At 73.0% G+C, this 56,744-nt stretch carries 51 protein-coding genes; 25 read left to right on the plus strand and 26 right to left on the minus strand.

Annotation, left to right across the window (positions count from 1 at the left end):
* Positions 1-75: 75 nt before the first annotated feature.
* Positions 76-642, plus strand: a complete 567-nt coding sequence (locus ABD948_RS21720) for a hypothetical protein (RefSeq protein WP_345273076.1) — start codon at positions 76-78, stop codon at positions 640-642.
* A gap of 147 nt (positions 643-789) precedes the next feature.
* Here ABD948_RS21720 and ABD948_RS21725 read toward each other — a convergent pair whose 3' ends face one another.
* Positions 790-1,095, minus strand: a complete 306-nt coding sequence (locus ABD948_RS21725) for a hypothetical protein (protein ID WP_345273079.1) — start codon at positions 1,093-1,095, stop codon at positions 790-792.
* 79 nt (positions 1,096-1,174) lie between these two features.
* Between ABD948_RS21725 and ABD948_RS21730 the strand changes: the two genes are divergently transcribed.
* Positions 1,175-2,065 (plus strand): DICT sensory domain-containing protein, encoded by an 891-nt coding sequence (locus tag ABD948_RS21730; protein WP_345273087.1) that lies wholly within the window; start codon positions 1,175-1,177, stop codon positions 2,063-2,065.
* 41 nt (positions 2,066-2,106) lie between these two features.
* Here ABD948_RS21730 and ABD948_RS21735 read toward each other — a convergent pair whose 3' ends face one another.
* Genes ABD948_RS21735 through ABD948_RS21750 form a run of 4 tightly spaced genes read right to left on the minus strand, consistent with a single transcriptional unit; the run spans position 2,107 to position 6,753 of the window.
* Positions 2,107-2,745, minus strand: a complete 639-nt coding sequence (locus ABD948_RS21735; RefSeq protein ID WP_345273115.1) for a LutC/YkgG family protein — start codon at positions 2,743-2,745, stop codon at positions 2,107-2,109.
* Entirely contained in the window at positions 2,742-4,298 is a 1,557-nt protein-coding gene (locus ABD948_RS21740; protein WP_345273134.1) for a LutB/LldF family L-lactate oxidation iron-sulfur protein, read from the minus strand. The genes ABD948_RS21735 and ABD948_RS21740 overlap by 4 nt, the downstream gene beginning before the upstream one ends.
* Positions 4,295-5,059: a (Fe-S)-binding protein gene (locus tag ABD948_RS21745; protein ID WP_345273168.1), complete on the minus strand. Its 765-nt coding sequence runs from the start codon at positions 5,057-5,059 to the stop codon at positions 4,295-4,297. The genes ABD948_RS21740 and ABD948_RS21745 overlap by 4 nt, the downstream gene beginning before the upstream one ends.
* Entirely contained in the window at positions 5,056-6,753 is a 1,698-nt protein-coding gene (locus ABD948_RS21750; RefSeq protein WP_345273180.1) for an L-lactate permease, read from the minus strand. The genes ABD948_RS21745 and ABD948_RS21750 overlap by 4 nt, the downstream gene beginning before the upstream one ends.
* 186 nt (positions 6,754-6,939) lie before the next feature.
* Here ABD948_RS21750 and ABD948_RS21755 point away from each other — a divergent pair, with 186 nt between their 5' ends.
* Positions 6,940-7,674 carry a FadR/GntR family transcriptional regulator gene (locus ABD948_RS21755; RefSeq protein ID WP_345273194.1) on the plus strand — a complete coding sequence of 245 codons (735 nt, stop codon included), beginning with the start codon at positions 6,940-6,942 and terminating at the stop codon, positions 7,672-7,674.
* A 112-nt stretch (positions 7,675-7,786) separates the two neighbouring features.
* Here the strand turns inward: ABD948_RS21755 and dapC are convergent, their stop codons facing one another.
* Positions 7,787-8,923: a succinyldiaminopimelate transaminase gene (dapC, locus tag ABD948_RS21760; protein WP_345273205.1), complete on the minus strand. Its 1,137-nt coding sequence runs from the start codon at positions 8,921-8,923 to the stop codon at positions 7,787-7,789.
* A 25-nt stretch (positions 8,924-8,948) separates the two neighbouring features.
* Positions 8,949-9,275, minus strand: coding sequence for a ferredoxin (gene fdxA / locus ABD948_RS21765; protein WP_345273211.1), 327 nt, complete (start codon positions 9,273-9,275; stop codon positions 8,949-8,951).
* 87 nt (positions 9,276-9,362) lie between these two features.
* On the opposite strand from fdxA, the gene ABD948_RS21770 reads away from it, so the two are divergent.
* Positions 9,363-10,352, plus strand: coding sequence for a GNAT family N-acetyltransferase (locus ABD948_RS21770; RefSeq protein ID WP_345273215.1), 990 nt, complete (start codon positions 9,363-9,365; stop codon positions 10,350-10,352).
* Here ABD948_RS21770 and ABD948_RS21775 read toward each other — a convergent pair.
* Entirely contained in the window at positions 10,303-11,292 is a 990-nt protein-coding gene (locus ABD948_RS21775; protein WP_345273219.1) for a DUF389 domain-containing protein, read from the minus strand. The two genes, ABD948_RS21770 and ABD948_RS21775, sit on opposite strands and share 50 nt — an antisense overlap.
* 240 nt (positions 11,293-11,532) lie before the next feature.
* Positions 11,533-14,934: a hypothetical protein gene (locus ABD948_RS21780; RefSeq protein ID WP_345273221.1), complete on the minus strand. Its 3,402-nt coding sequence runs from the start codon at positions 14,932-14,934 to the stop codon at positions 11,533-11,535.
* A gap of 550 nt (positions 14,935-15,484) precedes the next feature.
* On the opposite strand from ABD948_RS21780, the gene ABD948_RS21785 reads away from it, so the two are divergent.
* Entirely contained in the window at positions 15,485-17,089 is a 1,605-nt protein-coding gene (locus ABD948_RS21785; protein WP_345273224.1) for a hypothetical protein, read from the plus strand.
* 13 nt (positions 17,090-17,102) lie between these two features.
* On the opposite strand, the gene ABD948_RS21790 is transcribed toward ABD948_RS21785, so the two are convergent.
* The 4 genes from ABD948_RS21790 to mshB form a co-directional block, all read right to left on the minus strand.
* Entirely contained in the window at positions 17,103-17,984 is an 882-nt protein-coding gene (locus ABD948_RS21790; protein ID WP_345273227.1) for an esterase/lipase family protein, read from the minus strand.
* Positions 17,985-18,249: 265 nt separating this feature from the next.
* A complete protein-coding gene (locus ABD948_RS21795; protein ID WP_345273231.1) occupies positions 18,250-20,037 on the minus strand; it encodes a VanW family protein in 1,788 nt (595 codons plus the stop codon).
* A 19-nt stretch (positions 20,038-20,056) separates the two neighbouring features.
* Positions 20,057-20,431 (minus strand): hypothetical protein, encoded by a 375-nt coding sequence (locus tag ABD948_RS21800; RefSeq protein ID WP_345273235.1) that lies wholly within the window; start codon positions 20,429-20,431, stop codon positions 20,057-20,059.
* A gap of 39 nt (positions 20,432-20,470) precedes the next feature.
* Positions 20,471-21,385, minus strand: a complete 915-nt coding sequence (gene mshB / locus ABD948_RS21805) for an N-acetyl-1-D-myo-inositol-2-amino-2-deoxy-alpha-D-glucopyranoside deacetylase (RefSeq protein ID WP_345273238.1) — start codon at positions 21,383-21,385, stop codon at positions 20,471-20,473.
* Positions 21,386-21,410: 25 nt separating this feature from the next.
* On the opposite strand from mshB, the gene ABD948_RS21810 reads away from it, so the two are divergent.
* From ABD948_RS21810 to ABD948_RS21820, 3 genes are read left to right on the plus strand one after another with little or no spacing between them, the layout of a single operon-like run.
* On the plus strand, positions 21,411-22,142 hold the full coding sequence (locus tag ABD948_RS21810) for a (deoxy)nucleoside triphosphate pyrophosphohydrolase (protein ID WP_345273243.1): 732 nt from the start codon (positions 21,411-21,413) through the stop codon (positions 22,140-22,142).
* Positions 22,139-23,245, plus strand: a complete 1,107-nt coding sequence (locus tag ABD948_RS21815; protein ID WP_345273246.1) for a hypothetical protein — start codon at positions 22,139-22,141, stop codon at positions 23,243-23,245. The genes ABD948_RS21810 and ABD948_RS21815 overlap by 4 nt, the downstream gene beginning before the upstream one ends.
* Before the next feature lie 46 nt (positions 23,246-23,291).
* On the plus strand, positions 23,292-24,566 hold the full coding sequence (locus ABD948_RS21820) for an AI-2E family transporter (RefSeq protein WP_345273250.1): 1,275 nt from the start codon (positions 23,292-23,294) through the stop codon (positions 24,564-24,566).
* Between the two features lie 29 nt (positions 24,567-24,595).
* Here ABD948_RS21820 and ABD948_RS21825 read toward each other — a convergent pair whose 3' ends face one another.
* Both ABD948_RS21825 and ABD948_RS21830 read right to left on the minus strand, forming a co-directional pair.
* Entirely contained in the window at positions 24,596-25,174 is a 579-nt protein-coding gene (locus ABD948_RS21825; protein WP_345273253.1) for a hypothetical protein, read from the minus strand.
* A gap of 290 nt (positions 25,175-25,464) precedes the next feature.
* Complete coding sequence (locus ABD948_RS21830; RefSeq protein WP_345273257.1) at positions 25,465-28,566, minus strand: beta strand repeat-containing protein; 3,102 nt, start codon at positions 28,564-28,566, stop codon at positions 25,465-25,467.
* A 204-nt stretch (positions 28,567-28,770) separates the two neighbouring features.
* Between ABD948_RS21830 and ABD948_RS21835 the strand changes: the two genes are divergently transcribed.
* The gene (locus ABD948_RS21835; RefSeq protein WP_345273259.1) at positions 28,771-30,399 is read left to right on the plus strand and encodes a hypothetical protein; all 1,629 of its coding nucleotides are present in this window, start codon (positions 28,771-28,773) and stop codon (positions 30,397-30,399) included.
* Between the two features lie 10 nt (positions 30,400-30,409).
* Here the strand turns inward: ABD948_RS21835 and ABD948_RS21840 are convergent, their stop codons facing one another.
* Together ABD948_RS21840 and ABD948_RS21845 are read right to left on the minus strand one after the other, a co-directional pair.
* Positions 30,410-30,640, minus strand: a complete 231-nt coding sequence (locus tag ABD948_RS21840) for a hypothetical protein (protein ID WP_345273263.1) — start codon at positions 30,638-30,640, stop codon at positions 30,410-30,412.
* Between the two features lie 95 nt (positions 30,641-30,735).
* The gene (locus ABD948_RS21845) at positions 30,736-31,542 is read right to left on the minus strand and encodes a thioesterase family protein (protein WP_345273270.1); all 807 of its coding nucleotides are present in this window, start codon (positions 31,540-31,542) and stop codon (positions 30,736-30,738) included.
* Between the two features lie 116 nt (positions 31,543-31,658).
* Here ABD948_RS21845 and ABD948_RS21850 point away from each other — a divergent pair, with 116 nt between their 5' ends.
* Positions 31,659-33,878, plus strand: coding sequence for a hybrid sensor histidine kinase/response regulator (locus tag ABD948_RS21850; RefSeq protein ID WP_345273274.1), 2,220 nt, complete (start codon positions 31,659-31,661; stop codon positions 33,876-33,878).
* Between the two features lie 77 nt (positions 33,879-33,955).
* Here the strand turns inward: ABD948_RS21850 and ABD948_RS21855 are convergent, their stop codons facing one another.
* Entirely contained in the window at positions 33,956-36,904 is a 2,949-nt protein-coding gene (locus tag ABD948_RS21855; protein WP_345273277.1) for a type II toxin-antitoxin system Rv0910 family toxin, read from the minus strand.
* 71 nt (positions 36,905-36,975) lie between these two features.
* Between ABD948_RS21855 and ABD948_RS21860 the strand changes: the two genes are divergently transcribed.
* Entirely contained in the window at positions 36,976-37,587 is a 612-nt protein-coding gene (locus tag ABD948_RS21860; protein WP_345273280.1) for a TetR/AcrR family transcriptional regulator, read from the plus strand.
* Here ABD948_RS21860 and ABD948_RS21865 read toward each other — a convergent pair.
* Both ABD948_RS21865 and ABD948_RS21870 read right to left on the minus strand, forming a co-directional pair.
* Entirely contained in the window at positions 37,571-38,230 is a 660-nt protein-coding gene (locus ABD948_RS21865; protein ID WP_345273283.1) for a maleylpyruvate isomerase family mycothiol-dependent enzyme, read from the minus strand. The genes ABD948_RS21860 and ABD948_RS21865 overlap by 17 nt on opposite strands.
* Positions 38,231-38,260: 30 nt before the next feature.
* Positions 38,261-39,067: an MmyB family transcriptional regulator gene (locus ABD948_RS21870; protein ID WP_345273286.1), complete on the minus strand. Its 807-nt coding sequence runs from the start codon at positions 39,065-39,067 to the stop codon at positions 38,261-38,263.
* A gap of 117 nt (positions 39,068-39,184) precedes the next feature.
* Here ABD948_RS21870 and ABD948_RS21875 point away from each other — a divergent pair, with 117 nt between their 5' ends.
* The 5 genes from ABD948_RS21875 (at position 39,185) to ABD948_RS21895 (ending at position 42,246) form a co-directional block, all read left to right on the plus strand.
* Positions 39,185-39,619, plus strand: coding sequence for a hypothetical protein (locus tag ABD948_RS21875; protein ID WP_345273290.1), 435 nt, complete (start codon positions 39,185-39,187; stop codon positions 39,617-39,619).
* A gap of 9 nt (positions 39,620-39,628) precedes the next feature.
* A complete protein-coding gene (locus ABD948_RS21880; RefSeq protein ID WP_345273294.1) occupies positions 39,629-40,027 on the plus strand; it encodes a VOC family protein in 399 nt (132 codons plus the stop codon).
* Between the two features lie 42 nt (positions 40,028-40,069).
* Entirely contained in the window at positions 40,070-40,537 is a 468-nt protein-coding gene (locus tag ABD948_RS21885; RefSeq protein ID WP_345273297.1) for a DinB family protein, read from the plus strand.
* Between the two features lie 114 nt (positions 40,538-40,651).
* Positions 40,652-41,803 (plus strand): hypothetical protein, encoded by a 1,152-nt coding sequence (locus ABD948_RS21890; protein ID WP_345273300.1) that lies wholly within the window; start codon positions 40,652-40,654, stop codon positions 41,801-41,803.
* Positions 41,804-41,856: 53 nt separating this feature from the next.
* Positions 41,857-42,246, plus strand: a complete 390-nt coding sequence (locus ABD948_RS21895; protein WP_345273303.1) for a hypothetical protein — start codon at positions 41,857-41,859, stop codon at positions 42,244-42,246.
* 42 nt (positions 42,247-42,288) lie between these two features.
* On the opposite strand, the gene ABD948_RS21900 is transcribed toward ABD948_RS21895, so the two are convergent.
* Together ABD948_RS21900 and ABD948_RS21905 are read right to left on the minus strand one after the other, a co-directional pair.
* The gene (locus ABD948_RS21900; RefSeq protein WP_345273307.1) at positions 42,289-43,347 is read right to left on the minus strand and encodes a GNAT family N-acetyltransferase; all 1,059 of its coding nucleotides are present in this window, start codon (positions 43,345-43,347) and stop codon (positions 42,289-42,291) included.
* Positions 43,348-43,470: 123 nt separating this feature from the next.
* Entirely contained in the window at positions 43,471-44,421 is a 951-nt protein-coding gene (locus tag ABD948_RS21905) for a class II glutamine amidotransferase (protein WP_345273312.1), read from the minus strand.
* Positions 44,422-44,571: 150 nt separating this feature from the next.
* Here ABD948_RS21905 and ABD948_RS21910 point away from each other — a divergent pair, with 150 nt between their 5' ends.
* The gene (locus tag ABD948_RS21910) at positions 44,572-45,612 is read left to right on the plus strand and encodes a helix-turn-helix transcriptional regulator (protein WP_345273318.1); all 1,041 of its coding nucleotides are present in this window, start codon (positions 44,572-44,574) and stop codon (positions 45,610-45,612) included.
* A 14-nt stretch (positions 45,613-45,626) separates the two neighbouring features.
* On the opposite strand, the gene ABD948_RS21915 is transcribed toward ABD948_RS21910, so the two are convergent.
* Entirely contained in the window at positions 45,627-46,052 is a 426-nt protein-coding gene (locus ABD948_RS21915; protein ID WP_345273325.1) for a VOC family protein, read from the minus strand.
* A gap of 84 nt (positions 46,053-46,136) precedes the next feature.
* A complete protein-coding gene (locus tag ABD948_RS21920; RefSeq protein ID WP_345273329.1) occupies positions 46,137-46,325 on the minus strand; it encodes a helix-hairpin-helix domain-containing protein in 189 nt (62 codons plus the stop codon).
* Between the two features lie 63 nt (positions 46,326-46,388).
* On the opposite strand from ABD948_RS21920, the gene ABD948_RS21925 reads away from it, so the two are divergent.
* A complete protein-coding gene (locus ABD948_RS21925) occupies positions 46,389-46,925 on the plus strand; it encodes an AAA family ATPase (RefSeq protein WP_345273333.1) in 537 nt (178 codons plus the stop codon).
* A gap of 16 nt (positions 46,926-46,941) precedes the next feature.
* On the opposite strand, the gene ychF is transcribed toward ABD948_RS21925, so the two are convergent.
* The gene (gene ychF, locus ABD948_RS21930; protein WP_345273339.1) at positions 46,942-48,018 is read right to left on the minus strand and encodes a redox-regulated ATPase YchF; all 1,077 of its coding nucleotides are present in this window, start codon (positions 48,016-48,018) and stop codon (positions 46,942-46,944) included.
* Positions 48,019-48,183: 165 nt separating this feature from the next.
* Between ychF and ABD948_RS21935 the strand changes: the two genes are divergently transcribed.
* Genes ABD948_RS21935 through ABD948_RS21950 form a run of 4 tightly spaced genes read left to right on the plus strand, consistent with a single transcriptional unit; the run spans position 48,184 to position 53,194 of the window.
* Entirely contained in the window at positions 48,184-49,923 is a 1,740-nt protein-coding gene (locus tag ABD948_RS21935; RefSeq protein WP_345273348.1) for a PHA/PHB synthase family protein, read from the plus strand.
* Positions 49,913-50,767, plus strand: coding sequence for a poly(3-hydroxyalkanoate) depolymerase (gene phaZ / locus ABD948_RS21940; protein ID WP_345273355.1), 855 nt, complete (start codon positions 49,913-49,915; stop codon positions 50,765-50,767). The genes ABD948_RS21935 and phaZ overlap by 11 nt, the downstream gene beginning before the upstream one ends.
* Positions 50,764-51,978 carry an acyl-CoA dehydrogenase family protein gene (locus tag ABD948_RS21945; protein WP_345273362.1) on the plus strand — a complete coding sequence of 405 codons (1,215 nt, stop codon included), beginning with the start codon at positions 50,764-50,766 and terminating at the stop codon, positions 51,976-51,978. The genes phaZ and ABD948_RS21945 overlap by 4 nt, the downstream gene beginning before the upstream one ends.
* Positions 51,979-52,021: 43 nt before the next feature.
* Positions 52,022-53,194, plus strand: coding sequence for a cysteine desulfurase-like protein (locus tag ABD948_RS21950; protein WP_345273367.1), 1,173 nt, complete (start codon positions 52,022-52,024; stop codon positions 53,192-53,194).
* On the opposite strand, the gene ABD948_RS21955 is transcribed toward ABD948_RS21950, so the two are convergent.
* Positions 53,119-53,838 carry a CDP-alcohol phosphatidyltransferase family protein gene (locus ABD948_RS21955; protein WP_345273371.1) on the minus strand — a complete coding sequence of 240 codons (720 nt, stop codon included), beginning with the start codon at positions 53,836-53,838 and terminating at the stop codon, positions 53,119-53,121. The two genes, ABD948_RS21950 and ABD948_RS21955, sit on opposite strands and share 76 nt — an antisense overlap.
* A 58-nt stretch (positions 53,839-53,896) precedes the next feature.
* Between ABD948_RS21955 and ABD948_RS21960 the strand changes: the two genes are divergently transcribed.
* Genes ABD948_RS21960 through ABD948_RS21970 form a run of 3 tightly spaced genes read left to right on the plus strand, consistent with a single transcriptional unit; the run spans position 53,897 to position 56,707 of the window.
* Positions 53,897-54,676 carry an exodeoxyribonuclease III gene (locus tag ABD948_RS21960; RefSeq protein WP_345273377.1) on the plus strand — a complete coding sequence of 260 codons (780 nt, stop codon included), beginning with the start codon at positions 53,897-53,899 and terminating at the stop codon, positions 54,674-54,676.
* Between the two features lie 25 nt (positions 54,677-54,701).
* Positions 54,702-55,637, plus strand: coding sequence for an alpha/beta hydrolase (locus ABD948_RS21965; RefSeq protein WP_345273384.1), 936 nt, complete (start codon positions 54,702-54,704; stop codon positions 55,635-55,637).
* Between the two features lie 47 nt (positions 55,638-55,684).
* Positions 55,685-56,707 carry an NAD(P)H-binding protein gene (locus ABD948_RS21970; protein WP_345273389.1) on the plus strand — a complete coding sequence of 341 codons (1,023 nt, stop codon included), beginning with the start codon at positions 55,685-55,687 and terminating at the stop codon, positions 56,705-56,707.
* The last annotated feature ends 37 nt before the right edge of the window (positions 56,708-56,744 follow it).

A 56,744-nucleotide genomic window follows, 5' to 3' on the forward strand; every position in this document is an offset into this window, starting at 1 on the left:
CCCACTCATGGAGAGAGCAGTCACGGCCAGCAACCCCGGGACAACCTCCCACCGATATCGCGCGTCTCACGCCACATGACGACCACCACGCCCCACCGCGGCGTCCTCGCCACGGCTCTCCTGCTCACGACGCTGGCATCACTCCTGGTGCTGGCGTTCTCCACGCCCCCCGCCCACGCCGCCCAGCGCACCTGGGCCGACCCGCGCGGCGACCACGAGAACGCCCCGGGCGGGATGGACATCCTGGCCGTGAGCGCGAAGAACGGTGAGCGGCGCTTCGCCTGGACCGTGCGCCTGGCGCACCTCGAGCGGAGCGAGGGCACCGGTGCCGTCCGGGTCCTCCAGAAGATGGCGAACTCGGAGGGCTACGTCTTCGACGCCACCAGCAGGTGGCGCGACGGCGAGCCGCGCACGGCGCTGTTCCTCCAGTACGGGACGCTGCCCGAGCAGCGGATCCGCGTGCGCTGCGCGGGCCTGGACTCCACCTGGAACACCCGCACCGACTCCGTGCGGATCATCGTCCCGACGGCCTGCCGCAGCGTCGGGGTCCGCACCTGGCGCGAGCTGGTGGCCACGACGCTGCTCCCGGGCGGCGGCGTCGACGACGTCACGGCCCGGCGCGCTCCCCTGCGCAACGGCTGACCGCCCTCGGACGCACAGGACCCCGCGGCCGAGTGGCCACGGGGTCCAGATGAGGGATGGATCAGGCGGAGCGGTCGCCGAGCCGGGTGACGAGCAGCGCCAGGTGCAGGCGCGCGGCCAGCGGCAGGGTGCGCAGTCGGCTCACGATCAGCCGGCCTGCGCGGTGAGGTCGGGGCCGCCGGCGTAGGTCTCGACCAGGGTCTCGATCTTCCAGCGCAGCGCGGCCACGACGTGGGGGCGCAGCACCTCGCGCTCGGTCTCCTCCTCCAGGTCCTGCAGGTCGGCGATCACGACGGTCCGCTCGGCCGCCGGCAGCGGCACGAAGCGGATGGCGGTGCGCACGGCCTCGCAGAACGAGCGCAGCTCGTGGCGGCGCGGCACCGAGACCAGGATGTCGACGGGTGCCAGGGTGACGGGCGTGGAACGGGGGGCGGAGATGGGAGCTGCGGTCATGGTGGGAGCCACCCTTTCAGGGAAACCTCAACAAGCGAGTTGTCAGATTCAAACGATCTGTTGAAGTACAGTTACCCCCATGGCGCGCGATCCAAACTCAGACGGCGAGGTTGTTCACCTGCTGTCCATCGGTGACCTCGCCGACCGCACCGGGGTGGCCACGGCCACCCTGCGCGTCTGGGAGGAGCGGCACGACTTCCCCCGGCCGCGACGCCTGCCCAGCGGCCATCGGCGCTACAGCGAGGCCGACGTCGAGCGCGTCGCCCAGGTGCTGCGCCGCCGCGACGCCGGCGTGCGCCTCGACGTCGCGATCGCCGAGGCAGTCTCGCCGCCGGCGCCGCTGCCGCCGTCGGTCTTCGCCCACCTGCGGCGCACCAACCCGCAGCTGCCCGTGCACCGGCTCACCAAGAGCACCCTGATCGCCATGTCGTGGGCCATCGAGGACGAGTTCTGCGCGCAGGCCCCGGCCGCCCACCTCTACGGCGCCTTCCAGCGCACCCAGTACTACGGGCACGCTCAGGCCCGGTGGGAGGACCTCGCCCGCACGGCGGCCTCCGCCGTCGTCTTCGCCGACTTCCCCGCCGACGACCTCGACGCCTCCCCGCACCAGATCGCCCTGCACCCCGGGTCGCCCATGCGCCGCGAGTGGGCCGTGGTGTGCGACGCCGACACCATGCCCGCCGTGCTGACCGCCTTCGAGGTGCCCGGCCAGAGCCACGTGCCCGACGCGCAGCGTGACTTCGAGGCGGTGTGGTCCCTCGACCCGGCCGACGTCAGCGAGTCGGTGCGCGTGTGCCGCGCCGTCGCCCGCCACGCCCTCACCGACGGCGGCCTCGTGGCCGACGACGACGCGCTCGAGGCGATCGTCGCCCAGACGCCGTCCAGCCAGCCGCCGGAGCCGGCCGGCCCGCTCGCCGTCGCCGCACTGCACGCGCGGATGATCGCCTACATCGACCGCCGGATGCGCTGACGCCGCCATCGGCCGTCACCGGCCGGCGACCGCGCGAAGGCTCACCCCTCGACGATGACCACTTGCAAGGTGCGCGGACCGTGCACGCCCTCGACCCGGTCGAGCTCGATGTCGCTGGTGGCGCTCGGACCGCTGACCCAGGTCAGCGGCCGGGTGTGCGCACCCTGCTGCTGCAGCCGCCCGACGGCCTCGGGCACGTCGGTCACGACCTGGTCGGCCCGCACCACGCACACGTGCACGTCGGGCACGAGCGTCAGCGCCCGCCTGCCCTGGTCGGCGCCGTGGTCGAGCACGATCGTCCCCGTGTTGGCGATGCCGAGCGTGGCGCCGGTGAGCACGGCGTCGACGGCGTCGAGGTCCTCGGCACCGAGCCCGTCGTCGGCGACGAGCTCGATCCCCTCCCCGGTCGGCCGCCACTGCGCCGGCAGGCCCTCGGGCACCACGACCCGTCGGGCACCTGCCGCGGCCAGCGCCTCGGCCACGTGCGCGGCCACGTCGCCGACCGTGGTCAGTGTGACGGCGGCGCGGTAGTCGGCCACCCGCTCGGCGAACCGCGCCACGGGGTCGAGGTCGCCGGTGCTCACGGGCTGGCCGTAGGTCCACGGAACCTCGGGCACCTCGGGGCGGTCGTCCAGCGCCGTGCGGACCCGCCGCAGGATCTCCTCGCGCGCGCTGCTCATCGCTCCGCCTCCGTGCCGTCCGTCGTGCCGTCCGTCGTGTCGTCGCTGTTCTCGGACCGCCCCCCGTCGGTGCGGTCCCACCACTGGCGGAACGACTCCTCCGGCGGCACCGGCGCGTCCCGGGCCCCGGTCCAGGCACCCAGGCCCGGCAGCGGGAGCGACCCGAGCGAGGTGGTGCCGCGCTTGCGCAGCGCACGCCCGACGACGCCGGCCCCGCGCTCGGCAGCACCCAGCCGCTTGTGCGAGCCCATCACCCACGAGGCGGTCTTCATGGCCGCCTGCTCCGCGCTCGGCACACCACCGCGCTTCTCGTCGACGACGCGGGTGCGCAGGTGCACCAGCATGGAGGGGATGTCGATACGGACCGGACACACGTCGTAGCAGGCCCCGCAGAGGCTCGAGGCGAACGGCAGCGACTTGTCCACCTCACTGGCGGTGCCGCGCAGCTGGGGTGTGAGCACTGCTCCGATCGGGCCGGGGTACACCGAGCCGTAGGCGTGCCCGCCGGCGCGCTCGTAGACCGGACACACGTTGAGGCAGGCCGAGCAGCGGATGCACCGCAGGGCGGCACGCCCCACCTCGTCGGCGAGCACGTTGGTGCGGCCGTTGTCGAGCAGCACCACGTGCAGGCTCTGGGGGCCGTCGCCCTCGGTGGTGCCGGTCCACACCGACGTGTAGGGGTTCTCGCGCTCCCCCGTGCTCGAGCGCGGCAGCACCTGCAGCATCACCTCGAGGTCGCTCCAGGTGGGCACGATCTTCTCGATGCCCACCACCGAGATGAGCGTGTCGGGCAGGGTCAGGCACATCCGGCCGTTGCCCTCGGACTCGACGACGACCAGCGAGCCGGTCTCGGCGACGGCGAAGTTGGCGCCGGAGACGGCCACCTTGGCGCGCAGGAACTTCTCGCGCAGGTGCAGCCGCGCGGCCTCGGCCAGCTGGCGCGGCTCGTCGGTGAGGCCCTCGGGCGCGGGGCGGCCGACGTCGCCCATGCGCCGCAGGAAGATCTCGCGCACCTCGGAGCGGTTGCGGTGGATCGCCGGCACCAGGATGTGCGAGGGCCAGTCGTCGCCCAGCTGGACGATCAGCTCGGCGAGGTCGGTCTCCCAGGCGTCGATGCCGGCGGCCTCGAGAGCCTCGTTGAGCTCGATCTCCTGGGTGGCCATCGACTTGATCTTCACGACCTCCTCGGCGCCGGTCTCGCGCACGAGGCCCACCACGACCCGGTTGGCCTCCTCGGCGTCGCGGGCCCAGTGCACGGTGACGCCGGCGGCGGTCGCGGCCTCCTCGAAGGCGACCAGGTGCTGGTCGAGCTGGGTGAGGGTGCGGTTCTTGATGGCCTCCGCCGCCAGCCGCAGCTCTTCCCAGTTCTCCAGCTCGCCCACGACCTTGGCGCGCTTGCCGCGGATCACGCCGGTGGCGTGGGCCAGGTTGCGCCGTTGCACGGTGTCACCCAGCGCCTCGCGTGCGGCGTCGGGGAAGGTGGGCATGCCCAGGAAGTCGGCGGTGACGCCCACGTGGCGGGCAGCCGCCGGGTTGCCGGACGGGGTCCTCATGCGGGGTTCTCCTCGGTGGATGCCAGGATCTGGGCCAGGTGCAGGGTGCGGACCCCGCTGCGGCTGCGCGAGAGCAGCCCGCCGACGTGGGTCAGGCAGGAGTTGTCGCCGGCCACCAGCACCTCGGCGCCGGTGCTGCGCACGTGCCGCGCCTTGTCGCCGCCCATCGCCACCGAGGTGTCGGCGTTCTTGACGGCGAAGGTCCCACCGAAGCCGCAGCACTGGTCGGCGTCGGGCAGGTCGACCAGGTCGATGCCGCGCACGGCGCGCAGCAGCTGCAACGGCTTGTCGGCCACACGCAGCATGCGCAGCGAGTGGCAGGTCGGGTGGTAGGTGACCCGGTGGGGGAAGTAGGCCCCCACGTCGGTGACACCCAGGACGTCGACGAGGAACTCGCTGAGCTCGTGCACGCGTGGTGCGAGAGCAGTGACCTCGCGCTCCAGGCCGGCGTCACCGACGTGCCGGGCGACCTCGGCGTGCTGGTGGCGCACCGACCCCACGCAGGAGCCCGACGGCGCCACGATCGCGTCGTAGTCGCCGAAGGTGCGCGCGAAGACCCTGACGGCGGGCGCCGCCTCCCGGGCGTAGCCGGTGTTGGTGAAGGGCTGCCCGCAGCACGTCTGCTCGCGCGGGAACTCGACCTCGACGCCGAGGCGCCGCAGCAGCCGGACGACGGCCTGCGGCGTGCCGGGGAACATGGCGTCGTTGAAGCAGGTGGCGAACAGGGCGACCCGCAGGCCCGTCACAGGTGTCGCCGTCACGGCAGCATCCAGGAGAGGACCGTGGACTGCAGCCCCACCAGCACGCACAGGATGAGCAGCAGGCCGACACTCCAGCCGATGACCTTGCGGAAGATGTCGGACTCGCGCCCCACCAGGCCGACCGCGGTCGCGGCGATGGTGAGGTTCTGCGGGCTGATCATCTTGCCGACGACGCCGCCAGAGGTGTTGGCCGCCACCAGGAGGGTCGGGTCGATGCCGGCGCGCTCGGCGGCGGTCTGCTGCAGCGTGGCGAACAGGGCGTTGGCGCTGGTGTCCGAGCCGGTGACGGCGGTGCCCAGCCAGCCGAGGATCGGCGAGAAGAACGCGAACGCGGCGCCGGTGCCGGCGATCCAGGTGCCGACGGTGATCGTCTGGCCGGACTGGTTCATCACGTAGGCCAGGCCGAGCACCGAGGCCACGGTGAGGATGGAGAAGCGCAGCTTCATCAGGTTCTGGCCGTAGGCACGGGCGGCCTCGGCGAGGCTGAGGCGGTAGACCAGCGCGACCACCACGCCACAGATGAGCAGCAGCGAGCCCGGGGCCGAGAGCCAGCCGAAGGTGTAGGTGGGCGAGGTCGAGGGGTCCCCGGCCGCGGTCAGCAGGTTGCCGTCCAGCCCGGGCCACCCGAAGACCAGGTCGGTGCCCAGCAGCCACTCCTTGACGGGGTCCACCAGCTTGGCGATCGAGAAGACCACGATCACCAGCAGGTAGGGGAACAGCGCCATCAGCACCCGCCCGGCGGTGAGGGCCGGGGCGTCGGTCTGCTGGTCGAGCGCGACGCCACCGGCGGGGCTGTCGGCAGCACCCGTTCCGCCCGCGGGGGCGTCGCCCTGCTCGGCGTCCATCTCGGCCAGCAGGCGGGAGCGGGCCTCGGCGCCGCCGGCCGGCGTCCAGACGCGCAGCATCACGACGGCGGCGATCAGACCGGCCAGCGAGGCGACGATGTCGGTGAGCTCGACGGAGAAGTAGGTGGCGCTGGCGTACTGGGCGACCGCGAAGACGAAGCCGACGACGACGGCGATCGGCCAGGTCTCGCGCACGCCGCGCTTGCCGTCGGCCAGCAGCACGAGCAGGAGCGGGACGATCAGCGCCAGGAACGGGGTCTGGTGGCCGACGACGGCACCGATCTCGGTGTAGTCGATGCCGGTCAGGGTGCCGGCGGTGATGATCGGCGTCGCGATGGCGCCGAAGGCGACCGGTGCGGTGTTGGCCAGCAGCACCACGACGGCGGCGCGCATGGGCGTGAAACCGACCGCGAGCAGCATGACGCCGGTGATGGCTACGGGCGCGCCGAAGCCGGCGAGCGCCTCGAGCAGGCCACCGAAGCAGAAGGCGATGATGATCGCCTGCACGCGCGGGTCGTCGGAGATGGCGTTGATGACCGCGCGGAGGTCGTTGAACCGGCCGCTGCGCACCGTGAGCTCGTAGAGCCAGATGGCGTTGACGACGATCCACATGATCGGGAACAGACCGAAGACCATGCCCTGGGTGGTGGAGAGCGCGGCGAGGTCGACCGGCATCCCGTACACGGCGACCGCCACGACCAGGGAGACACCGAGCGCACTGAGACCGGCCAGGTGGGCCTTCCAGCGCAGCACGCCCAGCGTGAGGAACACGGTGAGCAGCGGCAGCAGCGCCACCAGCGAGGAGGCGGCGAGGCTGTCGGCCACCGGGGTGAGATCGGGTTGGTACATCGGACGCCCTTCGAGAGGTGGCACCTCGTGCCGAGATCGATGCGGTCATCAAGAGGTCTGACCACTCAGAGTGCGGCCACCCTAGGTGTGTGCACGGTCACAGCGCAAGGCGTCGCGCTCCTCGGTACCCCGCCGGCCCCGCGGCACGGCCCCGCGCGGCCACGGGGCTCTCGGTAGGGTGCCGTCGTGAGCGGTGAGGTGGCGGGTCCCTCCTGGCAGCCCGTTCCCAGGGCCCGGGCGCACGAGCTCGTCATCGCGGCGATCGAGGGGCAGATCCTGGCCGGCACCCTGACCGTCGGCGACCCGCTCCCGCCCGAGCGTGACCTGGCCGCGCGGCTGCAGGTGAGCCGCGCCGGCGTCCGCGAGGCGATCCGCGTGCTCGAGGGCCAGGGCGTCGTCCGGTCCCACGTGGGGTCGGGCCAGGGCGCCGGCACCTTCATCGCAGCGCTGCCCAGCACCGGGCTCACGCGCTTCCTGCGTCTGCACGTGGCGCTGGGCAACTTCGACCTCGACGAGGTCGTGGAGTCCCGGGTCGCCCTCGAGCGCACCAGCGCCGCCCTCACCGCTCGTCACGCCGGACCCGAGGACCTCGCGCCCGTGACCGCCGCCCTCGAGGCCATGGACGAGCCCGCGATCGCACCCGAGACCTTCAACCTGCACGACACCGCCTTCCACGTGGCCATCGCCTGGGCCGGCGGCAACCGGCTGGTGGCCGAGATGACCACCGCCATCCGCGACTCGATGCGCCTGCCCCTGCAGGCCGCCATGCGTCAGACGTCGGACTGGGCACAGGTGTGCGCCGAGCTGCGCACGGAGCACCACGCCATCCACACCGCCCTCGCCGACCGCGACGCCGACCGCGCCGCCGAGCTCACCGAGGCGCACATCCGCCGCTCCTACGCGGTGCTGTTCCCGCGCTGAGGAGGCTGGGCCGCGGGCGCATGTTACTGACCCGTGGAACTACTAGGTGGGGTCGCGGTGAGGGGTCCTACTAGGCGCAACTGTCAGTAACATGCGGCTGACCGCCGGGGCCTCAGGCCAGGCGGGCGACGGCGGCGGCGACCCGCTCGTCGGTGGCGGTGAAGGCGACCCGCACGTGACGTCGTCCGGCCTCGCCGTAGAAGGCGCCGGGCGCGACCAGGATGCCGCGCTCGGCGAGGTCGGCGACGGTCTCCCAGCAGTCCTCGTCGCGGGTGGCCCACAGGTAGAGCGAGGCCTCGGAGTGCTCGATGCGGAACCCGGCACCGAGCAGGGCGCTGCGCAGCATCGCGCGGCGGTCGGCGTAGCGGGTGTGCTGCTCGGCCACGTGGTCGTCGTCGTCGAGCGCGGCGATCATGGCCAGCTGCTGCGGGCCCGGCATCTGCAGGCCGAGGTTCTTGCGCACGGCCAGCAGCTCGGCCAGCACGGTGGCGTCACCGGCCACGAAGGCGCACCGGTAGCCGGCCAAGTTGGAGCGCTTGGAGAGCGAGTGGACGGCGAGCAGGCCCTCGGTGGAGCCGCCGCTGATCGAGGGGTGCAGCACCGAGGTGGGCGCGGCCTCCCAGGCGCACTCCACGTAGCACTCGTCGGAGACCAGCAGCGTGCCCCGCTCGCGGCACCACTCCACCACCTTGCGCAGGTGGTCGGGCGGGAGCACCCGGCCGGTGGGGTTGGAGGGCGAGTTGAGCCAGAGCAGCGCGGGCACCTCGGGCCCCAGCGCCGTCAGGGAGTCGGTGGCTACGGCGCGCGCGCCCACCAGGGCGGCACCGACCTCGTAGGTGGGGTAGGCCAGCTCGGGGTAGGCGATCAGGTCACCCTCCCCCAGGCCCAGGTGCAGCGGCAGCGCACCGATCAGCTCCTTGGACCCGATGACGGGCAGCACCTGGTCCAGGCCGAGCCCGGTGACGCCGAGCCGGCGCTCGAGCCAGCGCAGCACCGCCTCGCGGGTCTCGACGCGGCCGATCGTCGTCGGGTAGCCGGGCGAGTCGACGGCGTCGGCCATCGCGCGCTGCACCACCTCGGGCGTGGGGTCCACGGGCGTGCCGACCGAGAGGTCGACGATGCCGTCGGTGTGGGCCCGCGCCGTCGCGGCGTAGGAGGTCAACCGGTCCCAGGGGAAGTCGGGCAGGCGCGTGGAGACGCGCGCACCCGCCGGGCGCCGCGCGGGCGCCGCCGGGGCGCCGTCGCTCACGCGCGGGGCGCCTGCCGGGCGTGCGTCACTCGTCGTGCTCCTGCGGAGGCAGCGCGGCCACCAGCGGGTGGTCCTTGTCGATCTCGCCCATCTTGGCGGCGCCGCCGGGCGAGCCGAGGTCCTCGAAGAAGGCCACGTTGGCGGTGTAGTAGTCCTTCCACTCCTCCGGGACGTCGTCCTCGTAGAAGATGGCCTCCACCGGGCACACGGGCTCACAGGCACCGCAGTCGACGCACTCGTCGGGGTGGATGTAGAGCATCCGCTTGCCCTCGTAGATGCAGTCGACAGGACACTCGTCGACGCAGGCGCGGTCCTTGAGGTCGACGCAGGGCTGGGAGATGACGTAGGTCATCGGGTCCTCCTCGGGGCCCACCCACGAGGTGGCGGGCACGAATGGTGCGAGAGCGGTGCGAGAGCAGGTGCAGCCTAGTATCCCGAGGTGCCCACCGCGCGCGAACCCCACCCTGCAGACAGCGCGTCGCCCGCAACCGCGGCTCCGCGACACGCCGGCGAGGGCACCGGGCACGGCCTCGGGCCGCACGTGGTGGGCCAGCGCGTGGTCGTGCGGCGCGTGCTGCGCGGTGAGACCGGTCCCAGCGGCGGGCCGGCCATGACCGACCTGCTCGGCGTCTGCACCGCGTGGACCGGCGGCGCCGACGGGCTCTGCGTGGTGCAGCCAGAGACGGGCGAGGCGGTGCGGATCCCGCTGGCCGACATCGTCTCGGGCAAGCCCGTGCCGCCCCGCCCCTCCGTGCGTCACCGGGTGGAGCCACGGGCGGCGCAGCACCACGGGTTCGCGCTCTTCGACGACCTGGAGACCGCCCCCCTGGGCTCCTGGACGCTGCGGCGCTCGGCCGCCCACCGCGCCCGCCGGGCCAACTCCTGCCTGGCGTTCGGTCCCTCGGGCCTGGACGGCGACGCCGAGCTGCAGGCCGTGCTGGCCCACTACGAGCGCCCGGTGGTGGCGGTGCTCAGCGGTTCGCCGGAGGCCGAGCGGTTCCTGGCGCTCGGTTGGCGCCCCGAGAGCGGCGACGCCGACACCGTGTTCATGATCGCCGGCACCTCGCGCGCGCTGCGGGCCTCGCGTCGGGGCCTGTCCTCACCCGACGACGACCCACGCCTCGAGGAGTCCCGCGGCCCGCGCGGGGCGAGCGCCGTCGTCCGTGTTGGCTCTGCTGCCTCGGGGGTGGCGGCCTGCGACGGCGACTGGGTGGGCTTCCGCAGCATCGATGTGGCGCCCGAGCACCGACGGCGCGGGCTGGCGCTGGCGGTGATGGAGTCGTTGCTGGACTGGGGGGCCGAGCAGGGCGCCACCACCGCCTACCTGCAGGTGCTGGCCGACAACGCGCCGGCGCTCGCGCTCTACGAGCGGCTGGGCTTCACCGAGCACCACCGCTACCGCTACCTGGTCGCACCTTCCCGAGGCTGAACCAGCTCTCGCTGCGCGCCATCACCCACGGCCAGCTGGTGCGCACCAGCAGCAGCACCAGCGTGCCGGCGATGACCATGCCGGCCACGTTGACACCCAGCTGCGCCAGCGAGCCGAGGATCTCGCCGCTGTCGAGCAGCGCCAGGCCGAGCGCCAGGTTGCCCGCCGCGGGCACGGTGGTGACGCTGATGAAGACGCCGACCATGGTGGAGGACCGCTCGATGGCCAGGGCCAGTGCTCCGGCGGCACCGGCCACGAGGGCGACGATGAACGACCAGCGGTCGGGGTGCCAGATGAAGCCGGTGTTGGGGCGGGCGCGGGTGACGTCCTCGAGCGTGAGGAGCCCGGTCAGCGCCCCGACGACCGCCAGCAGCGCGGTCACCGCGATGGCAAAGGTGAAGGAGAGCACCAGCAGCCGCAGGCCGGCCCAGAACAGGCCCCAGCGCTGCAGCACGATCGCCGCACACACCGTGGCGATCGCGCCGAACTCCGGGCCCACCACCATCGCGCCGATCACGAGGATGGCGGAGTCGGTGACCACCGCGATGGCCGCCAGCACCACGGCGAGCAGCAGGAAGAGGTGGAAGCTCACCGTCGGGACCGCGCCGGCGTGGGCCTGCGACTCCACCGAGTCCCAGATGACGGCGTCGTCCGGGTGCCCGGGCGCCGCCGCCTCGATGCGCCGCGCCTCGCGGAACGGCGTGCTGGTGGGGCTGGTGACGACGACCGAGCCGCGGTCGCTCACCCCCAGCTGCTCGAGCAGGTCCAGCACCTGGCCGGCCTGCTCGCGGGCGACGTCGCACTCCAGCAGGTCGCCCTCGGGGCTGACCACCGCACCCTGCTGGTAGGTCAGGTTCGTGACGCAGGGCTGGTCGACCAGCTCGCGGCAGACGTGGGAGCCCAGGTCGGTGGGCACGGTGAGGCGCAGGTGGACGAGCACGGGCACACGGTAGGCGTCCGGTCGCGGAACCTGACGCGGACATGACGAAGCGATCCGGACCGTTCCTGCGCAGCGGCGCTTCAAGAACGGTCCGGATCGCGTCCGGGTGATCAGGCGGTGGGCAGAGCCACCCACCACCCCGATCCGGGGGCCGAGAGCCCCCGCTCATGTCGTGAGCGGGCCCCGGGCCGGGTCTGGGCCCGGCCCGGGGTCCTCACGAGGTGGCGCAGGTGCCGCTGGTCAGCGGACCAGGCGACGCTGGGTGACGCCGCGCTTGGTGTCGCTGGTGGGGGCCACGACCGCCTGGTAGGTGGTCAGGCGACGGCGGTTGGTGTCACGCACCGCGAACCGCTTGACACCGTTGCTGTTCAGGGTGCCGGTGGCGATCCGCACGCGGCGGTCGTTGACGATCCGGAACAGCGTCACCTTCGCACCGTCGGCCTTCTTGGCCCGCACGGTGAGGATGTCCTTCGCGCCCCGCGACTTCGCCTGGTTGGCCTTGATCGCCGGGTTGATCTCCTCGCGCCCACCCGGGTTGGGGTTCGGCTGGGTGCCACCGAAGGTCACCGTGTCGGTGGCCAGGGTGCCGATGCGGGTGCCGTCGTCCTCGTAGCCGATCACGCTGACGTTGGCGGTGCCGGCCGAGCCGCCGGCGAAGTCCAGGAAGGCCTGGCCGTTCGCGTCGGTCTGCTGGCAGCTGTTGAGCACGTCCTCGTTGCAGCTGTCGTCGTCCTCGTTGCCGGGGCCGGCGCGGAGGAAGTCGACGAACATGCCCTGGATGGGCTGCCCCTCCTGGTCACGGGCCGTGAAGACCATCGTCACCGTGGATCCGACCGGCACCCTCTGCGCACCCTGCTGGGTGAGCGTGAAGGTGGAGTTGGCGACGTCGAGGTCGTACCAGTTGATGGCGTCGGTCTCCTCCTCCACCTGGATCGCAGCCTGGTTGAGCGATGCGCCGGGGTTGGCCGGGTCGAACGAGGAGTCGTTGACATCGTCGGCGTAGGTGTTGGTGACCGAGCCGTCGAGCTCGACCTCCAGCACCTGGTTGGTCGCCTGCGCAGCGAAGGCCGAGATGGCCGGCTGGGTCAGGTCGAACTCCGAGACACCGTTGCTGAAGAAGTTGGCCACGGGGGTGTTGTCCGTGACCGTCATGTCCTGCGAGGTCCGGTTGCCGAACTGGTCGTAGGTCTCCACGTCGTAGTCGACGACCTGGCCGGAGCCGCTCGGGTCCCCGGCACGAGCCTGGGGCAGGATGCTCGACTCCTGGTCGTCGCTCAGCTCCACGACCAGCGGGTTCGTGGCCCGCGGGTTCAGGGGCGTCGCGTTGGTGGTCCAGGTGAAGTCGTGCACGTCGGTGGCAGCGCCGGCGGTGGCGCGCAGGCCGTCGTCGACCAGGCCGTCGTCGTCGAAGCCCTCGTTGCGCTCGATGTTCACCGCGAAGACGGTGGAGACACCGTCACCCGTGCTGATGGTGATGCTCTGCCCGGCGGAGGCGAAGTCGACCGGCGCGCCCGGGACGGGCGTGGGCTCGAACGGCAGTCCGGCGCCCGAGACGTCGACGAAGTTGCCCTCCTCGACCGTGAGATCGATGTCGATGTCGGTCAGCGGCACGCCGTCCGCGTTCTCCACCTCGAGCTCACCGACGCCCAGGCCGCCCGGGATCAGCTCGCCGTCGGGGTTGGCGAGTCCGGGTGCCAGACCGTCGGACTGGTCGCCCGACAGGGGGTTGATGATGCGGATGACGGCCGGCGCGATGGAGCGCAGGAAGTCGATCTCGAGCGTCGCGTCGGTCTGGTCGCCCGGTTCCTCGAGCCCAGGAGCCTCCGCGGTCAGGTCGTTGTCGAGCTCCTGGCCGTCCGGGGTCGCGGGGTCGGTCACGGCCACCGTGAAGGCACCCTGTGCGTTGGTCTCCGACGTCGCGGCGAAGTCGTTGACCTTCTGGGTCGGCGCGGTCTGGGCGTCGGCGATCTCGCTGTTGTCGCTCGGGTTGTAGTCGATCGAGATCACCCGGTCGGCGCCCAGCGCGTCACCGTCGACCTGGACCAGGCGACCGGTCTGCGTGGTCGTGGTGCCGTTCTCGGCCTGTGCCACGCTGCCGCTGTCCCACTCGATCCGGGTGACGTCGTAGTCGAGCACGAGCTGCGGGGCGATCGCGTCGCCGGCGTCGGGCTGCGGGGTGCCGTTGTTGTTGGCGAACGCGTCGACGGTGACGGTGTACTGGCCGTCCTCGCACTGCGGGTAGACGCCGCCGAAGTCGCCGACGTTCGCGAAGACGAGCTGGCCGTTGGCGTCGGTGGGGCCGGCCGCCGGGGGCTGGTCGACCACGAAGTCCGGGTTGGGACCGGTGCAGGTGAGGGTCGCCGAGATCACCGTGCTCTTGTTGGCGATGGGCTGACCGTTCTGGTCGAGCACCGTCGCCACGAGGTTGGTGGTCTCGTCGTCGTCGAGGACCAGGCCCTTGGAGGAGGTGATGGTGACCGTGGTGGCGACCGGCGTGATGCCGCTCTGCACCAGGGCGAAGCGGTAGTCGACACCGTCGTCGTAGACGCCGTTCTGGTTGACGTCCACCACGTAGAACGCGCGCTGCTGGTTGGGCACGCCGTCGTTGTCCTGGCCGTTGTCGATGGTGCTCTCGAAGAGCGACACGGTGGCCTGGCCGTTGACGTCGGTCTCGCCGGCGTCCGGCTGGGCGTTGCCCGACCCATCGGCGGGGGCACCGGCCGCGGTGTTCTCGACCTCGAACACGTCGAGACCCTGGATGGGCTGGCCCTCCTGGTCGGCGACCGTGATCACGAAGCGGCTCTCGTCGTCGGCGCCGCCGAGCTGCACGTTGGCCGGGAAGCCGGGGGCCGAGGCGATGCCGGCGCTGGTGACGACCTGGTTGTACATCGTGTAGGCGTTCACGTCGTCGCTCGAGCCGCCGACACTCACCGCGATGCCCCGGACGATGATCTCGTCCTCGGCGTCACCGGTGTCGTTGCTCGGGTCGACCGGCACGACGGCCTTGATGGTGGAGACGTTGTTGCCGTCGGGGGTGCCGACCTCGGTCGGGTTGACGGCAGCGCCGTCGCCGCCCGGACCGACGTTCTGGAGCGAGTTGAAGATCGGGTTGGAGGAGTTCGAGGTGCCGCTGATGATCACCTCGTCGTCCGGGCCCAGGCCGACGCGGGAGCGCAGCGGCCCCGCGAGCTGGATGGCACCGTTGTTCTGCATGCCGGCGGCGGAGTTGGGCTCGACCACCTGGTCCTGGGTCGCCAGGACGGTCTCGGCGGCGTCGAGCGCCTCGGCGCGCACGCCGGTGATGGCCGCACCCTCGGCGCCCGCAGGCGGAGTCCACTCGATCGTGGCGATGCCGTTGTTCGGGGCGATCTCGGCGATCTCGACCTGGGTCGCACCCTTGAGGTACGAGAACCGGACCTCGGAGATGCCGGCGCCGTCAGGGGCTCCGGCGAAGAGGGTCACGGTGTTGTTGACGCCGTCGAACGCCGTCGAGGCGTTGGCGACCTGCGAGTAGAGCTCGAAGGCGACTTGACCGTCGCCCACCGTCTGCGCCTGGGCTGGCGCGGTGAGCGCCAGACCGGACAGCGCGAGCGCGGAGACGGCCGACAAGGCCAGCCCCCGCTTGATGCCGCTGCGATTCATGGTGGTGCCTTTCGGGACAGTCCTCCGCACGCGGAGGTACTAGAGCGGCCTGGCCCGAACGAGTCAGGGCCGGGCACCGAAGGGACATGACCCATCGGCGATCGGGACGCTATGAGCCCGCCGCGGTAAAGCCCGCCAAGATGCGCAAGCTCGCGCAGGGGTGCAACAAAGTCCGCCGACACGCCGGTGAGAGCAGCGCTTCCGACCCGGTCCAGACGAGTGAGCCGCTCACTGACCTGCACGGATACACACCGAGAGTAAAAAGTAAAGGCGAATTCTTGGTCCGAGCCCACATTGTTTGTGAAATCTCTGTGACTCTCGGCCGAGCGGTGCCATGATCCGCCAGGGGAGGGACCGTGGGGGCGGGACCGAGAAGGGCACAAGCACCATGGGGACAGCGATGTCCGTGCACCGACCGACGCTGGAAGACAGCGATGCAGTGGGTAGCACCGAGCACATGACCAGCGCCGGACCGCCAGCGGGTTCACCGAGCGGGGGCGACGTGGACACGCCGACGACGCGACGCCGAGGGCGTCCATACCGGCTGCCGATGGATCCGACGCCGCTGCAGGCGGCCGAGCCGAGCCACGGCCACCGTTTGGCCTGGCTGCTGGGGTCCTCCCGGGTCTATGCCAAGGACACCGCGGTCGCGCGGCGCAGCACCTTCATCGAGGCGCTCGGCGACCACGGCGTGCCGTGCGACGCCACCAAGCTGAGCCGCTGGGAGTCGGGCCGGGTCAACGTGCCCCTGGCAGTCGTGCGCGCCTACGAGCAGATCCTGGGTCTGCGCACTGGTCAGCTGGTGGTGGCCGCCACCGGCTTCGGCCGCGGACTCACCCGCGGACCGGTCACCGTCCAGCCGCCGGCGGGCGACCCGGCCGCTGCCCACCTGCGCCTGGACACGCTCTTCGGCGAGGCCTTCGCGGGCGGCGCGGCCGGCCACACGTGGCTCGAGCTCGGCGACCTGCTGGCCCACCACCAGCACCTGTACCTGCTGCCCGAGACCTGGCAGCGCATCTGCGAGCTGCTCGCCTCCGAGCTCAGCCGCACCACCGGTCACGGCTTCACGTGCCGCTTCGAGACCCTGCGGATGCTGGTGGCCAACCCGGCCTCCCGCCGCTACGCCGTCAAGGCGGTCGGGGCGATGACCACGCACCCAGCGGCCACCTTCCTGATCCACCCCGCAGCACTGCTCGGCGAGGTCGAGGACGCGCAGCCGATGGAGCTGCTGGCGCGCGTGCTGCGCATGGAGCCCAGCGCCTTGCGTGCCGGCGCCGCCTACGCCGTGAGCACCAAGGTCGTGCGAGGCCACTTCGCCGAGAGTGAGATCGGTGCTCTCGAATCTCTGACCCGCCGCATGCTGAAGCGCAGCTCCAGCCTGATCGAGCGCGCCGACGCGCTGGCCCTCGCCTGGGCTCTTCCGGCGACCGGCCGGCACCTGGTGCCTCCGCAGGGACTCGACCGCGAGACCCGCACCGCGCTCGAGAACGTCTACCGCGGCGGCGAGCTCTGCGACCCGCACACGGCCCGCCAGGTCGCGTCCCGACTGGCGGACACCGCCCAGGAGCACACACCGATCGACTACCTGCTGGGCCAGGACCAGATGCTGCACCGGCTGGTCCGGGAGTCGCTGTTCCACGCCGACCCGGCTCGTCGCTTCCGCTCGGCGCTGCTGCTCTCGGCGAGCCCGTACCGGGCCCAGCTGGCCGAGCCGCTCGCCGCGATGGTCACCCGCTCGGACGAGAACACCGCCGTGCTCGTGGGAGCAGTGCTCTTCCAGCTGGCCGGCGCCGAGCAGCGCGGGCCGCTGCTGCGGGCCGGTCTGCGTGAGCGGCGCGAGAGCGTCCGGGGGGTCGCCCTGCTGGCCTCGGGCCAGGTGGTGGAGCAGCTCTCCGCCGCCGAGTCGGCGACCCTGGTGGGCTCCTTCTCCACCCAGTCGACCACCCAGGCCACCGCAGCCGGCCTGCGGGTGCTGGGCATGGCTGGGGCCGAGGACTGCCTGGCCTCGGTGGCCCTCAGCCACCCGCACCTCGCGGCCGCGGCCACGTGGTGGCGCGAGAACCCGGCCGTGCGCGATCGGCCGGTCGGCGACGGACCGGTCACGGCCGCGTCCGCAACGGCGCTGGCCGCCGTTCCCGACGCCAGCCACCTGTAGGCGGAGCCGGGCCTCAGCAACCGAGAGCCGGGCGGATCCTCGCCGGTCCCTCGCGGGTGAGCGCGTCGAGGGTGATCTCGATGGTGGTGGGGCTCAGCGGGATGAAGAGGTGCTCGCGCAGGTCGCTGCGGCACAGGCTCTGGATCGTGACGTTGGTGGTGCGCGGGCCCCGAGCCAGGTAGCCCGAGGTGTGCGGCACCACCACCTCGTCGTAGCGCGTGGTGATCTGGGTGTAGCTGACCCGGCCGGGCGTCTCGTCGCCGCGGTTGAGCCGCGCCAGGAACTGCGAGCCCGCGCCCTGCTGCACACAGGCGCGGCACAGCAGCCCGACGACGTCGGCCAGCAGGTTGCTCTCGCCGCCCTGGGTCAGCGCGGTGCCGTGGTTGGAGGGCGCGATGCCCACGAGGTCGTCGACCACCTTCGCGCCACCCAGGAACTTGATGTAGTAGCGCGGCATCATCCCGCCCTGCGAGTGCCCGACCATCGAGACCTTGCGGGCACCCGTGGCGCGCAGCACCCGCTGCGTGAACGCCTTCAGCTGGCGGGCGGACTTGGAGATCTCGCCCAGGCCACGGTTGCCGTAGTCGGGCGAGAACACGCAGAACCCACGGTCGAGCATCGCCTGCTGGAGGCCCTCGAGCAGGTGGCGGCGGTCACCGATGGTGCCGTGCACCGTGATCACCGGTACCGGTCGCCGGGCCGTGGGCCGGCAGCCCCAGTCGTTGACGCCGGCGACGTCGCCCTCGGGCGCGGTGGGCAGGGGTGGCAGCACCCCACGGGCCGCCGGTGCGGCAGCGGTCGACCCGCCGTCACGACCCGCGACGGCGGGACCGGCCGCCGCGAGCAAGGTGACGGCGAGCAGCAGGGCGGTGAGGACTCCGAGAGGTCGGCGCATGCCCGGACAACGACCCAGCGGTGACCGTGGTCACGCAGGCTGGTCGGGGTGCTGCCGCTGGGCCTGGCGGGGCGGTGCCGCAGTGCCGTTTCCTGACGGGCATTCGGTGCCTCAGGCACCGCCACCCCCGGGCAGCGGTGCCCCAGCAACCGTTCATCAACGGCAGTGGGTGACTCACGCACCGCAACCCCCGGGAGCGGTGCCGGAGTTACGGTTCGCCCACGTCATTCGGTGGCTCACGCACCGCCACCCCCGCAGCCGTGCCTCAGCCGGCCGCGCCCCCACCGCTCAGGCTGCCCGGCGGACGGCAGATGACGGTGTCGGAGGGCGTGTAGTCGGTGTGGATCTTCTCCTCCTTGACGACCTCGTCGCTGCCCGGCCGGGAGAAGTAGCGGAAGACGTCGACGGAGAAGCCCGAGTACCCCGCGTTGGGGTAGCAGTCGGGGGTGTCGAGGGTGCGGGTGCCCGGGCCGATGTAGTTGTAGCGCTCGGAGGTGCGGGTGGTGATGTCCCAGGTCTTGGTCGACCAGATCGCCACGCGCGCGACGCCCTGGCTCGACGGCGTCGAGGGGGTCACCTCCACCTCCACGAGCGCGCCGTGGTCGGTGTTGTTGCGAAAGCGCATGTCGAGCACGCCGAAGACCACCGTGGCCTCGCGGCCGACCGGGTAGCGGTCGATGTAGAAGGAGTGCGGCTTGTGCTCGACGTCCTCGAAGCCGGCGAAGAAGCCGGCGTTGTAGAGGGTCGTGGCCATCTGCGAGACGCCGCCGCCGAGGTCCTCGCGGAAGATGCCGTCGCTGATCACGAAGCCGGGCACGAATCCGTTCTCCTCGGTGCGCTCCCCCACGACCTCGTTCATCGAGAAGATCTCACCCGGCTTGAGCACGGTGCCGTTGGCCAGCTCGCCGGCGCGACCGATGTTGGTGTTGCGGTACTCCGCGTAGGGGAAGTAGGTCTCGAACTCGGCGATCTTGCGCCGGATGCCGAGGGCCCGGGCGTCCTCGGTGGTGAACTCCGGCTCCTGCACGGTGGCCTCGACCTCGGCGGAGCGCTCGCCCTCGGCGGCGGTCACGAGGTCGAGGAAGACCGACGCGACGGCGCCGGGCTCGTAGGTGACGCCGGGCTTGCCGGGGACGACGCGGGGCTTGTCGTTGACCAGCCGGACGGTGGCGTCCACCGGGCTGTCGGCCTCGGAGGTGACGCCCTCGACCATCGCGTCGAGCGCGGTCTGGTCGAGGCCCGGCACCAGGACGCCGTCCTGCGGCTCGAGCAGCAGCGCCGGCGCGAACTGGGCCGGGCGCAACTGCACCTCGGAGCCGCCGAACACCAGCGTCACCGGGCCCGACATGGCCGGGTTGACGAACTCCTCGCGGGCGGCGTCCAAGTCGGCCTCGTCGATGTCGGGCTGCACCTCGCTGAGGCCGAGCGTGACGGTGCGCTCCTCGGAGACCACCGCCTCGCGCAGCGCCTGCGCGGTGGAAGCGTCGTCGAGGCCGCTGCCGGGCTCGGGCTCGGTGATCTCGGGGCGGCCGGAGGTGAAGCTGACGGCGCCGTCGACCGGCTCTGTACCCAGACGCCCGTTCAGGCGCTCGAGGGTGCGCTCGTAGGCGGCGATGTCGAGGTCGACGACGGCCGGCAGGTCGTCGCCGCCCGTGAAGTAGTTCCACAACCGGCCCGGGTTCCAGGTGCGCTCGCCGCCGGCCTCGGCCACCGAGGCGGCGTAGTCGACGCTCAGCCCCACCTGCGCCGGGTCCAGCTCGACACTGCGGCCCTCGACGTCGAGCTCGAGCGGCTCGGCCACCCGCTCGGCCAGGCCCTCCTCGAGCGCGACCGCGGCGGCGTCGGCCTCGCGGCCGCCCACCTCGACGCCGGCCACCGTGGTGCCGCGCGGCACCTTGTCGCCGGCCACGAGGTACGCGGCGGTCCAAGCGCCCCCGACGAGCACCCCCAGGCCGAGCACGACGAACGCGACCGCCCGACCTCCGGGGCGCTCCCGCTTGGGCGCGTCGTCGGCCGGCACCGCGGTCTGCTCGTTGGTGTCGAAGAGGTTCACGACCCCATGGTAAGGAGCGCTACCGGGGTGGGGCCGCATCGGCGGCGCCGGCGGATGCGCCGCGTCCGCGAGCCGGCACCGTGGCCATCGCCAGCAGCAGCAGGGCCGCGGTGAATCCGAGGACGCCGTAGCCGCGCAGGTCGCCGCCCACCAGGTAGTCGCCCTCGGCCCGGGGCAGCATCAGCACGACGACGGCGAGGGTCCACCCGCCCGCGAAGGGGACACGGGTCGCCAGCCCCGGCGGCAGCGCGAGCACGCTCGCGACGCCGGTCGCCAGCGCCAGCGCGAAGCCCCACCACAGGCCGTGCAGCAGCACTGCCGCGGTGCCCACCACGACGCCGGCCACCAGCAGCCCGAGCACGCCCAGCAGCCGCAGCGGCGTCGTCGTCCTCATCGGTGGCGGTGGCTGTGGCTGTGGCGGTCGGGCGGGCGCTCAGAGACCGGCGAACAGGTCGGTCTCGAGTCCCTCGGGCCCCACCGGACCAGGGGTGCCCTGGGCCAGGCGGAAGAACTCCGAGCCCCACACGGTGCTGCCCTGGTTGTTGGAGAGCGCGAAGAACGGACCGTCGGTGGTGATCTGGGTGGCGTGCGCGGCGAGCGCGGCCATCTTCTTCTCCACGTACTCGGAGCCGTCGACGACGGCGGCGAGGTCCTCGTCGGCGCAGACGAACGGCGGGAGCGGGCCGTCGGGGTCCATGCCCTCGAAGGTGGTCGTGTCGCCCGCCTCGCGCAGGCGGCGCAGGCTCGCGCGCATCCGGGAGGCCGACATCGCGCCCCAGTAGACCTTGCTGATCTGCCACGCCTCGCCGAGGTCGCGGCGGTAGGAGGGGACGGCGGCGAGCGCCGCGCCGTAGGTGGCCACCCGGTGGGCCTGGATGTGGTCGGGGTGGCCGTAGCCGCCGAACTCGTCGTAGGTGACCATCACCTGGGGCCGCACCTCGCGGATCACCTCCACCAGGTGGGTGGCGGCCTCGGTCAGGTCGGCCAACCAGAAGGCGTTCTCGGGCACCTGCTCGCCGATGACGGCGTGCCCGTCGGCGTGCCAGGCCATCCCGGAGTCGTGGTAGCGACCGAAGCCGCCGAGCCAGCGGTGGTCGGTGACGCCGAGCAGCTTCATCGCCTCGGCGATCTCGCCGCGCCGGTGCTCGCCCAGCCCGCCCTGCTGCTCGTAGGCCAGGTGGGCCAGCTCGGGCACCAGCACCTCGCCCATCTCGCCTGCCGTGCAGGTGACCAGGGTGACGCCGCGCCCCTCGGCGACGTAGCGCGCCATGGTGGCGCCCTGGCCGATCGACTCGTCGTCGGGGTGCGCGTGCACGAGCAGGAGGCGCTGCTCGGGTGTCTGGCTCATGGGCACGAGCGTACGGTCAGCGTTCGTGAGACTGGTGCGAGGCGTGGACGACGGCGGCAACGACGGGACGGACGGCCTGCCGCTGGTGGTGGGCGCCGCCGTCGTCCGCGACGGCCGGGTGCTGAGCGCGCAGCGCAGCGGCCCCGCCGCGGCAGCCGGACGCTGGGAGCTGCCCGGCGGCAAGGTCGAGCCCGGCGAGACCCCCGAGGCCGCGCTCGAGCGCGAGCTCACCGAGGAGCTGCGGCTGAACATCACCCGGGTGGGCTGGCTCGACGGCGCCTCGCCGATCACCACCGGGGACGGGCGGCGCCTGCAGCTGAGGGTGGCCGTGGTGCGCGCCCGCGAGGGCGACCCGCAGCTGACCGAGCACACGGCGACGGGCTGGCTGCCCCCGGAGTCGCTCGGCGTCGTCGACTGGCTCGAGGCCGACCGACCCTTCCTGCCCCAGCTCGCGCGGGTGGTGGCCATACTCGGCCCGATGAGGGGCATCTTCTTCAGCGAGGAGGCGGCGCGCAGCGTCGCCGCGCGGCTGCGCACCGGCGGGTACGACGCCGAGGTGCTGCGCGAGCGACTCTCCGGCGAGGACGACGACGAGGACCACCCCTGGGCGGTGGTCAGCGACGCGCCGGAGCTGGTGCTCGACACGCTGGTCGACGAGTTCGACGGGTGGCTCGACGTCGAGGAGGAGCCGGTCGCGCCGGTGATCCCGCTGCGGCTGCCGAAGGCGCCGAAGCGACCGGGCGGGCAGCCGGGGTGAGCGCGGCCCGCGACGCTGTCCACCTCGAACCGACCGGGGACCAGACAGCCGCCATCGACGCCGTCGCGGCACGGCTGGCCCGAGACGGCGGGGGCCGGGTGCCGCTGGGCACCCTGCTCGGCGACCTCGACCGGCGGGCCCGCCGCACCTGGCTGCCGGCGCGCGCCGTCCACCGCGCCTACACCTTCGACGCCACCGACCGCCGCGACGAGCGCTGGTGGCCGCAGGGCGTCACCACCTCGGGCGACGCCGACCCGAGCGGACGGGTGGAGGGGCGGCGGCTGGTGGCGGTGGCCTGGTACGCCAAGCAGCTCCCGGGTGACCCGAAGGGCGGGCAGGGCTCCCGGGTCACGCTGCTGGACCTGGATTCCCGCCGCTACCGGCACGTGCTGCTGGCGCGGGTGGTCGCGGGCAAGGACGGCGCAGAGCCGACGCTCGCGCCGCTGCGGGTGCACGCCGGCGGCCTCGTGTGGCACGGCCCGCACCTGCACGTGGCCGCCACGGGCCGGGGCTTCCACACCTGTCACACCGACGACCTGCTGCGTGTGCCGGACGCGCTGGCGCGCAGCGACGACTGGCCGCTGGCCGGGTACCGCTACGTGCTGCCGGTGCGGTTCTCCTACCGCGCGCAGGCCGCTGAGGGCGCCGAGCCACTGCGCTACTCCTTCCTCTCCCTCGACCGCGCCTCCGACCCACCGGCGCTGGTGGCCGGCGAGTACGCACGCGGCTCGCAGGGCGACCGCAGCCGCCGGCTCGCGCGGTTCCCGCTCGACCCCTCCTCGGGGCTCCCCGGCACGGGCCCCGACGGCGCCGCCCGACCCGAGCTGCTCGCCGAGGGCGTGGCGCAGATGCAGGGCGCCGTCGTCGCGCAGGGGCGCTGGCACGTGACGACGTCGCACGGCCCGTGGGGGCCCGGCTCCGTGTGGACCGGCACCCCCGGCGAGCGCCTGCACCAGCACCGGTGGGCGACGCCGATGGGCGTGGAGGACATCAGCTACTGGCCGGGCACCGACGAGCTGTGGTCGGTCTCCGAGCACCCCCGTCGCCGCTGGGTCTTCGCGATGCGGCGCCGCTGGTTCGAGCGGCGTCACCCGCGGGGGTGAGCGCAGGCGGCGCCGTCGCGTCCCGGTTGGTGACATGGTGGTCCCCATGAGCCACGCCGACGCCGTCACGCCGCCGCGCCAGCCCAGCCGCGAGAAGGCCATCGGCCGCGGCCTGGCGTGGACCTCGCGCTGGGTGCTGCGGCTGCTCGTGCTCGCCGCCGGCCTGTGGGTGCTGGGGCAGGTGATCCGGCTGACCTGGTCGATCCTGCTGCCGGTGCTGCTGGCGCTGCTGTTCACCACGGTGCTACAGCCGGTGAGCGATGCTCTCCACCGGCGGCTGCGGTTCCCGCGCGGCCTGGCCGCCGCCACGACGCTGCTCACCTTCTTCGCGGCGCTGATCGGCATCGGCTTCGCCATCGCTCCCTCGGTGGCCGGGCAGTCGAGTGACATCGTCAGCGACACCTCCGCGGGCCTGCAGAAGCTGCAGGACTGGGTGCAGGAGAGCGAGTTCGTCACCGCCGGCCAGATCGACAGCCTGATCCAGCAGGTGCAGGACCTGCTCGGCACCAACGGCAGCACCATCGCCAACGGCGTGCTGACCGGCATCGGAGCGGTCGGGTCGGGTCTGGTGACCGTCGTGCTCGCGGTGGTGCTGAGCTTCCTGTTCCTCAAGGACGGCCACGCGTTCCTGCCGTGGGTGGGCCGCCTCGCCGGTCAGCAGGCCGGCACGCACCTGACCGTGGTGCTGGGCCGCTGCTGGTCGACCCTGGGTGGCTTCGTGCGCACCCAGGCACTGGTGAGCCTGATCGACGCCGTCCTGATCGGCGCCGCCCTGCTCTTCGTGGGGGTGCCGCTGGCCATACCGCTGGCCATCCTCACCTTCGCCGCGGGCTTCATCCCGATCGCCGGCGCCTTCGTGGCTGGCGGCGTCGCGGTGCTGGTGGCGCTGGTGTCGGTGGGCGTCAACGGCGCGCTGATCATGCTCGTGGTGATCGTGCTGGTGCAGCAGTTCGAGGGCAACGTGCTCTCGCCCCTCCTGCAGTCGCGCAGCATGCAGCTGCACCCCGCGGTGGTGCTGCTCTCGGTGGCGCTGGCCTCCACGCTGTTCGGCATCATCGGCGCGTTCCTGGCCGTGCCGGCCGCGGCCGTCGCCGCCGTCATCCTGCGCTCGCTCGACGAGACCATCCGCGAGGCCGCCGAGGAGCCGGAGCGCGCCGACCAGGTCGAGCCGACGGTCCAGCAGGCGGCCGACGAGGTTGCCGAGGCGCGGGCCGAGGAGCGCGAGCAGGCCGCGGAGCGCGACGACGCGGACTCGGAGACGACGAACGGCGGGGGCGCGGAGAGCGGCACCGGCCGCTCCGCGCCTCCCGCCGATCGGTGAGGCCCTGCTTCTCCTGCGTGGGCTGAGGGTCAGCCGTCGTTGTTGTTCTTCTTCTTGCCGCCGCCGTTGCCGCAGGTGATCTCGGCGACGACGTTCGCCTCATCGCCTTGCACGTTGTTGAGCGCGACGTCGACCGTGGCCGACTTGCCGTTGGTCTCGATGGCGGCGTCCGCGAGGAGCGCGGGGTCCGCGGAGAAGGTCTGGTTGCCGCGGGTGTAGGTGACGGCGTTCTCGAACTCCTCCCCGGCGCTGTACACGGAGAGCTGCTCACGCTTGTTGGTCGTCGTGTACACGGCGTCGGGCCCGCTGCCGGTGTCGGTGTCTGCGCGCAGCCGCGCCAGCGCCTTGCCGGACCAGCTCGACTCGACGGCTCCGGTGAGCTCCACGGTGGCCGTGCACCGGCGCTCCGGGGCGCCGGGAGCCTCCTCGGCCGCCTCGTCGAAGCCGCCGGTGGCACTGGACGAACCATCTTCCGACGGCGAGTCGGACTCATCGTCGTCGCCGCTGCAGGCGGCCAGCGAGAGGGCCAAGCACAACGCGGCGGTGGCCGAGAGGGTGCGGCGCACGGGGCGCCGGGTGGTACGTGGGAGCACGGTCGTGGATCGCATCAACCGACTGTAGATCGCCGACGCCCCTGCTCGTTCGAGGGTCCGGTGAACACATCCGGCGTGTTGCCTCTAGGGTGAATGACAAGCGGTCCGAGCCATCCCGCGGCAGCGACAACTGGGGATGGCCCGGACCGCGTCTGTGTTCCTGTGAAGGAGAACGCCCGGTCGGGCGGTGGAGCTGTGGGGCCGCTCCCGCCGGCCCCTCAGCGAGGGCGGGCGGTCACGAGCTCCGGGGGCGGGTGACCCCGGGCCGACACGAGGCCGGCCCGGAGCCCTCCGTCATGCGTCTGTCAGTTGACGCGACCGTTGCCGCGCGAACGCAGCGTGGTGCGAGTCTCCCCAACGCGGGCGATGTACTTCGTCGCGCGGTTGCCGTTGACGTCGCGCACCTGGAAGGCGGCGAAGCCGACCCGGGTAAGGCGCTTGACACCGACGCGGACCAGACCGTTGTTGCCCTTGCGGAACAGCTGCACAACGGCGTTCGGAGCGGCCGGGTCAGTCCGGACGACGACCCGGTCGGTGCGCGCGTTCTGGTTGCGCCCCCCCACGTTCACGTCCACGGGCACACGCGTCGGCTCGTCAGGGACGAACGTGACGGTGTCGGTCACGGTCTGGACCTGCGAACCATCGGTCACCTCGGCCAGGATGGTCGCGGTGCCGGCAGCGCCACCGACGAAGGCGTACTGGGCGACGCCGTTCGCGTTGGTGAAACGGGTGACGGACTCGGAGACCACGCCGGGACCGGTGCGTGTGAAGGTCACCTGCAGGCCCTGGACCGGGTTGCCGAACTCGTCGACCACCGTGAGGGTCTCGAGGACCGCGCGGTTGACGATCTGCTGGGTCTCCGGGTTGCCCGTGAGGGTGATGTCCGCAGCCGCCAGGTCGAAGTCCGCGAAGACCTGCTCGACGGTGTCGGTGAGGTCTCGGAAGCCACTGGTGGTCGCGCCAGCCACGTTGGTGTACTCGGTGAAGGGGGCGTTCCAGGTCGCGGTGATCGTGACCTCGTCGTCCTCGGAGGAGGAGATCGAGAAGTCGCCGTCGTCGTCGAAGTCGGACTGGACCGACATCGTCGACAGATCAGCGTCGTCGCCGTCCTCGGTGAGGTCGACGGTCTCGCCGCCCACGCGGTTGCCGAACTGGTCGGTGGTGTACACGTCGTACTCCACGTCGCTGCCGGTGGGAGCCGGGTCGGTCGGGCCGTCCTGCTCGGCCTCGGGGGCCAGCACCAGCTGCACCTCGCCGCCGTTCAGCGGGTTGGAGGAGTCCCAGGTGATGGTGTCGGAGTCACCATTGGCCGTGACCGTGCCGGTGACCTGACCGTCGTCGTCGAAGCCCTCGTTGCGGGCGATCGCGATCTGGAAGGTCGCCTGACCAGCGGCGTCGGTGACGACCGTGATCTCCTGGCCAAGGTCGGTGAAGCCGCCCGCGTCCTGACCCACGACCGGGGTGGGGCTCTCCTCGCCGTCGGTGAAGTAGCCCTCGTCGATCGTCAGGGTGACGGCCACACCGGGGACAGCCTGCACGCCCGCGGTGTTCGGGTCGGCGTCGACCTCGACGGTGCCACCCTCGACCTCGCCGGGCTTGCCCGTCGTGTCGGTGATGACGACGTTGGTGACCGCACCGGTCGGCACGCCGGCCAGCGGGAAGTCGACACCCTTCGGAGCGGTGGCGTCGGTGAACGTGGTGTCGAAGACGACCTCGCCACCCACCTCGCTGCCCTGGGGGGTCTCGGCCGGGTCGTCGATGACCGCAGTGAAGGTGCCGTCCGCGCCGGTGGTGTAGGTGCGGTTCGCGCCCACGCCGCCGCCGGTCAGCACAAGGCCGGCGTCCTTGGCGGTGTCGGTGCCGATGGTGCCCTGCGTGAAGTCAGCGGTCACGGTGCGGCCGGGCAGGCCGGTGCCGTCCTCGAGCGCCACCTTGCCGGTCACGGAGACCTCGCCACCGGGGGCGGCGTTCTGGTCACCGGCCGGGGTGGTGGTGATGGCGGCGTCGCCGACCTTGACGGTCAGGACGCTGGCGGCGTCGATGCCGTCGTCAGCCGGGGTGCCCACGTTGTCGGTCAGCGAGACGAACAGCTCGTAGGAGCCCGACTTCTCACCGGCAGGCAGGACCACGTTGTAGTCGCCCGGAGTCGCGCTGGCGTTCTCGGTGGCCGGGGTGGTGGCGGTGCCGGCAGGCACGCGCACCGGGGCGCTGCCGTCGAACGGCGTGATCTGCCAGTAGTACTGCACCGTCTGGCCGGCGGGCGCCGCGATCGGGCCGCCGTTCTGGTTGCGCAGCTGGACCACGATGTCACCGAGCGCGTTCTCGTCGCGGTCGAAGGCCGCGCCGTCGGCCGAGGTGGCCGTGAAGGCGGTGGCCACCGGGGCGAAGGAGCCCACGGTGACGTCGGCGGAGCGCTTGTCGCCGGCGGTCGCGCTGAACGCGGGAAGCGCGTCGGCGTTGGCGTAGTAGAACGTGGTGCCCGCACCCTGGGTGGTCTCGACCTGGCCGTTCTCGTCGGTGGTGTCGATGAAGTTGCCGTTGCCGTCACGCACGTCGGCGCCGGCGATCGGGTTCCCGTTCTGGTCCTCGACGGTCACGGTGACGTCGGTGCTCTGGCCAGCCGGAACCTGGGCGTCCTCGGCGACGGCCTCGACCGTGGTGATGACCTGGTTGTAGAGGGTGTAGGACTCGACGTCATCGCTGCCGTTGACGGCCTCGAGCACGAGCTCGTTGGTGCCGCCGAACTGGTAGCCGGTGATGTCGAGGACGCCGCGGAACGTGCCGGTCGTGGCGCCGGTGGGGGCCTCGATGGTGGCGTCGGTGGTGTGGGTCACGACGCCTGCCTGGTCGCGGCGGTTGATCGTCACGGTGCCCGACGTGTTGGAGGTGGTCCCGGGAACGATGACGTTCTGCGGGCCGCCGCCCGGCACGGCGAAGACGCCGGCAGCCGAGGCGGTGCTCAGGTTGACCGACTCGACCGGCGCACCGGCGGCGTTGATGTCCACCAGCTGCGTGTCGGTCTGGGCGACGCCACCGGAGGGCGTGCCGGACACCGTGAGGGTGACGGAGGCGCCGACGATGGCCGCGGGAACGGTCCACTCGAAGGAGAAGGTGCCGTCGTCGTTGCGCGCGGCCACCGTGGTGATCGTCTGCGGGGTGCCGCCGGCGATGGTGTAGCTGAAGGTCACCGAGCCGACGGTCGCGGGGGCCGCGGCCTGGAGGCGGACGGTGGTGTCGGTGCCGTCGTTCTTGACGGAGGCCTCGCCGGTGGACTGGCTGAGGAGGGTGACGGTGGCGAACTGCGCGTTCGCCGGGATCGCGCTGGCGGTGGAGGGGAGCCCCGTCACCGCGAGTGCGGCGATGGCGGAAACCGCCAGGCCGCGCTTGATGCTGCCGCTGCGAGTCATTCTTGTCCCTTCGGAGTGTTCCGATGTCAACGGCGCCGTTGCCAGGCGCCGTGTGGCGGAGCCACCGGACGGGGGCCCCACGCCCGTGGCACAGTGAGGCCCCGGGACGATCGTGAGCATTACGTCTGGACAAGACCGCACCGGATTTGTTGTCATCTACGTCACGCAGCGACAACAAATGTGGAATACATGGGGCTCATGGGGATGCAGCAGCATGCGAGCCGGCGGGGACACCTGTCGGTCGCCGACGAAGCACGGGGGCGACCGCGCGGGCGACCGCAGGCGCTGCCGGTCGAGCCGAACGAGCTCGGCTCACCGACCATCGACCCCGGGCGCCGCCTGGCGTGGGTGCTGGCCACCAACCGGCTGCTCTCCCCCGACGCCCGGCTCTCGGCGCGCGAGCCGTTCATCGCCGCTCTGCAGGCCGAGGGCGTCTCGGCCGACAGCTCGCGGGTCAGCCGCTGGGAGTCCGCCCGGCTGCGCATCCCGGAGCCGGTGCTCGCCGCCTACGAGCGACTCCTCGGGCTGCCCGACGGCGCCATCGCCTCCCTCGACCGGCTGCTGCGGCGCACCTCGGGGCGCAGCGCCTCGCTCTCCGACGCCGCCGAGAACGTCGACCACGCCCGCCTCGACGAGCTGTTCGCCGCCGTCGAGGCCGGGCGCGCCACCGGCGGCGAGTGGCTGCACCTGGCCACCGGCCTGGCCCGCACCGACCGGGTCTACGTGCACCCCGACACCTGGCAGCGCGTGACGGGCACGCTGGTCTCCGAGCTGACCCGCTCCGGCGGCGTCGCGATGCTGCGCCGCTTCGAGGCGGCGTCACTGCTCATCGCGCACCCGCGCGCCCGCGCGCACCTGAGCCGCCAGGTGGGCGAGTTCGTCACCGACCCCGACGCCCAGAACATGGTCCCGGCGCTCGCGCTGCTGCGCGTCGTCGGCGACGAGCCCGCCGCCGAGCTCGTGCTGCGTCTGCTCGGCAGCGAGAACGGGCTGCTGCGCCGGGGGGCCGCCGAGGTGGCCGGCAGCCTGGCCTCGCAGGGCGTCTTCACCGGCACGCGAGCCGACGCGCTCGAGCGGTTCGTGGGCTACGAGCTCCGGCGCATCGACGACGTCGGCCGCCGCATCGACGTGCTCGACCTGGTGGGCCAGGTCTCCGAGGAGGCCTTCGCTCGGCTGCACTCCGCCGTCCCCGAGCCTCGCAGCAAGCGGGTGCTCCTGCGCGCCCGCACCCAGCGTGAGATCGGCGACGCGGACCTGTGCCGCATCGTCGCCGAGGGGGTCGCGACCTTCGCCGAGGCGGCACTCGGCCGCACGGCGCACGACCCGGACCTGATGCTGCGCCGGCTGGTGCGCGAGGCGCTGTTCCACACCCAGCGCGAGCGGCGCCACCTCGCCGCCGTCACGCTCTCGCTGAGCCCCTACGCACGGGCCGTGGGCCGCGCCCTGCTCGAGCTGACCACCGACCCCGACACCCAGGTGGCGGCCATGGCGTGGTCGACGCTGCGCCGACTCGGGCACGTCGTCGACCGCGAGACCGTGGCCACCGCGGCCCTGCGCGAACGTCGCGACGAGCTGCGCCCCCGCGCCCTGCTGACCCTGGGCCTGTGCCACGGGCCGCTGCGCGACGGCGACGCAGCCGCGCTCGTGCAGAGCGCCTGCGACCCGCGCAGCAGCGCCGAGGAGCAGCACGCCGCCGTCTTCGCGCTCGGCATGGCCGGACACCCCTGCCTGCAGCAGGCCGCCACCAGCGAGAGCCCGATGGCGCCGGCCGCGCGGTGGTGGCTGCGGTCGGGGCCGAGCCTGCACGACGACGACGTCGTCACGCCCGGCTGACGATCGGGCCTCAGGCGGCGGGACGCACCTCGGCGTGCGGCAGCACCTGGGTCACCTGCACCGAGCCGCCCACGCGGGCGCACGCGAAGACCTGACGACCCGCCCTCTCGAGGGCCTGCTCGACGGCGGGGATGGTCGGGACGAGGGAGCCGTCGGCGGTGAAGCGCACCGTGCGGCCGTCGGCGGGAGCGAGTCGGAGCGCGACCTCACGCGCCTGGTCCAGGGAGATGTGGGGGGACATGCTGGGTGAACGACCGTGCACCGATGAGTGTTACCCGCGGTCGCTGTGACCTCGCTCGCAGGAGCCTGCGAACGGTGGCCGCGTGGCGTGCGGGGTCAGCCTCGCGGCAGCCTCGCCAGCTGCCGCGACTGCGCCACGAGCCGACCGGCGGAGTCCCAGATCTCGCAGTCCTCCTCGAACATCCCGCCCGCCACGTTGCGGGTGGCGTGCCGCACCCGCAGCCACCCCGGCGCGGGCCGGGCCCGCACGTGCACCGTCAGCTCGATGGTCGGCGCCCAGCCCGGCAGCCCCAGGTCGAAGGTCACCGGGGGGAGGGCGTCGGCCACCATCAGCAGCGAGATCGGGTCGGCGTCGCGGTCGTCCACGAGCCGGAACCACGCCGCCAGCTCGCCGCGGCCCGAGGGGGCACCCATCGCCCAGCCCGCCGTCGCCGGGTCGAAGAGCATCTCGAAGCGGTCCATCAGGGGCGCGATGGTGCGCAGCTCCTCGGGCGCGAGCTTGTTGCTGACGCACTCCTCGCGCGGCGGCAGCTCCACCGGCGGCGCAGTGGTGCGGACGTCGTCCGCGGCGTGCCCGAGGTCGCCGAAGGTGGCGAGCACCGCGATCCGGGTCTGCCCCTCCTGCACCAGGTCGGCCGCCACCGTGGCGGTGCGCCCGCCCTGACGACGCACGTCGACCTCGACCGTCGCCGGTCCCGCCGTGCCGGGTGAGAGGTAGTAGGCGCTGACGGCGAGCGGGTCCGGCGCCTGCGCGGGCAGCGCGGCGCGCACGGCCTCGCCGACCACCGCCAGCTGATACCCGCCGTTGATGCCGCCCCCGACGCTCCAGCCCGCCGTCAGCTCCGCCGCGAAGCGGCCCTCGCCGTCGGGGGTGACCCGGGTGTGCTCGTCCCACTCCGCCATGGCCCGCAGCGTAGGGGGCGCTCCCGTCGGCGCCCACAACCACCTGCGGGGACCGGTCGACCGGCACTAGGCTCGACTCCTCACGAGTCCCCGCGGGCCGGTCAGAGGTGGTGGCAGTGACGCAGGTGGTGCCCTCGCAGGGCCCGGCCGTCTCCGCGCTCACGGTGGTGCCGGTCCCCCGCGGCTGGGCGGTCTGCGGGGTGGTCGCGAGCGCGTCGCTGATGCTCGTGCACGTCGCGGCGCCCTGGCTCGTGCCCGACGACCTGGCGTACTCCCTGGTCCTGGTGCTCGCCGTGGCCGGCGCCTGGGTCGGCACCCTGAGCCAGCCGCCGCCCCGGCCGGCGTCGACGATGATGGCCGGCGGGCTGACGCTCTGGGTCGGCGGCGAGGCGTTCTGGATCCTGCAGTCGCTCCAGGGCCCCGTGCCCGCCGTCTCGGTCGCCGACGTCGGGTACCTGCTCGGCTACGTCGGACTGGTCGGCGCCCTCGGCTCGCTGACCCTGCGTCCCACCCGCGACCGCCGTCGACCCGACGCCGACGTCGCGCTCGACCTGCTGACCGCCCTCGCGGTCTCGCTCGTCGTGATCTGGACGCTCGTGGGGCGGGGGGTCTGGTCGGACACCGCGCTGAGCGGCCTGGAGCGCACCGTGCTCTCGCTCTACCCCGTGGGCGACGCCGTGCTGCTGGCGCTCGCGGCCCGGGTCGCACTCTCCCGGCAGAGCCGGGCCGTGGCCGGGCTGTGGGTGTGCGCGGGCGTGCTCTGCTGGCTGACGGCCGACCTGCTCTTCCTCGTGCAGTCGGGTGAGGACTCGCCGCTCGTCGACCTCGGCTGGATGCTGGGCGTCACCTTGATGGCCAGCCTGACCTGGCGTCGGTTGGTGGTCGAGCCCGGGGCGCCGGCGCTGCCGGCCGCGGCGCCGGTGGCGTGTCCGCAGCGCGGCAACCTGCTCGTGTCGCTCGCCTCCGCGGCACTGCCCCTGCTGGCAGTGCCGGTGCTCGCCGTCGACCTGGTGACCACCCGGCGGGAGCGGCCGTTCGAGGCCACCGCGTGGATGACGATCCTGCTGATGCTGACGATCGCGCGAGCCGGGCGCCTGCTGGTCGCCGAGCGCCGCGCCGCCGTCGAGCTGGCCCGGGCCCGTGACGAGGCGCTCGCCGCCTCGCGAGCGAAGTCGCAGTTCCTCGCCACGGTCAGCCACGAGATCCGCACCCCTCTGAACGGGGTGCTCGGCCTCGCCGGCCTGCTGCGCGCGACCGAGCTGACCGCCCGCCAGCGCGAGTACGTGGAGGGTCTGGAGCAGGCCGGCGCCGGGCTCGTACAGGTGATCGGCGACGTCCTGGACTTCTCCAAGCTCGAGGCCGGCCGGGTCGAGCTCGAGACGATCGGCTTCTCGGTGCCCGAGGTGCTGGAGCGGGTGCGTGGCACGGTGCTCGCCGTCGCGCTGGAGCGAGGGCTGCGGCTCGACGTCTCGTGCGCCGAGGACGTGCCGCCGCGGCTGCTCGGCGATCCCCAGCGGCTGGGGCAGGTGCTGCTCAACCTGGCGGGCAACGCCGTCAAGTTCACCCACGCCGGCGAGGTCCGCCTCGAGGCCTCGCTCGCCGGCCGGGAGGGCGACCGGGCGCTCGTGCGCGTGGAGGTGCGTGACACCGGGGTCGGCATCGCGTCCGAGGACCTGGAGCGTCTCTTCCAGCCGTTCTCCCAGCTCGACGCCTCGACGACGCGCCGCTTCGGCGGCACCGGACTCGGCCTGGCCATCTGCCGCCAGCTGGTCGAGGCGATGGGCGGCGAGATCGGCGTCGACTCCCGGCAGGGGGCGGGCAGCACGTTCTGGGTCACCGTGCCGCTGCTGGTGCTGGCGGACACCGCGGACGCTGCGCAGGCCACCGCGCCGGGCCCGTCGCCGGGACCGGCCGGCCCCGCCCCGGAACGCGGGCGCGTCCTCGTGGTCGACGACAACGACATCAACCAGCTCGTCGCCGAGGGGATGCTGGGGCGCCTGGGCTTCGAGGTGCTCCTCGCCGGTGACGGTGCCGCGGCGCTGGAGCTGCTACAGGCCGCCGGCTCCCGTACCGGGGAGGCGGCGTTGGTGGCGGTGCTGATGGATGTGCAGATGCCGGTGCTCGACGGCTACGAGACCACTGCCCGCCTGCGCGCCCACGAGGCCGCCGCCGGACTCCCCCGCCTCCCGGTCATCGCGACGACGGCCGGGGCGGTCGACGGCGACCGCGAGCGTGCCCTCGAGGCCGGCATGGACGACTACGTGCCCAAGCCGCTCGCGCTCGACCGGCTGGCCGACGCGTTGGACCGGTGGGTGCCTGCGGTGATCGATCGGTGAGCTCGGCGATCCCACGAACTCGTCGGATCGCCCCGACACCCACTGCCCATCCCGTCACATCGACCCCACGAGCACCATCACCGACCGTTCCACACCGGGTCGCGCTTCTCGGCGAACGCAGCGACCCCCTCGCGGGCGTCGTCGGAGAGCATCACCGGCGTGGCCAGCTCGGTCTGCCGCTCGAACCCCTCGCCGTCCGACCAGGTGGGTGCGGCCTCCACGACCTGCTTGCCCACGGTCACGCTGAGAGGGGCGTTGGCCGCCACGCGCAGCGCCAGGGCCAGCGCCTCCTCGAGCGCGGCGCCGGGCTGCACCACCCGGTTCACCAGCCCCAGCTCGTGCATCCGCTCGGCCGGCAGCGGCTCGCCGGTCAGCGCCAGCTCGAGCGCAACGGCGCGGGGCAGCCGAGTGCCGATGCGCCAGAGCCCGCCCGCCGCGGCCAGCAGACCGCGCTGCACCTCGGGCAGCCCCATCGGCGCCCCGGCGGCGGCCACCACCAGATCGGCGCAGAGCATCACCTCGAAGCCACCGGCCAGCGCTCCGCCCTCCACCGCCGCCACCGTGGGCTTCGACGGCGGCCGCGCGGTGATGCCGAGCGGGCCGCGGCCCTCGGTGATCGGCAGCTCGCCGCGGTTGGCGGCCGCGAGGTCCATGCCGGCGCAGAAGTGGGAGCCCGCACCGGTGAGCACGAGCGCGCGCACCGTGGGGTCGGCCTCGGCGTCGTCGAGCGCCCGCTCCAGCGCCAGCGCCGTGCGCTGGTCGATCGCGTTGCGCACCTGCGGCCGGTCGAGGGTGATCACGCAGACCTCACCCGCCGCGCCGTGGCGCTCGACGCGCACGGGTGCCGGTGGCGGCTCGGGCAGCTCGTGGCGCTCGTCGCCCTCGATCACCAGCGCGCCGGCATCGTCGAGGCTGACACGGCGGCGCAACAGGTCTTCGGCTTGGGAGAAGGCCAGTGAGGCAGGGTCCTCGAGGCGCAGCAGGGTGCGCGCGCCGTCGTCGGTGAGCACGCTCAGCACCAGCGCCTCCGGCGTGCCGTCGCGGCGGAAGGGGCGGGTGAGCGCCTCGACGACGCCGGAGCCCTGCAGCTCGGTGCGCGCCGGCCGCGGCGCGGGCCGCTCCACCACCGGCACCAGGTGCGCGTAGGCGCGCTCGGGCGGCGTCGCCGAGTAGAGGCCGACGGCGTGCTTGGTGGCGTACCAGCCGAGTGAGGTGGAGAGGCCGCGCTGCTCCGGTGCCGCCCTCAGCAGCGGCACCATCGTGGCGATGGCGTGGCTGCCGTAGTTGTTGCCGGGTCCGCCGGCGAACGTCAGACCGCCGGTCACGCTCAGCGGGCGCCCTGGGTCGTCCACGGGCAGCCCCAGCGCCTCGGCACCCAGCTGCACCGCGGCCGGGAAGCAGGAGTAGAGGTCGACGAGCTCGACCTGCTCGATCCCGACGCCGGCGTGCGCGAGCACCGCCGAGCCGGCCGCGGCGATGGCCGGCGAGGTGGCCAGGTCGGCGCGCTCGGAGACGAACCATTCGTCGGTGGCCGAGGCGCCGGCGTGCACGAAGACCCACCGCTCCTGCGGCACGCCGGCGGCCTCGGCGGCGGCGACGCTGGTGAGGATGATGCCCGTGGCCAGGTCGACCTGCAGGTTGGCGCACATCAGCTTGGTGTACGGGTCGCTCACCCAGCGGTTCGACGGGGCCGGCTCGGCCACCTGCTCGGCCGTGCGCGCCTGCGGCGACCAGGCGAACGGGTTGCCGGCCGCCACCTCCGAGAGCCGCGACCAGATCCGCCCCAGCCGCGCCCGGTGCTCCTGCGCCCCGGTGCCCGCGCGGCCGCGCAGCGCCGACTCGAGCAGGGCGTAGACGAAGATCGGCGCGCCCAGGCCCACCGCCGTCTCCTGCTCGTTGTTGGCGGGCTTGTCGACGCCGATCCACCGGTCGGGGGTGCTGCCGTCGTCGTGCCGCGACCACGGCGGTTCCTGCCCCGCGGCTTGCAGCGCGGCCACCGTGGCCCCGGCCTCGGCGCCGGTCAGCAGCACCACCTGCGCCTCGCCGTCCACCACCAGCTGCGCCGCGTCGTTGACCACCAGCTGCGCGCCGTCGCCTCCGTAGGGCGAGGACTGCACGGTGCGAGCCTCACCGGCTCCCACCCGCTCGGCCACCGCTCGCGCCTGGTGTGCGTAGGTCCACGACGCGCTCGGGACGGCGTGCACGTGGTCGGCGAGGGCCAGCAGGTCAACGGAGGCACCGCTGTCCTCGAGGGCGACCTGCAACGCCTCTTCACTGAGGTCGATCGGCTCCTGCGGCGATCCGAGGTCCGGCTCACGGACGACGACCTGGCCGACACCGACGATCACGGGGGTGGTCGGGTCGAGGTCGCGGCCGCTGGCGTGGTGTCGCACCGGACTGGTCGACACTCGGAGAGCACCGCTCTCCCCCTCGCCCGCTGTGAGCGCCTCCAGCGCGGCGAGCGACTCGGTCAGCGCGACCTCCACGCTGCGCACCGCCGTCAGTCCCACGGGTCCGCGCACGGGCGACCCGTCGAGCGCACCGTCGAGGCGGACGGCGGTGCCCGTGCCGGCCGGCGCGAGCGTGCACCACAGCCCCATCACGATGCCCATCGGGCCGGTGCCGCGCAGCGCGAACCCCTCCGGACCGGCGCTCTCGACGTGCCAGCGTGCCTGCGCGGGGATGTCCATCAGCCGGATCTGCTGGGTGAAGTCCTCGCCCTCGCGGATCCGGTCGGGCCGCTCGCCGCGCCAGGCGGCGTGCATCGTGAGCCAGTCGGCGGTGCGGTCGAGGTCGGTGACGGTGTCGGCCACCTCCGCCGGCGACGCCGTCAGCACGCGGGTCGCCGTCACCTGTCGCGCGAAGTCGTCCAGCCCCGACGGCGCGGGCAGCTCGGGCGCGTCGGCATCGCTCGAGGGACTCGGCGTCGACGACAGCTGGGCCTCGATCGTCGAGCGGGCGACCGTCGCCAACGTGCGGGCGGTCGCAAGGGCGTGACGCGCGCGGCGCGGGAGCGGCAGGTCCATGGGTCCAACTTTCCGTCCGATCGGACTGTTTGTGGCAGCCTAACCGGCGTGACGGGGCTACGGTGACGCGTGTGAGCGAGCCGACCCCGCGCCGCACCCAGGCCGAGCGGCGCGCCGCCACCCGGGCCCGCGTGGTGGAGGCCGCCTTCGCGTGCCTGCTCGAGGGCGGCTACGCGGCCACCACGGTGGGCGCCGTCCAGCAGCGGGCAGGCGTGGCCCGCGGCACGCTGCTGCACCACTTCCCGACGCGCGCCGAGCTGCTGGCCGCCGTGGTCGACGAGGTGGCGGCCCGCCGGTTGCAGGTGCTCGCCGACCCCGCGGCGCCCGAGCCCGGACAGGAGTGGGACGCCGTCGTGGACCTGGTGTGGCGCGACCTGCAGGACCCCGCCTTCCTGGCCGCGCTCGAGCTGTGGGTGGCGGCCCGCACCGACCCCGCGCTGCGGGCCGCCCTCGCGCCCGTGCAGGCGCGGCTGTTCAGCGCCGTCCACCGTGCCGTGGCAGGTGTGGTGGGCGACCACCCGCGCGGCGCCACGCTCGCCCAGTTCACGATCGACCTGCTCACCGGCACGGCGATGGCCGGGTTGCTCAGCGAGCCCGGCAGTCCCGGAGACCATGCCGAGGTGGTGCGGGCCCGGTGGAAGGAGTCGCTACGGGTGCTGGCGGGAGTCAGCGCGGAGGCCTAGCCGCCTGGAAGAGCCTGTGCCCCAGCAGCGGCACGCCGTCGCCGGCCAGCTGCTCGAGGTGGTCGGCGCGCCCCGAGGCGGCGCAGAGCAGCGAGATCACCGGCCCCGTGACCGCCGGCCCCTCCCCCAGCACGAGGTCGACGTCGTCCGCTGCGAGCCGCAGACCGGCCACGTGCTCGCGGGCACCACCGAGGCCGGTGCCGGTGCGCGCCTGCAGCTCGAGCGCGGCACCCACCCAGCGGCCGGGGTAGTCCCCCACCAGTCCGAGCGGGCCGCGCACGTCCTCGCCGTGCACGAAGGCCTCCACCAGCCGAGTGGCCAGCGGCGCCGGTGGCGTGGTGCGCCGGTCGACGACGGCGCGCAGGCGCTCCAGCGTCTCGGCGGGCGTGACACCCCGCGCCGCCGCCACGCCCCGGGCGTTCTGCCGGTCGAAGTCGAAGCCGGCTCGCGCGAGGCCCAGGACGAAACCCAGCCGGGTGGTGCGGGCTGTGTCCACGAGGTGCGCCACCACGTCGTGCACGCTCCACCCCGGGCACGGGGAGGGCTCCTCCCACGCCTCCGGCGGCACCCGCGCCAGCTGGTCGTAGAGCAGTCGCCGCTCGCGGTGCACGACGGCCCACACGTCGCCCCGGTTCTCACCCATGCCGGGACCGACCGCCGGCACCCCGCGAACTCATCGGCCCAGGGCCGCCCAGGTGGCGTCGTCGGCCGGGAGGAAGAGCTCCACGCGCAACGAGGCCAGCGTGACGCTGTGCGGCGTGCCGAAGGTGGTGAACATGCTGAGGAACGCGAGCTCGCCGTGCCGGGTGGCGTAGCGGGTGACGAGGGCCGGCGGGTAGCGCGGGCCCGACGGCGCGTGGGCCGCGCTCGCGGCCACCACGGCCACCTGCTCCACCCGCTCGCGCAGCGACGGCTCGGTGACGGCCTCGTCGCGCAGCTGCTCCAGCAGGGAGGCCGCCACCTCGGGCACGTTGAGCACGGCGGCGCCGAGCTCGCCGAGCGCCAGGTCGAGCAGGTTCACCCCGGACGACCCGGGCGCCGCCGGGTCCGGACCGGGCAGCTCGACCTCGACGCCCACGGCGTCGAACAGCCAGGCGACGCCCGCGTTGGCGGCGACCACGTTCCAGCCCCGGTCCAGCAGCAGGGCCGGGCAGGGCTCGTGCGCGACCAGCAGGTCCCGCAGGGCCGCCCGCTCCTGGTCCAGCCGGTGGGAGTCCAGCGGGCTCTCGTCGTACGCGGGCGCGTGACCGGCGCTCACCAGCGCCTGGTTGCTCAGCGACAGCGGGGCGCCCAGCGCCGACATCCAGCGCAGCAGCAGCTCGCGGCTCGGGCGGGCGCGACCCAGCTCGACGAACGAGACGTGCCGCTGGCTGACGCCGAGCTCGAGGCTGAGGTCCCACTGGCTGATCCGACGCCGCCGCCTGGCCTCCCGCAGGACGACGGTGAGGTCCGGCTGCTCGCCGAGAGCCGCGGAGGTCATGGGTCGATCCAAGACCTCGGGGCGACCCGGATCAACTACCTCGCAGGTAGTTGAGACCGCGCAGCGCCGCCCGCAGGCTCGAGACGTCCCCGCACACCGCGACCCCAGGAGCCACCCGTGGACCTCACCCTGCTCGTCTCGAGCCTCGCCGCCGCCACCGCCGTCTGCGGCTACCTGCTGATCGCCGTGCGCGGTGCGGTGGCACCGGCACGGTGGTGGCTCCCGGCCGCGCTCTCGGCGGCCTTCGCCGCCTGGAGCGTGTACGCCGTCCTCGACGGCGGCCCCCTCGGCTTCTGGGCCGAGCACCACGGCAACCCGTGGCGCACCCACATCTGGATGGACCTGCTGCTCGCCGTCGGCGTGGCCTGGTACCTGCTGCAGCCGCGGCTGCGCGCCGTGGGCGTCGCCCCGCTCCCCTGGCTGGCGCTCGTGGTGACCACCGGCTCCATCGGGCTGCTCGCGGTGCTCGCCCGCGTGCTGCACGGTGAGTCGACCAGCTCCGCCTCTGCCGACGACGGGCGACGGCTTACCGCCACTGGTCACGGTGTCTAGGCTCCTCCGATGGCCCAGCACTGGACGATCGGCGCCGACGCGACCGACCCGCACCGCCTGGCGGCCTTCTGGGCACTCGCGCTGGGGTACGTAGCCGAACCGGGGCACGACGACCCGGACGGTGCATCCATCGTCGACCCCGACGGGCGCGGCCCGGCCATCGGCTGGCTGCGCGTGCCCGAGGCCAAGACGGCGAAGAACCGGCTGCACCTCGACATCCGGGTCGCCGGCGAGCCACCCTGGGACTGGGTCGCGCGCGCGGCGCTGATCCGCGCCAGGGTCACCGAGCTGCTCGCCGCGGGCGCCACCGCGGTCCGCGAGGAGGAGTACTCCGACGGGGCCGGGCACACGGTCCTCGGTCACGTGGTGATGCTCGACCCCGAGGGCAACGAGTTCTGCGTGGCCTGATGTCGACGGGCCGGCGCGCCGTGGACGCCGTAGCCTGCCTGCGTGGACGTCCCGACGCCTGAACGCGCCCTGCTGGAGCAGGTGCTCGACCTGCACCGCGGCGAGATCGCCGCTCTCCTCGACGGCCTCGACGACGAGCAGGCGCGCGCCCGGCTGGTGCCCTCTCTCACCACGGTGCTCGGCCTCGTCAAGCACGCGACCTTCGTGGAGGGCGTGTGGTTCCACTCCCGGGTCGGGGGTGTCTCCCGCCGCGAGCTGGGGCTGCCCCGCACGGTCGACGAGAGCTTCACGCTCACACCCGAGGACGGCGTCGCATCGATCCGCGCCGGGTTCGAGGCCGCGTGCGATCGCTCCCGCGAGGTGGCCGCCCAGCACCCGGACCTGGACGAGGAGTTCACCTGGCACGACAACCCGGTGAGCCTGCGCTTCGTGTACCTGCACATGATCGGCGAGCTGGCTCGGCATGCGGGCCACGGCGACATCCTCAAGGAGCAGCTCGCGGCACGCTGAGGTTTCGCCGCGGGGTGGGCCGGGTAGGTCCGGCACACCACAGCAACCAGCAGGAGTCCAGATGATCCCGACCACCGGAGCACTCCTCCGCGTCCTGTCCGAGCGGAGCCGCTGATGGTGAACGCCGCCGGCGATGGCGGCGGTGGCGGCGCCGTCATTCACCGCCTCGAGCCCCTCTTCGCCGAGATCGCCGACCTGCTGGGCCAGCTGGCCGGCAACGAGATCACCCGCGTGCTGCTCGAGGCCGAGGCCAACAAGCCGTTGGAGTACCCCTGGACCCGCGTGCAGTCGACCTTCACCATCCCCGGCGACTACAGCTTCTCGCTCGACATGCCGCTCGTGACCCTGCAGCCCGCCAGCGAGGAGGGGATGACCTCCCCGGTGAGCGACGAGGACCGTCGCCGAGAGCTGCAGGAGCTCATCGACAGCACGTGGGAGAAGACGCGCACGCACTGGTCGGCCAGCGACATCCCCTCGCAGTACCGGTCGATCTCGCAGCAGGTGTGGGAGCCGGTCACCTCACCGATGGCCCAGGGGGCGGAGTCCCTCGGCGAGCTGACCCGGTGGCTCGCCGAGCAGCTGCAGGCGGAGGCCGGTTGGGTCACGGGCTCGGACCCGGCGGCACCGGACTGGCTGCGGAACCTGACCCATCACTGGCCGGCGACCTCCCAGGGAGCCCAGAGCTTCCAGGCCTTCTGGAACGACGTCAACGAGAAGTGCGGGCTCTACCTGCACGTGGCTGCCCGGTTGGCGACGACGGCGGCCCAGGTCACCACCACGATCTCCGACTTCCAGTTCAACCTGTACGAGGCCACCGAGAAGGCGCGCGACCAGTGCAAGGTGGCACTCCAGCAGTGGCAGGCCTGGAAGAGCGACAGCGGCTCGTGGCCCACCGGCGAGATGAAGGACAACCCCGACAAGGCGCTCCTCGGCCACGCCAGCTACGCCACCGGGGTCGCCAGCCTCTACGGTCCGCAGGCCGTCGTCGCCGGCCCGCTCAGCGTCCTGTTCGGGACGCTGAGCTACGTGGTGCCCTCGAAGGTTCACGTGATGAAGGCGGCCACCGCCGCGACCGCCGACGACATCCACGCCGGCTTCCTCGAGGACCTCGCCACCATCCACGAGAACCTCCAGGGCACCTTCGACGAGCTGAGGGAGCTCCCTCCCAACGACGAGAGCTCCCTGGGCGCCACGGGGTTCGCGGACGTGGTCGCGGATGCGCAGGCCAACCACCGGGACTGGAAGGCCCCCGCCGTGAACCTGTGACCGGCGCCCCTCCCTCGCTCCAACAGACACCCACCAGGTGAAGGACTGACGCCATGACCCAGATCGACATCAAGCTGAGCGCCATCTACCAGGCCGCCCATGACGAGCTGCCGACCCGAGCGTCGGACTTCGCCGGCCGCGCGAGCTCCATCTCGAGCGCCATCGAGCCGGTCGTCGCCCAGCTGGCGCTCGCCGGCAACCACCCGATCGGCGGCGAGATGCTCGCGCTGGCAGACGAGCTCTTCTTCCACCTCCGCCGCATGACGAGCATCTTCAACGACAGCGCCACGGCGCTGGACAGGATCGCCGACGACTTCGTCGAGCTGGAGGGTGGTGTCGCCGAGCACTGGCGCAGCCAGCACCAGCAGTACCTCGGCGAGCCCGACCTCCCGTCGCTGCCGAGCGCGCCGAGCCCTGCCCCGGTGCTGGGGACGCCCAGCTAGGTGTGACGCGTGCGCGCGGTCGCGAGAAGCGGACCGCTCGGCTCATCTGCTGGCCGGCTGCCGGTGCAGCACGCGCACCGGCGGACCGCCCGGCGCCCGCACCGTGCTGACGACGGCGAACCCGGCGCGAGCGTAGAGACGGACGTTCTCCTCGCTCGAGGTCAGCAGCGCCACCCCGGCACCGCCGACCCGCTCCAGCCCCGCACGCACCAGCGCCAGCCCGAGACCATGACCGCGGTGCTCCGGTGCGACGCCGAGCGTCTCCAGCGTCCACCACCCGGGCGACACCGGCGGCAGGGCCAGCGAGCCGACGTCGGCGAGACGGTCGCCGTGCACCTCGGCCACGCGCGCCTGCATCGCGGGCGTCGGTGGCGGCGCGGTGCGCGGCAGGAGCGCGACGACGCCGCGCACGTCGTCGTCGACCAGCACGACGCCCTGCTCGCGGGCGTAGCCCAGGTACAGCCGCTGGATCTCCAGGAGCCGCTCGTCGTACCCGTCGGCGGGCAGGCTCCAACGGGTCCAGGGGTAGTCGTGGAAGGCGCGCGCCAGCAGGTGCGCCGCGCGGTCGAGCTCGTCGTCGGCCAGGGGACGCACCTGCGGCTGGTCGCCCCCGGTGCCCAGCACGACGACGTCGCGCCCGTGCACCACGGTGCGCTGCTCCTCGCGCATCCCGATCCTCTCCGCCACCCGCCGCGAGGCCGCGTTGTCGGGGTGCACGATCGCGACCACGTGCTGCTCGCCGATCGCTCCCGTGGCCAGCTCGAGGCAGGCGCGGGCGGCCTCGGTGGCGTAGCCGCGGCCCTGGTGGCGCGGCAGCACGTGGTAGCCGACCTCGAGCACCTGCCGCTCCCCCACCGGCTGCCAGGTCAGCCCGCAGTCGCCCACGAACTCGCCCTCGTGCGTCTCCAGCACCCACAGCCCGTAGCCGTGCTCGGCGTAGCTGCGCCGGTTCCAGTCGATCCACGCCCGCGCCTCCTCGCGCGTGCGCGGCCGGGGGTAGTACCGCATCACGTCGGGATCCCCGAGCAACCCGGCCATCGCGTCCAGGTCGGACTCGGTCATCTCGCGGAGGCGCAGGCGGGCCGTGGGCGCGGGTGGCACGCGTCGACCCTAGGAGTTCGCGCCGAACCTATGAAAGTTCGCCCCGGCGGCCGCTCCGGCAGACCCGTTCCACGCGGGTCGCTGGCCCTGCTGCAGCCGTTCGTTCATAGGTTCGGCAGACGCTCACACGTCCAGCGTCGCGACGCGCCGGCTGATCCGCTCGCCCCGCCTCTCGACGAACACGATGTCGCCGTACTCGAGGTGCTGCCAGTCCTCGGTGCTCTCGGTGAGCGGCTCGGAGGAGAGGATCACCGAGGTCGCGTCCTCCACGTCGGTCACGTCGACGTCGTAGGAGGTCTCGTAGTCGGCGAAGTTGCGCCCCGTGAGCAGGTAGAGCGGCTCCAGCAGCATCGACAGCGCGTAGTCGTCGGTGCCCGGCTCGGACTCGCGCAGCTCCCGCCAGTCACCCGAGGGCCGCGTGTCGCCGTCGGGACCCGCACCGACGTTGACCCCGATGATCCGGTTCGGCGCCACCAGGGCCATCTTCAGCTTCACCAGCTCCACGAGGTCCAGCTTCCTCATCGCCGCCACGATCAGCGCCAGCATCCGCTCGACGGCGCGCTGGACGTCGTCGTCGGTGTCGCCCTCGAGCAGCGAGAGCAGCAGCACGTAGAGGAACTCGGTGTCGGTGGTGCCGCGCATCTGCGCCAGGAACCGGTCCTCGCAGTGCGGCAGCAGCTCGCGCTGCAGCAGCACCCAGTTCGGCAGGTCACCGTTCTGGGCGATGGTCCACGGCGTCCCCTCGAACGAGAACGGGTGGCAGTTCTCGTCGACCAGCACCACGCGCGCGTCGTAGTTCGCGGCACGCACGTGGGCGAGCAGCGTGCTGGCGCGCAGGCTGGGGATCACCCGCTGGGCGTTGTCGTCGTAGAAGGCGGCCATGGGCCGGCGGTAGACCAGCGGTCGGTCAGGGTCGAGCAGGTGCTCGCTCCAGATCCCGAACCCCCACCCGGCCAGCTGCAGCTGCGGGTGGCCCTCCGGGTCGAGCGCCTGGTTGACCAGGCTGTTCTCGGGCGCCAGCAGGAGGCTCTCGAGCGGCACCTCCGGTCCGACGTAGGCGAGCACACGGCACATGGGGTCTCCTGACCTCGACAGGGTGTCCGCCGGTCGACGGCACCCCTGCGCCCACGACCCTGCCAGAGACGCCACGGTTGTGGCCGTGCCGCCACCGTCGTCGCGACGTGTGGGACAGTTCCTGACCTGCACCGGGACGAGGCTCCACAGATGACCACCACCACATCGCGACTGCTCACCTTGCTGTCGCTGCTGCAGACCCGCCGGGACTGGCCGGGCTCCGTGCTGGCCGAGCGGCTGGGGATCAGCGACCGCACGGTTCGGCGGGACGTCGACCGGCTCCGCGAGCTGGGCTACAGCATCCAGGCAACGATGGGCCCCGACGGCGGCTACCGGTTGGCGGCCGGCAGCCAGCTGCCCCCGCTGCTGTTCGACGACGACCAGACCGTCGCGGTGGCCATCGCCCTGCAGACCGCACCAGCCGCGGGTGTCGGGATCGAGGAGGGCGCGTTGCGCGCCCTCGAGACCATCCGGCAGGTGATGCCGTCACGGCTGCTGCACCGTCTCGACACGCTCGAGGTCACCGCCATCGCCGGCCGTCCCGGCGGCGGCACCCCCGCACGCGTGCCGGCCGACGTCCTGGTCTCCCTCGCCGGCACCGTCCGCGCCCGGGAGGTCCTGCGGTTCGACTACGCCCGTCGCGACGCCGACCTGGGCGCGGACCCGGGCGCCGCACCGGCGCCTCCCCCGCGCCGCGTGGAGCCACACCACATCGTCACGTCGATGGGCCGCTGGTACCTGCTGGCGTGGGACCTCGACCGCGAGGACTGGCGTCTGTTCAGCATCGACCGGGTGACGCCCCGCGTCCCCACCGGCCCGAGGTTCACCCCCCGTGATGTGCCCGGGGGCGACGTCCACGAGTTCGTGTCGGCTCGGTTCAAGGGTCGCGACGTGAACGAGTGGCCCTGCCGGGGCACCGTGGTCCTCGACCTGCCCGCGCGCGACGTCCTGCCGTTCGCAGGCGACGGAACCGTCTGCGCCATCGACGAGGACCGGTGCAGCCTCGAGGCCGGCTCCTGGTCCTGGGGCTCCCTCGCCGCGTCGTTCGGGCGCTTCGAGGTCGCGATGGAGGTCCTCGACCCCCCGGAGCTCGCGGACGCCTTCGCCGTCCTAGCGGCCCGGTACGACGCCGCGGCGACGTCGGCGCGCGAGGGCGGCCACTCGAACGGCACCACCGCGTTGACGTCCTGACCGACCGTCGGCGGTCAGTCCTCGCTGGGTGCCGCGGCGACGTCGAGGGCCCAGATGACGCCGAACTTGTCGCGCAGCTGGCCGGCGATCTGCGACCACGCCGCGGGGCCGAGCGGCTGCCGGACCTCGGCGCCGTCGAGCAGGCCGTTCCAGGCTGCCGTGATCTCCTCAGCGTCGGTTCCGCTCAGGTACACGTACATGGCGTTCGCGCCCTGGTCGTAGGGCTGGTGGGGCCACACGTCGAAGGCCATCACCCGGATGCCGGAGGCGGTCTGCACTTGGCCCCACACGATGCGGTCGGCCCACGCGGGGTCGTCGGAGGCGCCCGTGGCGCCGTAGGTCATGGCGGTCGCCTCGGTGCCGAAGGCCGTGGCGTAAAAGTCGAGTGCCTCGCGGGCGTTGCCGTCGAAGTTCAGGTGCGGGGTGGTGGTGATCGTCATGGGGCGAGTCTGGCGGCCGAGTCGGTCAGCTTCTGTCCTACACTCGCGTCGATCTGCGACCGCCGTGCCCGCACGCAACGACTGTCAGGCGCGAGCCTCGCGCAGCCGCCGCACGGCGGAGGGCCCGACGCCGTGCAGGGCGAGCAGACTCTCGAGGTCCCGGGGCAGGTCGGAGAGGGTGCTGTAGCCGGCGTCGATCAGCGCGCCGGTAGCCGGCCGGCCGATCCGGACGCCGTCGAAGTCGGGGCCGCGGTCGTCGTCGCTGGTGGTCATGCGATGTCGGACCTGTCCACCGCCGCAGAGTCATCGGAGGTCATCGGATGCCAGGGTGGACGCATGCATCGCTGCCGGGTCCACGTCCTGGGGGCCAGCGGCTCGGGGACCACGACGCTGGCCCGTGCCCTGGCGGACCGCTGGTCGGTGCCGCACGCCGACGCCGACGACTACTTCTGGCTGCCCGCGGACCCGCCCTTCACCGAGAAGCGGCCCGAGGCGGAGCGGCGGCGGCTCATGCACGAGGTGTTCGTGCCCCGCGAGGCCTGGGTGCTGTCGGGGTCGGTGGTGGGCTGGGGCGAGGAGGTCGTGGACCGCTGCGACGCCGTCGTGTTTCTCACGCTCGACCCCGAGGAGCGCCTGCGGCGGCTGGAGGAGCGGGAGGTCCGTCGCCGCGACGGGCGGGTGCACGACGAGGCCGCGTGGGAGGCGTTCCTGGCGTGGGCGCGCGGGTACGGCGACCCGTCGTTCGAGGGACGCAGCCGAGCGACGCACGAGGCGTGGCTGGCGCGTCGCCGTCAGCCGGTGCTGCGGCTCGACAGCTCGTCGAGCCGGGAGGACCTGGTGGCCGCGGTGCTGGAGTGGCAGCCCGGTCGCTAAGCGCCGACGCCGTCCGTCAGACGTTGAAGCGGAACTCCACCACGTCGCCGTCGGCCATCACGTAGTCCTTGCCCTCCATGCGCACCTTGCCGGCCTCCTTGGCCTTCTGCATGGAGCCGGCCGCCATCAGGTCCTCGAAGCCGACGATCTCGGCCTTGATGAAGCCCTTCTGGAAGTCGGTGTGGATGACGCCGGCGGCCTCGGGAGCCGTGGCGCCCTTCTTGATCGTCCAGGCGCGCGACTCCTTGGGGCCGGCGGTGAGGTAGGTCTGCAGGCCGAGGGTGTCGAAGCCGACGCGGGCGAGGACCTCCAGCCCGGGCTCCTCGATGCCCATCTCGGTGAGCATCTCGCGGGCCTCCTCGTCGTCGCCCAGCTCGACGAGCTCGGACTCGAACTTGGCGTCGAGGAAGATCGCCTCGGCGGGCGCCACGATCTCCTGCATCCGGGCCTTGAGGGCGGCGTCGGCGAGCTCGTCGGCGTCGCAGTTGAAGACGTAGATGAACGGCTTGGCGGTGAGCAGCGAGAGCTCGCGCACCAGCTCGCGGTCGATGTCGGTGGCGATGATCGGGGTGCCGGCCTCCAGGTGGGCCATCGCCTCCTTGGTGGCGGCCAGCACCGGCGCCAGCTCCTTCTTGGCGCGCGCCTCCTTCTCCAGGCGCGGGACCGCCTTCTCGACCGTCTGCAGGTCGGCGAGGATCAGCTCGGTCTGGATGGTCGAGATGTCGCTGGCGGGGTTCACCTCGCCGTCCACGTGGGTGACGTCCTCGTCGCGGAAGACGCGGGTCACCTGGCAGATGGCGGCCGACTCGCGGATGTGGGAGAGGAACTTGTTGCCCAGGCCCTCGCCCTCGGAGGCGCCGCGCACGATGCCGGCGATGTCGACGAACTCCACGGTCGCGGGCAGCACCTTGGCCGAGCCGAACAGCTCGGCCAGCCGCGGCAGCCGCTCGTCGGGCACCCCGACGACGCCGACGTTGGGCTCGATCGTCGCGAACGGGTAGTTCGCCGCGAGCACGTTGTTCTTCGTGAGCGCGTTGAACAGGGTGGACTTGCCGGCGTTGGGCAGGCCGACGATGCCGATGGTGAGTGCCACGGGCGGCGAGTCTACGGAGCCGGACGGGGGCAGCCGAAACGGCGCGTGCTCCTCAAGGCCCCACCGATGTTGGTGGCCTGTGGTCGGCATCACAGAAGGGGTCCGCGGGCACCGGGGTGGTGACGGCATCATCAGGGTGTCGCGCCAACCAGGAGGTCCGCTCGGATGACCGCCACCCAGCAGCCGGCCGCCCAGGCCCAGCAGCGCATGCACGAGCACGACGACGACGGCGCCGCCGCCGCGGGGGGCGCCGCGCCGCTCGACCTCCTCCTGGCCGACGCCGCAGGCAGCCCGCTGCGCCGCTTCGTGCCCGGCATGTCGGGTGTGCACTTCGGCGTCGGGCTGGCGCGCCACCCGCGCCGGGTGGCCGGGCGCTACGCCGGGCTGGCCGCCGAGCTCGTGAAGGTCGGCGTCGGCAGGTCCGAGCTGGAGCCGCACCCCAAGGACCGCCGCTTCACCGAGGACGCCTGGTCGAAGAACCCCTTCCTGAAGCGGACCCTGCAGGGCTACCTGGCCGCCGGGGAGGCGGTGCGGGGGCTGGTCGGCGACGCCGAGCTGGGCTGGGGCGACGCGCAGCGGATGGGCTTCATCATGGACAACCTGGTGGAGGCCTCCTCACCGAGCAACAACCCGCTGCTCAACCCCAAGGTGCTCAAGCGGATCATCGACACCGGCGGCGGCAACCTGGTGGAGGGCGCGCGGCGCCTGGTGCGCGACTTCGCCACGACCCCGCGGGTGCCCTCGATGGTCGAGCCCGACGCCTTCGAGGTGGGCACCGACCTGGCCGTCACACCGGGCGAGGTGGTGCTGCGCACCGACGTCTTCGAGCTGATCCAGTACACCCCGCAGACCCCGCAGGTGCGTGAGGTGCCGCTGGTGATCGTGCCCCCGACGATCAACAAGTACTACGTGATCGACCTGGCGCCGCAGCGCAGCCTGGTGGAGCACCTCGTGGGCCAGGGCCACCAGGTCTACTGCATCTCGTGGCGCAACCCCGACGCCCGCCACGCCGACTGGGGTGTCGACACCTACGTGGCCGCGATCTTGGAGGCCATGACGACGGCGGAGTCGATCTCACGCCAGCCGAGGACGGCGGTGCTCGGCATCTGCTCCGGCGGCATGCTCACCTCGATGGCGCTGGCCCACCTGGCCGCCCGTGACGAGCTCGACCGGGTGGCGGCGCTCAGCCTCGCCGTCACCGTCATCGACCAGGCGCAGGCGGGCCTGCCGAGTGCACTGCTCTCGCACAAGGCGGCCGCCGCCTCCACACGTGCCTCGGCCGAGCGGGGCTACCTGGACGGGCGCACGCTGGCCGAGGTGTTCGCGTGGCTGCGCCCCAACGACCTGATCTGGAACTACTGGGTCAACAACTACCTGATGGGCCACGCCCCCAAGGCCTTCGACATCCTCTACTGGAACGCCGACCCGGTGCGGATGACCGCGGCCATGCACCGCGACTTCATGGACCTGGCCATCCGCAACGCGCTCACCGAGGCGGGCGGCACCCGGGTGATGGAGACCGACATCGACCTCGGCGAGGTCACCAGCGACGCCTACGTGGTGGCCGGCATCGCCGACCACCTGTGCGCGTGGGAGGCCTGCTACCGCACCACCCAGCTGCTCGGCGGCGAGACGCGGTTCGTGCTCTCGACCAGCGGCCACATCGCCGCCATGGTCAACCCGCCGGGAAACGAGAAGGCGAGCTTCCAGACCTCCGACACCAACCCGGCCGAGGCGGCCGACTGGCTGGCCGGCGCCACCAAGGTGCGCGGCAGCTGGTGGGAGGACTACGCCGACTGGCTGCACGAGCGCACCGGAGAGATGCGCAACAAGCCGACCCGGATGGGCTCGGCGAAGTACGAGCCCATCTGCCCGGCCCCCGGCGAGTACGTCCATGACCGCTGACGTGCGCGACGACGTCGCCGCGCCCGACCGCGTGCGCTCGCTGGCGATCCGCGGCATCAGCGTGCGGATCTCCGAGCGACCCGGCACCGGGGCGCTCGCGGGCGAGGCGCCGCTGCTGCTGTGCAACGGCATCGGGGCGAGCCTGGAGGCGCTGCAACCGCTGGTCGACGCGCTCGACCCGCGACGCGGCGTCGTCCGCTTCGACGTGCCGGGTGTGGGCGGCTCCCCGCCCCCGCCCGTGCCTTACACGATGGCCGGGCTGGCCTCGTGGCTCGGCGCGATGATGACGCGCCTGGGCCACCCGACCTACGACGTGCTCGGGCTGTCCTGGGGCGGCGGACTGGCCCAGCAGCTGGCCTTCCAGCACCGACGACGGGTGCGCCGGGTGGTGCTCGTGGCCACCGGGACCGGTTCGCTGATGGTGCCGGCCCACCCGCGCGTGCTCGCCACGATGCTCACCCCGCGCCGCCACCGCGACGCCGACTACGCCGCCCAGGTGGCGCCGCGCATCTACGGCGGCTCCATGCGCACCGATCCCGCCCGTGGCGCGCGCCTGCTGCACGAGGCCACCCGCGCCGGCTCGCGCCGCGGGTACTACCTGCAGCTTCTGGCCGGGGCGGGGTGGTCGAGCCTGCCCGCGCTGCCGCTGATCCGCCAGCCCGTGCTGGTGATGGCCGGCGACGACGACCCGATCATCCCGCTGGTCAACGGCCGGGTGATCGCTCGGCTGCTCCCCCACTCACGCCTGCACGTCTACCGTGGCGGGCACCTGGGGGTGCTCACCGAGAGCGACGAGCTCGCCCCCGTCATCGACTCGTTCCTCAGCGACCAGGAGCCCCTGTGACCGACGCCCGGCCCGACGACCACGACCTGCTCGACCCCGACGAGACGCCGTTCTCGGACTTCCTGGGGTTCGAGCTGCTGCTCGAGGAGCAGGACCGCGAGCTGCTGGGCCGGGTGCGGGCGTTCATGACGCGCGAGGTCGAGCCGATCATCAACGACCACTGGACCCGCGCCTCCTTCCCGCACGAGATCCTGCCCGGGATGGCCGAGCTGGGGATCGCCGGACTGACCTACGACGGCCCTGGCTGCCCCGGCCGGGGCGCGCTGGTCAACGGCCTGGTGGCCATGGAGATGAGCCGGGTCGATCCCTCGATCGGCACCTTCATGGGCGTGCACGGCGGCCTGGCGATGGGCTCGATCATGCTTTGCGGCTCCGACGAGCAGCGCGAGCGCTGGCTGCCACCGATGGCGCGCATGGAGCTGATCGGGGCCTTCGGCCTCACTGAGCCCGACGTCGGCTCCGCCATCAGTCAGGGCCTGGCCACCTCGGCGCGACGCGACGGGGACGCCTGGATCCTCAACGGCGCCAAGAAGTGGATCGGCAACGCCACCTTCGCCGACCTGGTGGTCATCTGGGCGCGCGACGAGGACGACGGCCAGGTCAAGGGCTTCGTCGTCGAGCAGGGCACCGAGGGCATGGTCTGCACCAAGCAGGAGGACAAGATCGCGCTGCGCGTGGTGCAGAACGCCGAGATCGCGCTGACCGACGTGCGGGTACCCGACGAGAACCGGCTGCAGCGCTCGGAGAGCTTCCGCAGCACCGCCGACGTGCTGCGCGTGACCCGGATGGACGTGGCCTGGCAGGCCGCGGGCTGCGCGCGCGGCGCCTTCGAGCACGCGCTGCGCTACACCAAGCAGCGCGAGCAGTTCGGCCGGCCGATCGCCAGCTTCCAGATGGTGCAGGACCTGCTGGTCAAGATGCTCGCCAACGTGACCGCCTCGACGGCGATGAACGCCCGCGCCAGCCAGCTCCAGGACGCCGGCCGCCTGCGCGACGAGCACGCCTCGCTGTGCAAGGCGCACAGCACGGTGCGGATGCGCGAGACCGTGGGCTGGGCCCGCGAGGTGCTGGGCGGCAACGGCATCCTGCTCGAGCACCACGTGGGCCGGTTCGTGGCCGACGCCGAGGCCATCTACTCCTACGAGGGCACCCGCGAGATCAACACGCTGATCGTCGGTCGGGCGATCACCGGGGAGAGCGCGTTCGTCTGAGGGCTGCCGGGTCGACGCGGCGCCGCGTGGCAGCATCGCCGTCATGACCTACGACGTCGCCGCCGTCCGCTCGCAGTTCCCCGCGCTCGAGGAGGGGCTCGCCCGCTTCGACGGCCCCGGCGGCTCGCTGGTCCCGCGGCCGGTCATCGACGCCGTCGCGGGGGCCCTGGGCTCCGGGCTGTGCCAGCGCGACCCGGCCAGCGCGCCCGGTGCACGCACCGAGGGCGTCACCCGCGCCTACCGCGAGGCCCTGGCGCGCTTCCTCGGCGCCGAGCCCGGCGGCGTCGTCCACGGGCGCTCGATGACGCAGCTGACCATGGACCTCGCGCGCACGCTCGCGCAGGACTGGGGGCCGGGTGACGAGGTGGTGGTCACCCGCCTCGACCACGACGCCAACATCCGCCCCTGGGTGATCGCCGCCGAGCGCGCCGGCGCCACCGTGCGCTGGCTCGGGTTCGACCCGCGCACCGCCGAGCTCGACGACGTCGCGACGGTGCTCTCCGAGCGCACGCGGCTGGTCGCCGTCACGGCCTCCTCCAACCTGTTCGGCACCAAGCCCGACGTCGCCGCGGTGGCCGCCGCCGCGCACGAGGTCGGTGCGCTGGTGCACGTGGACGCCGTCCACCTGGCCGCGCACGCGCCGGTGAGTCTCGCCGCGCTGGGCGCCGACGTCGTCGCCTGCTCGCCCTACAAGTTCTTCGGCCCGCACTGCGGGGTGCACGTGGCCGCGCCGTCGTTCTGGGAGTCGCTGCACCCCGACAAGCTGCGTCCCTCGACCGAGGCGGTGCCGGAGCGCTTCGAGCTGGGCACGCTGCCCTACGAGATGCTCGCCGGCGCCACCGCCGCCGTGGAGTTCATCGAGTCCCTCGGCGGCATGGGCGTCGTCGCCGAGCACGAGGACGCCCTGCTCGACCGGCTGCTGGACGAGCTGACGCAGGTGCCCGGCGTCACCGTGCACGGCACGCCCGCCCGCCGCTCCCCCACGGTGCTGTTCACCCTGGCCGGCCAGGCACCGCAGGACACCTCGGCGGCGCTGCTGGAGCACGGCGTCGTCGCGCCGGCCGGCAGCTTCTACGCACTCGAGGCCGCCGAGCACGCCGGGCTCGGTGCCGCGGGCGGCGTCCGGGTGGGGCTGGCCGCCTACACCGACGCCGCGGAGGTCGACCGTTTGGTGGAGGCCGTGCGGAAGGTGAGCCAGAGGCTGACCGCGGTGTAGTAGGCCAGGTAGGCCAGCGAGAGCACGGTCAGCCAGGCCGGCACGTCGGGCAGCAGCGCCACCATGGCGGCGTAGATCACGAACCACGCCGAGACGCCGGCCATGTTGGCGTACCAGAGCGTCTCGGTGCGCGAGGGGTAGACGTACTTGATGGGCACGAACACCAGCACCGCGAACACCAGCAGCAGCACCGTCGTGGCGGTGGCACCCAGCCCGAGCACCACCACGTAGAAGGCGACGACGTTCCAGTAGCTGGGGAAGCCCAGGAAGAAGTGGTCCTCGGTCTTCGCGTCCGAGCGGCAGAACTGGTAGCAGGAGGCCAGCACCGGCACCGCGGCGACGACGCCGCCCGCCGCACCGGCGGGCAGGTAGCCGGCCGCCCACAGCAGCGCCATCGGCGCGATCACGTAGGTGAGGTAGTCGACGATGTTGTCCAGCAGCGCGCCGTCGAACTCGGGCACCAGCTCCTTGACCCGGAAGTGCCGGGCGAGGAAGCCGTCGACACCGTCGATGAACATCGAGAGGAGGAACAGCCACAGCACCGCTCGCACCTCGCCCTGGTAGGCCAGGTGCAGCATCAGCAGCCCCAGGACCGCTCCCGAGGCCGTGAACACGTGCACCGCCCAGGCGGCCGTCTTGTGCATGGGGCACCACGGTAGGGGGTCACGACGGCCTCCGCCGACTCCGTGGTTGGCTGGACGGGTGCGGATCGCCACCTGGAACGTCAACTCCCTGCGCAAGCGCATCGACCGCGTGGAGGCCTTCCTCGACCGTCACGACGTCGACGTGCTGGCCGTGCAGGAGACCAAGGCCCGCGAGGAGCAGCTGCCGCTGATGGGCCTGACCTCCCGCGGCTACGAGGTCGCCGCCGCCGGCACCAACCAGTGGAACGGCGTCGCGATCATCAGCCGGGTGGGTCTGGAGCAGGTGCAGGTCGGCTTCCCCGACCAGCCGGGTTGGGGTGAGCCCGCGGCGGCCGAGTCGCGGGCGATCGGCGCGGTGTGCGGCGGCGTGAGGGTCTGGTCGCTCTACGTGCCCAACGGGCGCGCCGTCGGCGACCCGCACTACGCATACAAGCTCGACTGGCTGGCACGGCTGCGCGAGGCGGCGCAGGCGTGGACCGACGGGCCCACCGCGCTCGTGGGCGACTTCAACATCGCCCCCCAGGACGACGACGTCTTCGACATCGACGCCTTCGCCGGCTCCACGCACGTGACGGCGCCGGAGCGCGCCGCCTTCGAGGCGTTCCTGGCCGACGGCTATGCCGACGTGGTGCGCCCGCACACCCCCGGCCCCGAGGTCTACACCTACTGGGACTACTACCGGCAGCGCTTCGAGCGCAACCGCGGCATGCGCATCGACTTCGTGCTGGGGTCGCCGCCGCTGGCGGCCCGGGTGGGCGGCGCCTTCGTGGACCGCGAGGAGCGCGCCGGCACCGGTGCCTCCGACCACGCGCCCGTCGTCGTCGACCTCGACGACTGACCCCGCCGGCCACCAGGATGGTCGCGTGAGGACACCGCACCCCCGCCACCCGGACCCCGTCCACCCCGACCTGCGCTGGGCGGCACGCCTGGCGCCGCAGCGGCTGGTGCGACCCCGGTCGCTGCCGCTGATGCGCCTCGCGGACGGACTGGCGCGCAACCGCCCCCGGCGCGGCGTCGAGATCACCGACCTGCCCGGCGGTGCCGGCGTGCGGGTGCACCGACCCGCCGTCCGCGACCGCGCCGTGCCGGGCATCCTGTGGCTGCACGGCGGCGGACAGCTGTTCGGCACCGCCGCCCAGGACGACGCCGTCTGCCGGCACCTGGCCGACCGGCTCGGCGCCGTCGTCGTCGCGGTGGACTACCGCCTGGCGCCCGAGCACCCGTGGCCCGCCGGCCTCGACGACGCCTACGAAGCGCTGGCGTGGACCGCGGGCCTGCCCGAGGTGGACGCCGCCCGCCTGGTGGTGGCGGGTGCCAGCGCCGGTGGCGGGATGGCGGCCTCGGTGGCGCTGCGGGCACGCGACCGCGGGCGCCCCGAGCTGGCCGCGCAGCTGCTCGTCTACCCGATGCTCGACGACCGCACCGACGGGTCCGACCCCGCCCACTACCCCGGCCAGGACCCCTCGGTGCTGCGGGTGTGGGACGCCGCCGCCAACCGGTTCGGCTGGGCCTCCTACCTGGCCGGCGCCGGGGAGGCCCACCCCGAGGCGGCCGTCCCCGCGCGGGCGGCCTCGCTGGCCGGGCTGCCACCCACCTGGATCGGCGTCGGCTCCCACGACCTCTTCCACGACGAGGACCTCGCCTACGCCGCGCGGCTGACCGCGGACGGCGTACCGTGCCAGCTCGAGGTGGTGCCCGGCGCCTTCCACGGCTTCGACCGCCTCGGCACCGACGTGGGCCGTGGGTTCACCGAGTCCGGCTGCGTCTTCCTGGAACGGGTACTGAGTGGTGCGCGGTGACCACCGCGCGTGGTGATGCACCACGAGGCGGAGGAGTGGGACGAGCTGTGAAGATCCTGGTGACCGGAGCGACCGGCTACGTGGGCAGCCGGCTGGTGCCGGTGCTGCTCGACCGCGGCCACGAGGTGCGCACCACCGTCTCGCGGCCCGGCCGCGAGCTGCCCTGGTGGGGCGACCGGGTCGAGACCGTCGTCATGGACGCGCTCGACGCCGAGCAGGTCGCGGCCGCCTGCGAGGGCGTGGACGCCGTCTACTACCTGATCCACGGCATGGGCGGCGACGACTTCGCCGAGACCGACCACCGCGCCGCGAGCCACCTTGCCGCGGGGGTGCGCCAGCACGGCGTCGAGCGGGTGGTCTACCTCTCCGGGATCGTGCCCGACGTGCCCGAGGAGGAGCTCTCCGAGCACATCACCTCGCGGCGCGACGTCGAGCGGGTCCTGACCGACACCCCGGCGGTCGTCCTCGCCCTCCGCGCCGCGGTGCTCATCGGCTCCGGGTCGACCTCCTTCGAGATCATCCGCCAGGTGAGCGAGCGGCTGCCGGTGCACACGGTGCCCTCGTGGATGGACTCGATGGTGCAGCCGATCGCCGTCGTCGACGCGCTCGAGGCGCTGGCCGGCGCGCTCGACGCCCCCGGCCCCTCGCGCCACATCGACGTCGGCGGCCCCGAGACCCTGCGCTACGGCGCGTTGATCGAGGCCTTCACCGAGCACGCCGGCCTCACGCGCCCCCAGGTCTCGGTCCCGCTGCTTCCCACGGCGCTGGTGGGCACGCTCGTCGGCAGCCTCACCGACGTGCCGCGGCACACCGTGGAGGCGCTGGTCGAGAGCCTGCACCACGACATGGTGGCCGCCGATGACGTCACGGGGCTGCTGCCGCAGAGCTACGAGCTGCTCGGGCTCGCCGAGTCCTTCCGTCGCGCCCTCGCCGAGCCTGCCGACGATCCTGCGACCGCCGACCCGATGGGCCCGCTGCCCCAGGACCCCTCGTGGGCCGACGGTGGCGACGCCAGGCCCGTGCTGGCCAAGGTGGTCGACGCCGTCAAGGATGTGCTGCCGGGAGGCTGAGCGCGGGGCACGCTGGGTGGTGTGGCTTCCCGGTGAC

The organism is Nocardioides nanhaiensis, assembly GCF_039542785.1.
GTDB lineage: Bacteria > Actinomycetota > Actinomycetes > Propionibacteriales > Nocardioidaceae > Nocardioides > Nocardioides nanhaiensis.

Excerpts from the sequence above, each read along its gene's own strand:
- ABD948_RS21720 (WP_345273076.1), top strand. The coding sequence starts at position 76 with ATGACGACCACCACGCCCCACCGCGGCGTCCTCGCCACGGCTCTCCTG.
- ABD948_RS21725 (WP_345273079.1), bottom strand. The coding sequence starts at position 1,095 with ATGACCGCAGCTCCCATCTCCGCCCCCCGTTCCACGCCCGTCACCCTG.
- ABD948_RS21730 (WP_345273087.1), top strand. The coding sequence starts at position 1,175 with ATGGCGCGCGATCCAAACTCAGACGGCGAGGTTGTTCACCTGCTGTCC.
- ABD948_RS21735 (WP_345273115.1), bottom strand. The coding sequence starts at position 2,745 with ATGAGCAGCGCGCGCGAGGAGATCCTGCGGCGGGTCCGCACGGCGCTG.
- ABD948_RS21740 (WP_345273134.1), bottom strand. The coding sequence starts at position 4,298 with ATGAGGACCCCGTCCGGCAACCCGGCGGCTGCCCGCCACGTGGGCGTC.
- ABD948_RS21750 (WP_345273180.1), bottom strand. The coding sequence starts at position 6,753 with ATGTACCAACCCGATCTCACCCCGGTGGCCGACAGCCTCGCCGCCTCC.
- fdxA (WP_345273211.1), bottom strand. The coding sequence starts at position 9,275 with ATGACCTACGTCATCTCCCAGCCCTGCGTCGACCTCAAGGACCGCGCC.
- ABD948_RS21780 (WP_345273221.1), bottom strand. The coding sequence starts at position 14,934 with ATGAATCGCAGCGGCATCAAGCGGGGGCTGGCCTTGTCGGCCGTCTCC.
- ABD948_RS21785 (WP_345273224.1), top strand. The coding sequence starts at position 15,485 with ATGGATCCGACGCCGCTGCAGGCGGCCGAGCCGAGCCACGGCCACCGT.
- ABD948_RS21790 (WP_345273227.1), bottom strand. The coding sequence starts at position 17,984 with ATGCGCCGACCTCTCGGAGTCCTCACCGCCCTGCTGCTCGCCGTCACC.
- ABD948_RS21800 (WP_345273235.1), bottom strand. The coding sequence starts at position 20,431 with ATGAGGACGACGACGCCGCTGCGGCTGCTGGGCGTGCTCGGGCTGCTG.
- mshB (WP_345273238.1), bottom strand. The coding sequence starts at position 21,385 with ATGAGCCAGACACCCGAGCAGCGCCTCCTGCTCGTGCACGCGCACCCC.
- ABD948_RS21820 (WP_345273250.1), top strand. The coding sequence starts at position 23,292 with ATGAGCCACGCCGACGCCGTCACGCCGCCGCGCCAGCCCAGCCGCGAG.
- ABD948_RS21825 (WP_345273253.1), bottom strand. The coding sequence starts at position 25,174 with ATGCGATCCACGACCGTGCTCCCACGTACCACCCGGCGCCCCGTGCGC.
- ABD948_RS21830 (WP_345273257.1), bottom strand. The coding sequence starts at position 28,566 with ATGACTCGCAGCGGCAGCATCAAGCGCGGCCTGGCGGTTTCCGCCATC.
- ABD948_RS21835 (WP_345273259.1), top strand. The coding sequence starts at position 28,771 with ATGCAGCAGCATGCGAGCCGGCGGGGACACCTGTCGGTCGCCGACGAA.
- ABD948_RS21840 (WP_345273263.1), bottom strand. The coding sequence starts at position 30,640 with ATGTCCCCCCACATCTCCCTGGACCAGGCGCGTGAGGTCGCGCTCCGA.
- ABD948_RS21845 (WP_345273270.1), bottom strand. The coding sequence starts at position 31,542 with ATGGCGGAGTGGGACGAGCACACCCGGGTCACCCCCGACGGCGAGGGC.
- ABD948_RS21855 (WP_345273277.1), bottom strand. The coding sequence starts at position 36,904 with ATGGACCTGCCGCTCCCGCGCCGCGCGCGTCACGCCCTTGCGACCGCC.
- ABD948_RS21865 (WP_345273283.1), bottom strand. The coding sequence starts at position 38,230 with ATGGGTGAGAACCGGGGCGACGTGTGGGCCGTCGTGCACCGCGAGCGG.
- ABD948_RS21870 (WP_345273286.1), bottom strand. The coding sequence starts at position 39,067 with ATGACCTCCGCGGCTCTCGGCGAGCAGCCGGACCTCACCGTCGTCCTG.
- ABD948_RS21880 (WP_345273294.1), top strand. The coding sequence starts at position 39,629 with ATGGCCCAGCACTGGACGATCGGCGCCGACGCGACCGACCCGCACCGC.
- ABD948_RS21890 (WP_345273300.1), top strand. The coding sequence starts at position 40,652 with ATGGTGAACGCCGCCGGCGATGGCGGCGGTGGCGGCGCCGTCATTCAC.
- ABD948_RS21895 (WP_345273303.1), top strand. The coding sequence starts at position 41,857 with ATGACCCAGATCGACATCAAGCTGAGCGCCATCTACCAGGCCGCCCAT.
- ABD948_RS21905 (WP_345273312.1), bottom strand. The coding sequence starts at position 44,421 with ATGTGCCGTGTGCTCGCCTACGTCGGACCGGAGGTGCCGCTCGAGAGC.
- ABD948_RS21910 (WP_345273318.1), top strand. The coding sequence starts at position 44,572 with ATGACCACCACCACATCGCGACTGCTCACCTTGCTGTCGCTGCTGCAG.
- ABD948_RS21915 (WP_345273325.1), bottom strand. The coding sequence starts at position 46,052 with ATGACGATCACCACCACCCCGCACCTGAACTTCGACGGCAACGCCCGC.
- ABD948_RS21920 (WP_345273329.1), bottom strand. The coding sequence starts at position 46,325 with ATGACCACCAGCGACGACGACCGCGGCCCCGACTTCGACGGCGTCCGG.
- ABD948_RS21925 (WP_345273333.1), top strand. The coding sequence starts at position 46,389 with ATGCATCGCTGCCGGGTCCACGTCCTGGGGGCCAGCGGCTCGGGGACC.
- ABD948_RS21935 (WP_345273348.1), top strand. The coding sequence starts at position 48,184 with ATGACCGCCACCCAGCAGCCGGCCGCCCAGGCCCAGCAGCGCATGCAC.
- phaZ (WP_345273355.1), top strand. The coding sequence starts at position 49,913 with ATGACCGCTGACGTGCGCGACGACGTCGCCGCGCCCGACCGCGTGCGC.
- ABD948_RS21950 (WP_345273367.1), top strand. The coding sequence starts at position 52,022 with ATGACCTACGACGTCGCCGCCGTCCGCTCGCAGTTCCCCGCGCTCGAG.
- ABD948_RS21955 (WP_345273371.1), bottom strand. The coding sequence starts at position 53,838 with ATGCACAAGACGGCCGCCTGGGCGGTGCACGTGTTCACGGCCTCGGGA.